Genomic DNA, 57,193 nt, shown 5'->3' with positions numbered 1-57,193 from the left:
GGGAGCGAGACCCGGATCGACAGCCAGTACAGGCCCAGCCCGGAGACGATCCAGAGGGTGGACGAGCCGCCGAGCAGCAGGCGTACCTCGTGGCTCAGCGGGATCTCCCCGTGGATCGCCCGCACCGTCTGCCCGAGCGTCCACCCGAGCAGCAGCAGGCCGGCACCGAGCGAGTAGTGCAGGTAGGCGTAGGGCTGGCCGCCACGCAGCCGGTGGATCGGGATGCCACTGGTGACGAAGGTGGCGTAGATCCACCAGATCGCCGCCGGCACGATGGCGGCCAACGCCGCGGTGAGGGCCATCTTCTGGTCCGGGTGGTCCGGCACCGTGGCCAGCAGGTTGGCCACCGTGCTGCCGAGCACGATGATGATGAACTGGCCGACCCGCTCCGGCAGGTGCCGGACGTCCACCGGCCATCGGCTCAGCCAGCGGTAGCCGATCCAGGGCGTGGCGAGCTCGATCGCCGTCCCGGTGATCCAGAACGCCGGCCGCAGGTGTCCGGGGACGGCCAGCGAGGCCAGCCAGATCAGCCAGCCGAACCCGAAGCCGATCAGGTAGACGGCGGTGCCCGCCCGGGCCACCCTGGTCTGGGGGCGGCCCCGGATGTAGAGCAGGAGCAGCACGCCGCGGACGATCAGGTAGCCGACCGGCAGCATCTCGCCGTCGGGCACCTCGTCCACCCCGAGGGTGATCGCTCCCGCGCCGAGCAGCGCGAACAGCAGCAGCAACCGGTGCGGCAGGTCGTCCGCCTCGTACCGGGTGGCGTAGTAGGCGTGCCCCACCCAGGCCCACTGCACCAGCAGGAAGAGCCCGAGGACGGCGACCACGCCGCCCGGCCGGGGGGTGGGATCGTCGCCGAGCCGGTCGACCACGGCCGCCAGGGCGAACACGAAGATCACGTCGAAGAAGAGCTCGAACCAGGTGGCGTGCCGGTGGCCGGACTCGTCGACGACGGTGGCCGCCGGTCGCACCGCGATCAGCCGACCGGCCAGCCGGGTCCAGCGGGCCCCGTCGCCCCGTCGCCACCGCATGCACCCATGCTCGCCGAGCGGGTCGGGTGTCCGGGACGAAACGGGACAAGGCGCGCGCGGTCCGCGCCACACCGCGCGCCCCCGCCCGTACGTCGTCGGTCCGGCAGGGCAGGATGTACGCCGAGGGGGTGCATCCATGGCTGGCCGGATCCGGGACGAGGACATCGCGCTGGTCCGCGAACGCACCTCGATCGCGGAGGTCATCTCCGACACGGTGACCCTGAAGCCGGCGGGAGCCGGCAACCTCAAGGGCCTCTGCCCGTTCCACGACGAGAAGAGCCCGTCGTTCAACGTCTCGCCCGGCCGCAACGTCTGGTACTGCTTCGGCTGCGGGGCCGGCGGCGACGCGATCAAGTTCCTCATGGACGCCGACCACCTCAGCTTCGTCGAGGCGGTCGAGCGGCTCGCCGCCCGCGCCGGCATCCAACTGCGCTACATCGAGGCGGACAACGCCGCCCCCCGCGCCCGACCCCAGCAGGGGCAGCGGCAGCGGCTCGTCGCCGCGCACGCCGCCGCCGTCGACTTCTACCGCGCCCAGCTCACCACCGCCGGCGCCCGCCCGGCGCGGGAGTTCCTGGCCGCCCGCGGCTTCGACCGGGCCGCCGCCGAGCGCTACGGCTGCGGCTTCGCCCCGGACGCGTGGGACCTGCTCACCAAGCACCTCCGCCAGCAGGGCTTCACCGCCGACGAGCTGACGACGGCCGGGCTGTCCCGCCCGTCGCGCTCCGGGTCTCTGATCGACCGGTTCCGGCGGCGGCTCATGTGGCCGATCCGGGACATCACCGGTGACGTGATCGGCTTCGGTGCCCGGAAGCTGTTCGACGACGACGACGGCCCGAAGTACCTGAACACCCCCGAGACGCCGATCTACAAGAAGTCGCACGTCCTCTACGGCATCGACCAGGCCAAGCGCGAGATCGCCAAGCAGGGCAAGGTGGTCGTGGTCGAGGGCTACACCGACGTGATGGCCTGCCACCTGGCCGACGTGCCGACGGCGGTGGCCACCTGCGGCACGGCCTTCGGCGCCGACCACATCGCCGTGCTGCGCCGGGTGCTCCTCGACAGCGACGAGCGGGCTGGCGAGATCATCTTCACCTTCGACGGTGACGCCGCCGGGCAGAAGGCCGCGCTGCGCGCCTTCGAGGACGACCAGCGCTTCGTCGGGCGTACCTTCATCGCGGTCAGCCCCGACAACATGGACCCGTGTGAGCTGCGGCTGGCCAAGGGTGACCTGGCCGTCCGCGACCTGGTCGCGCGCCGCGAGCCGCTGGTCGACTTCGCGCTGCGGCACGTGATCAGCCGCTACGACCTCGACACCGTCGACGGCCGGGTGGAGGCGATGCGCCGAGCCGCGCCGCTGGTCGCCAAGCTGAAGGACCGGGAGAAGCGTCCGGAGTACGTCCGCAAGCTCGCCGGTGACCTCGGCATGGAGATCGAGCCCGTGCAGCGGGCGGTGCTGGCCGCGGCGTCGGCCCCCGCCGGCCGGGAGGCCGCCGCGCCGGCACCCCGACCGGCCAACCCCGAGCCGAGCGTGGACAGCCCGCAGTCGATGGTCGAACGGGAGGCGCTGAAGCTCGCCCTCCAGCAGCCCGTGCTGGCCGGGCCGATGTTCGACGCGGTGGAGGCGAACGAATACCGGCACCCCGTGCACGTGGCGGTCCGTGAGGCCGTCGCGGCGGCCGGCGGGGCGTCCACGGCCGCCGGCGGCGCCGTCTGGATCGAGTCGGTGCGGGACGCCGCGCCGGACCTCGCCGCTCAGGCGCTCGTCGCCGAGCTGGCCGTCGAGCCGCTGCGGATCGACGGCGAGCCGGATCCGCGGTACGTGTCGGTGACCATGGCCCGGCTCCAGTGGGGCTCGGTGACCGGCCGGATCCGGGACCTGAAGTCCCGCATTCAGCGGATCAACCCGGTAAGCAACAAGGACGAATACTTCGCGCTCTTCGGCGAGCTGCTCTCCCTCGAACAGCACGCCCGGGCGCTGCGGGAACAGGCTGCGGGAGGGCTCTGAGATGGGACTGTTCCACCGCCGGCCCAAGCTGCCGCCGGCCGACCGGCCGCCGCTGGCGCCCGACGAGCGGGTGCTGGCCTGGGCCGCCGCCGGCAACGGTGAGGGCGACGGCGTGCTGGTGGCCAGCAACCTCGGGCTCTGGCTGCCCGGCCGGGGCCACCGGCTCGGCTGGCACGACCTGATCAAGGCGGTCTGGTCCGGTCGCGAGCTGACCGTCACCCCCGCCGAACAGCTCACCGACCGGGGCGACTACCTGGTGGTCGCCGACGCACCCGCGGAGACCTACCTGCTGCTCGACCCGGGCGACCTGCCGCACCAGGTGCGGGCCCGGGTCACCCGCTCGGTGGCGTACACCCAGCACCACCCGGTGCCCGGCGGCAGTGGCCGGGTCGCGGCCCGCCGCGTGCCCGGCGTGGACGGTCTCACCTGGACCGTCCGCTACGACCCGGACACGCCGGTCGACGACGCGGAGGTGGTCGCCGAGACCGACCGGTTGGTCGCCGCGGCTCGGGCCGCCACCGCCCCCGCCGACGTCTGAGCCGGCGGGAGCGGATCGGCGTCGCGGGTCAGCGGGCGCCCAGGTCCTGCAACGCTTTGTCCGCGCCGCGGTGCAGCGCCACCGGGTCGGTCCGGCGGGCGTTCTCCAGACACACGTCGATGGGTTGCCGGCGGGGGCGCCGCGAGCGGTGTGGGCGGCCGTAATTCAGGTGGGCTTGTCGGACCCGGTGGCTAGGGTCTGACAGGTGACCACGGCTCAACCCCTCATCCAGGCACGAGGGCTGGTGAAGCGGTTCGGCGACTTCACCGCCGTCGGCGGCATCGACGTCGAGGTGCGGCCCGGCGAGGCGTTCGGCTTCCTCGGGCCGAACGGCGCCGGCAAGTCCTCCACCATGCGGATGGTCGGCTGTGTCTCGCCCCCCAGCGGCGGCGAGCTGCGCATCCTCGGCATGGACCCGGTGGCCGACGGGCCGGCGATCCGCGCCCGGCTCGGGGTCTGCCCCCAGCTCGACAACCTCGATCCCGAGCTGACCGTGCGGGAGAATCTGACGACCTACGCGCGCTACTTCGGCATCCCGCGCCGGGTCGCGCGGGAGCGGGCGGCGGAGCTGCTCGACTTCGTGCAGCTGACCGAGCGGGCCGACAGCAAGGTCGAGCCGCTCTCGGGTGGCATGAAGCGGCGGCTCACGATCGCCCGCGCGTTGGTCAACGAGCCCGACATCGTGCTGCTCGACGAGCCGACCACGGGGCTCGACCCGCAGGCCCGGCATCTGGTGTGGGAGCGGCTGTTCCGGCTCAAGCAGCAGGGTGTGACGCTGGTGCTCACCACGCACTACATGGACGAGGCCGAGCAGCTCTGCGACCGGCTCGTGGTGATGGACGGGGGCCGCATCGTCGCCGAGGGCTCACCGCGGGCGCTGATCGAGCGGCACTCGACCCGCGAGGTGGTGGAGCTGCGCTTCGCCGCCGAGTCGCAGGAGGCGTTCGCCGGCAAGCTCGACGGCCTGGGGGAGCGCGTCGAGGTGCTGCCCGACCGCGTCCTGCTCTACGTCGCCGACGGTGACGCGGCGCTGGCCGAGGTGCAGGCGCTGGGCCTCGTCCCGGCCAACGTGCTGGTCCGGCGCAGCAGCCTGGAGGACGTGTTCCTCCACCTCACCGGCCGCACCCTGGTCGACTGAGCCGCCGCGCTCGCCGCGCCCGCCGCGGCTCAGCGGCCTCTGGCCCAGGTGAGGAAGCGGTCGGTCAGGCGGTCGTGGCCGACCAGGTCACCGGTCGCGTCCTCCAACAGCGTGGCCAGGTAGACCAGCAGACCGGTGCGGTCGCCCCGATACTCGCCGAGCAGGGCCAGCCGGGCCGCCGAGCAGGGCCACGCGGCGCCGCACACCCGGCACCGCCAGGACGGCCGCGCCGCGACGTGCGGGCGGTAGCGGGGCATCACCGCTCCCCGCCGGTCGGCCGGCACCGCCGGAAGCTGCGTCTCATGAGGACCCTCCGTCGAGGTGGGAGGGGGCGCCACCGGACCTCGCCGTCCGGTGGCGCCCCGGCCTGGTTCCGCCCGCCGTCCGATCCCGTGAGCGGTTCCGCTGCGTGACAGTCTGGTGAGCGGCCGACTACGGTGGGAGGTTCCGCACGCCGACGACCAGCGCGTACGACAGCCCGGCCCCGGCGGTACGAGGATGTACGGAGGGTGTCCGTGGAGAGCTCGTCCATGCTGGACCACTTCGCCGAGGAGCTGCGGCTGGCCCGGGTGACCAGCGGCCTGTCGCAGAGCGCGTTGGCCGAGGCGCTGAGCTACTCCGGCGCGCTGGTCGCCAAGGTGGAGACCTCGGAGCGGCGGCCGAGTCTCGACTTCGCCCGCCGCTGCGACGTGGTGTTCGGGGCGGACGGGCGGTTCGAGCGCATCCAGCGTCGGATCAGCCGGGAGACGGTGGTGCCGTGGTTCCGTGACTGGGCCGGCATCGAGCAGGAGGCCACCGCGCTGCGCTGGTTCGAGCCGCTCTACCTGCCGGGCCTGGTGCAGACCGAGGGCTACGCGCGGGCGGTCCTGGCCGGTGCCGGCCTGTTCGGGGCGGACGAGATCGAGCAGCAGGTGGCCGCGCGGCTGGATCGGCAGGGCGTGCTGACCCGGGACCGCCCGCCGCTGCTCAGCGTGGTCGTCGACGAGCACACGCTGCGGCGGCGCGTCGGCGGGCCGGAGGTGATGCGCGAGCAGTTGCGACACCTGGTGAAGGTCGCGACCGCGCTGCCCCGGGTCCGGATCCAGGTCGTGCCGCTGTCGGCCGGTGCGTACGCTGGGCTCGATGGTCCCTTCGTGATCGCCACCGCGCCCGCCGGGGAGGACGTCGTCTACCTGGACGGCCAGCGCCACGGGCAGGTCATCGACCGGTCCGACTACGTGCGGCAGATGGTCGAGGTGTGGGAGTCGATCCGCGGTGAGGCACTATCGCAGCAGCAGTCCCTCGACCTGATCGCGGAAGTGGCGGAGACATGGACCTGACCGGCGCCCGGTGGCGCAAGAGCACCCGCAGCAACGGCAGCGGCGGCGCCTGCGTGGAGGTCGCGGGCAACCTCCCCGGCGTGGTGGCCGTCCGCGACTCCAAGGACCCGGCCGGTCCGGTGCTGGCCTTCACGCCCGACGCCTGGCGGGCGTTCGTGGCACGCGGCATCCGGCGGTAGCGCGTCCCGCCCTCCGTCGGCGCGCGCCCCCGGCGGTCGGCCGCGCTGTCGGTGTCGGTGTCGGTGTCGGCGGAGCGTGGGGCGGCCGCCGGCGGCTCGGCGCACCGTCGGCTCGGTGCGACCGCGCCGTCCCGGCCCGCCGCCGGCTCGGTGTGACCGCGCCGTCCCGGCCCGCCGGGGCGGGTCACTGGGCGAGCAGCAGCCCCAGGCCGGTGAGCAGGGCCATGCCGGAGAGCGCGGCGAGCGTGACGGCACGCCGACGGGCGGTGGGTCCGTCGACGAGGCGCAGGGCGAGAGCGAGCGGGCCGATGGGAAGCACGGGCGTCTCCTTCCGGGTGGTGACGGTCATCAGGGCGGCGGCGACGGCGGTGCCCGCCGCGATCCGCAGGGGTGACAGCTCCAGCTCGGCGGCACCGCGAACGTCGGCGCGCCACTGTTCGAGGTGGCGGGCGCGCTGCTCGGGGTCGGGCAGCAGCGCCGCCGCGCAGCGGACGAGGGCCAGGGCGACGGTGAGCCGGTTCATGCCGCGGCCCGCCCGCGCCGTGGGCGGTGCCGGGCGGTCCGGCGGTTCATCCGGCCGCCCGGGGTCGGGCGGACCGCAGGGCGGTGCGGCGGCTCGCCGCCCGGGCGCAGACCCGCCGCGCCTCGGCGGCGCCGTCCGCGGTGAGCCGGTACATCCGTCGCCGGGGTCCGCGTCGCTCGGTCTCCGCCTCCCAGGAGGAGGTGACCCAGCCGTGCCGCTCCAGGCGGTCGAGCAGGGGATAGACGCTGCCGGACGGCCGCCCGGTCAGCTTGATGATCTCCAGACCCCAGCGCGGCTCGGCACTGTCGAGCAGCACCCGCAGCACGTCGACGGTGGCGGCGCCGATCCGTCCGAGCGGTTCCATGACGCTCAGCCTACCTATGTAGATTAATAGTGTCATCGGGTCACCCGAAACTGCCGCGACACGTACGCCGACCGGTCGTATGGTGGCTCCGGCCTGTCGTACCCCCGGGGTAGGAAGACGTGGCGGAGCGACGGCGACCCGGGGGTGATCGCGTGAGTGTGGCACGACAGGCGGCAGAGCGGGCGCGCCCGTCGCTGCCCCGGGTGCCGGCGCTGGCGGTGCTGCACTACTACCTGGTCGGCTACCGGCGCACCTGGCGGGCCGGCGTCTTCTCCTCCTTCCTGTTGCCGGTGCTGACCGTGCTCGGCTTCGGCGTCGGGGTCGGGGCCTACATCGACCAGGGCGTCGACGGGGTGAGCTATCTCGACTGGCTGGTGCCGGGGCTGGTCGCCTCGACCGCCCTCCAGGTCGCGATCGGTGACTCGACCTGGCCGGTGTTCAGCAACTTCCAGTGGATCAAGACCTACTTCGCGCAGGGCGCCGCGCCGCTGCGGGTCGGTGACATCCTGGCCGGTCACCTGCTCTACGTGCTGTTCCGGGTGCTCACCACCATCACGGCGTTCCTGCTGGTCACCGGGGTGTTCGGTGCGCTGCGCACGCCGTGGGCGGTGGCGGCCCTGCCGGTGGTGGCGCTGCTCGGCCTGGCCGTGGCCGCGCCGACCTTCGCCTACAGCGCCTCGGTCGACAGCGACAGTTGGCTGGCGATGCTGTTCCGCTTCGCGGTCATCCCGATGACGCTCTTCGCCGGCGTGTTCTTCCCGGTCGAGAGCCTGCCGGAGGCGCTGCGCTGGCTGGCCTACGCGACGCCGCTGTGGCACGCGGTCGACCTCTGCCGGGCGGCCACGCTCGGCGTCGCTCCGCAGTGGTCGGTCGCCGGCCATCTCGGCTATCTCGTGGTCTGGGCGCTCGGCGGGTGGCTGCTCGCCCACCGGGTCTTCCGTCGTCGGCTCGTGGTCTAGGAGGGTCTCGTGGTCAGCCTGGTGCTGCCCCGGCTGGTCGACGTCTCGGCCGCGTCCCGGCGGTCGGCCTCGGTGGCCGAGCGCAACGTCGCGGCCCTGAAGTCGGTCTACTGGCTGCTGCTCGTGTCCGGCTTCGTCGAGCCGCTGCTCTACCTGCTCTCGATCGGTGTGGGCGTCGGGGCGCTGGTCGGCGACCTCACGCTGCCCGGCGGCCAGGTGGTGACCTACGCGGCGTTCGTCGCGCCGGCGATGCTCGCCTCGTCGGCGATGACGGGTGCGCTCGCGGAGACCACCTTCAACTTCTTCGGCAAGATGAAGTACATGAAGCTGTACGACGGGGTGATCGCCACCCCCGTACGGCCGTTCGAGATCGCCCTCGGCGAGCTGGGCTGGGCGATGCTGCGCGGCGGCGCCTACTCGGCCGCCTTCCTCGTGGTGATGGCCGCGACCGGCCTGACCAGCGCGGCGCGGGCGGCCACCGCGTTCCCGGCCGCCGTGCTGGTGGGCTTCACCTTCGGTGCGCTCGGCATGGCGCTGTCGACCTTCATGCGCAGCTGGCAGGATTTCGACCTCATGGGCTCCGCCCAGTTCACGCTCTTCCTCTTCTCCGGGACGTTCGTGCCCGCGGAGGTCTATCCGGCCGTGCTGCGCTGGCTGGTCGAGGTCACCCCGCTCTACCGGTCGGTGCACCTGATCCGGGGGCTGTCGCTCGGCGTCGACGGGTGGGGCTGGCTGCTCGACGTGCTCTACCTGGTCGTCGTGATGACGTTGGGGCTGCTGGTCGCGTCGCGCCGGATGGGGCGGTTGCTCTACAAGTAGCTGGTTATCCGCCGCCGTCGTCGGGGCATGTGCAGGGGGCGAGACCACCGACGACGAGGGAGGGCGGGATGACCGCTGACGAGTCTTCCGCCCGCAGTGGGCGTGACCGGGACGACAGCGCGGGACCGGGCGCGGGGGCGACCGGAAACGCGTCCGCAGGCGCGAGCGCCGGCCGGGACCCGTCGCCGGTCAGGCCGGATGAGGGGCCGGAGAGCCCGGCCAAGCTGCCCGGCACGGGGTGGAAGGCGGCCCTGCGCCGCACGGTGCGGGAGTTCCAGGAGGACAACCTGACCGACTGGGCGGCCGCGCTGACCTACTACGGGGTGCTGTCCATCTTCCCTGGCCTGTTGGTGCTGATCTCGATCCTCGGCCTGCTCGGCGCGGACGCCACCGAGAACGTCCGGGACACGGTGAGCCAGGCGATCCCGGAGGGCAACATCCAGCGCATCCTGGAGCAGGCGATCGACCAGGCGAAGCAGTCCGGTGGGCTGGCCAGCCTCGCCGCGGTGCTCGGTCTGCTCGCCGCCTTCTGGTCCGCCTCCGGCTACATCGCGGCCTTCATGCGCGCCTCCAACGCCATCTACGACGTCCCGGAGGGGCGGCCGATCTGGAAGACGCTGCCGACCCGGGTCGGCGTGACCGCCGTGGTCGGGGTGTTGCTGCTGGTCAGCGCGGTGATCGTGGTCTTCACCGGTCGCCTTGCCGAGGCGGCCGGCAACGCGATCGGCCTCGGCTCGACCGGGGTGACGGTCTGGAACATCGCGAAGTGGCCGGTGCTGCTGGTGCTGGTCAGCCTGATGTTCGCCATCCTCTACTGGGCGTCGCCCAACGCCCGGCACGGCGGCTTCCGCTGGGTCAGCCCGGGCGGGGTGCTGGCCGTGGTGATCTGGCTGGTGGTCTCCGGCCTGTTCGCGTTCTACGTGACGAACTTCGGCTCGTACAACAAGACGTACGGGACGCTCGCCGGCGTGATCATCTTCCTGATCTGGCTCTGGCTGACCAACATCGCGATCCTGCTCGGCGCCGAGTTCGACGCCGAGTTGGAGCGCGGCCGGGCCATCGCGGCGGGGCACGACGCAGACGAGGAGCCGTACGTGGAGCTGCGCGACGACCGCAAGCTCCGCAAGAACCGGCAGAAGCGCGGTCGCGCCGGCTGACCCCGCGTCGGGTCGTACCGACCGCGATCACCTGTTCACCGAGAGAGTGGCCTCCCGCCCGGGACGGCCACTCTTTCCTTGATCCACTATTAGCTTTTGCTCGTTCGGACAAAAGTTGGAGACGGAATGGCTGAAGCTCTGGACACGCGGCTCGGAAGGCTCCTACTGTGTCGGGCACAACACATCGCGGTTGCGTCGATATGACGTAACCCAATGTGACAGGACCGCGAGGCGGAGGTGGACCGGTGCGGACGGAAGACCCGCTGCACGTACGCCTCCTGCGGCTGCTCCGCGACGAGGGCGCGGCGTCCCGGGCCGAGCTCGGCGACCGGTTGGAGATGCCCCGCCCCCGACTGTTGACCGAGTTGGACCGACTGGTGGCGCTCGGCTACGTCTCCGAGGCCGGCCTGGCCGCCTCCCGCGGTGGCCGGCGGTCCACCCTGGTGGAGCTCAGTCCGCACCTGCGTTTCGCCGCCGTCGACCTCGGCGCCAGCTCGATCGACGTCGAGGTGGTGAACGGCCGGCTGGAGCCCGTCGCCGCCTACGGGGAGCCCGCCGACATCCGCTCCGGCCCGAAGCTGATCCTCCAGCGGGTCAACGAACTGCTGCACAAGGCCAAGGTGGACGGCGCGTACGAGCGGCTCGACGCGGTCGGCATCGGGGTCCCGGGACCGGTGAGTTTCCGTGACGGCGTGCCCGTCTCGCCGCCGATCATGCCCGGCTGGGACCGGTTCCCGGTGCGCGAACAGCTCACCCGCGAGCACGGCTGCCCTGCGGTCGTGGACAACGACGTCAACATCATGGCGATCGGCGAGCGGCACGGCGGCGTCGCCCACTCGGTCGACGACTTCCTCTTCGTGAAGATCGGCACCGGCATCGGCTGCGGGATCTACCTCAGCGGCGAGGTCTACCGGGGCACCGACGGCTGCGCCGGCGACATCGGCCACATCCAGGTCGACTCGCACGGGCCGATGTGCTCCTGCGGCAACGTCGGCTGCCTGGAGGCGCTGTTCAGCGGAGCCGCGCTGGCCAAGGACGCGACCGTCGCGGCGCGCGCCGGGGTCTCGCCCGCGCTGGCCGAGCGGCTGGCCGCGAACGGCGCGGTGACCGCACTGGACGTCGCCGAGGGCGCCGTCGAGGGGGACGTCACCTGCATCCAGCTCATTCGGGACGGAGGCCGGCGCGTCGGCGGGGTGCTGGCGGGCCTGGTCAGCTTCACCAACCCATCCATGATCGTGATCGGCGGCGGGTTGGCCCAGCTCGGGCACATCCTGCTCGCCGAGATCCGCAGTGTGGTCTACCGCCGGTCGCTGCCACTGGCCACCGGCAACCTGCCCGTCGTCCTCTCCGAGCTCGGTTCGCGGGCGGGGGTCGCCGGCGCGGCGGTGCTCGCCAGCGACGTGGCCTTCGGGGAGGCGTCGTGACGGTGTTCTTCGGGGAGGCGTCAAACGAGAGCGGGAGGAGGGCGTGGTGACCGAGCGCGAACCAGGTGAGCCGGTCGGGGGTGTGGACGGCGCAACACCGGACGCACCGCTGGTCGAGGCTCCGGCCGACACCGTCGCGGGTGAGGTGGTGCTGCGCCTCACGGATGTGGTCAAGACCTTCCCGGGCGTCCGCGCCCTGGACGGGGTGCAGTTGGAGGTCCGCGCGGGCGAGGTGCACTGCCTGCTGGGTCAGAACGGCGCCGGCAAGTCGACCCTGATCAAGGTGCTGGCCGGGGTGCACCGCCCCGACTCCGGCCTGGTCGAGTGGCGCGGCGAACCGGCGAGCTTCGCCAACCCGCAGGCCGCCATGCGCGCCGGCATCGCCACCATCTACCAGGAGCTCGACCTCGTCGAGGACCTCTCCGTCGCGGAGAACGCCTTCCTCGGCCACGAGCCGCGCCAGCTGGGCTTCGTCCGCCGGGGCAACATGGCCCGGCGTACCCGGCAGATCCTCGGCCGGCTCGGCCACGCCGAGATCCCGCCGGGGCGCATGGTCCGGCGACTGCCCGCCGCCGGCAAGCAGATCGTCAGCATGGCCCGCGCGCTGTCCCACGAGGCGCGACTGATCATCATGGACGAACCGAGCGCGGTGCTCGCCCACGACGAGGTGGGCAACCTGTTCCGGATCATCCGCGAGCTGACCGCCCAGGGCATCGCCGTCATCTACATCTCCCACCGGCTGGAGGAGATCCGCGAGATCGGCGACCGGGTGACCGTCCTCAAGGACGGCCGGACCACGGCGGCGAACCTGCCGGCCCGCGACACCCCCACCCGCGACCTGGTGAGCCGGATGACCGGCCGCACCATCGAGTACGTCTTCCCGGACCGCCCCGAGGAGGAGTCGGCGGGCGCGGAGCTGCTGGAGGTGGACGGCCTGAGCCGCTCCGGCGAGTTCGCGGACGTGTCGCTGCGGGTCCGGGCCGGTGAGATCGTCGGCATCGCGGGCCTGGTCGGCTCCGGCCGCTCCGAGCTGCTGGAGACCATCTACGGCGCCCGTCGGTCGGAGACCGGCACCGTGCGGATGTCCGGCCAGACGCTGCGGCCGGGCAGCGTCGGCGCGGCGGTCCGCGCCGGCATGGGCATGGCCCCGGAGGAGCGCAAGAGCCAGGCGCTGCTGCTCGGTGACCCGATCTACCGAAACATCACCCTGGCCACGTTCGCCCAGTTCGCCCGCGCCGGCTTCACCAACGCGGCGGCGGAGCGCGCCGAGGCGGACCGCATCGCCGAGAGCCTGGAGCTGCGGCCCCGGGACGTCCGGCGCCCGGTGCGCACCCTCTCCGGCGGCAACCAGCAGAAGGTGGTGGTCGGGCGCTGGCTGCTCGGCGACACGAAGCTGCTGTTGCTGGACGAGCCGACCCGGGGCGTGGACGTCGGCGCGCGGGCCGAGCTCTACCAGGTCATCCGCGCCCTGGCCGCACGCGGCGTCGGGGTGCTGCTGGTCTCCAGCGAGGTCCCGGAGGTGCTCGGTCTGGCCGACCGCGTGCTGGTGATGCGGGAGGGGCGCGTCGTCCGCGAGGCCCCGGCCCACGAACTCGACGAGAACACCGTCCTCGACCTCGTCATGGCGGGGTCCCTGATGGAAGGCGTGGCGGCATGAGTGAAGTGACCGATACGACCGCGACGCCGGAGCGCGCGTCGCAGCTGCCTGCCCAGTCGCCGCCGGTGGACCCGGCGGAGACGGCGGCCGCGGCCGACCACGCCAGGACGGCGCCGAGGCTCTCCTGGTGGCGGGGCGAGGGCGGCGAGGGAGCCAAGCGCAACCTGGCCCTCATCGGTGTGCTGGCGGTGCTGATCGTGATCGGCGCCGTCACCCGCTCCGACCTGTACTCCAACCCGGACTGGGTGTGGGACAACATCCTCAGCATCCTTCAGCTCGCCTCGGTGGTCGGCGTCGTGACCGTCGGCATGACCTTCGTGATCATCGGCGGCGGCATCGACCTGTCGGTCGGCGCGATCGTCGCGCTCGCCGGGGTGTGGGCCACCACGGTGGCCACCCAGAGCTACGGCGCCGGCGGCATGATCTTCTGCGCGCTCACCGTCGGGCTCGCGGTCGGCCTGGTCAACGGCCTGCTCATCTCGTACGGCCGGCTGGTGCCGTTCATCGCCACCCTGGCGATGCTGGTCGCGGCCCGGGGCCTGGCGGCGGAGATCTCCGACAAGCAGACGCAGGTCTCGGAGAACACGTTCATCAACAGCATCGCCAGCACGAAGGTGCTCGGCATCCCGCTGCTGGTCTACATCCTGGCCGCGGTCGTGATCGCCGGCTGGGTGCTGCTCAACCGCACCACCTTCGGCCGGCGCACCGTCGCCGTGGGTGGCAACCCGGAGGCGGCCCGGCTGGCCGGCATCAACGTCAAGCGGCACACGGTGCTGCTCTACGGGCTCTCCGGCCTCTGCTGCGGCATCGCCGCGATCATGCTCACCGCCCAGGCCACCTCGGCCCAGGCGGCGATGGCAAACCTCTACGAGCTGGACGCGATCGCCGCCGCGATCATCGGCGGCACGCTGCTCAGCGGCGGGCGGGGCACCATCATCGGCTCCCTGCTCGGCGTGATCATCTTCTCGACGATCACCAATCTCTTCGCGATCAACGGCCTCTCCACGGAGGCCCAGAACATGGTCAAGGGCGGCATCATCGTCGCGGCCGTCCTGATCCAGCAGGTGCAGTTCGGCAGCCTCAGCCAGTTCCTCGGGCGTAACAAGATCACCACCACCTGACCCACCGCAGCACACCGGTCCACCGCGCGAACGACGGTGGCCTGGCCCCACGCACCCTTTTTCCCTCACACCACCGCGAACATGGAGGTCGTCATGACCCAGCACAGTGGCGATGTGTCCCGCCGCCGTCTGCTCTTCGGCGGGGCCGCCGTCGGCGCCGGCGTGCTGCTCGCCGGCTGCACCAGCAACGAGAGCGCGCCCACCGCCGCGCAGACCAAGGGCGCCGACGCCGCCGCGGGCGGCAACGCGGAGCCCGGCAAGAAGGTCGTCGTCGCCTTCTCCGCCCCGGCCGCCGACCACGGCTGGCTCGCCGCCATCACCACCAACGCCAAGGCGCAGGCCGGCGCGTACTCCGACGTGGAGTTCAAGACGGTCGAGGCCGGCGCGGACGCCGCGGCCCAGCGGGCGGCGATCTCGACGCTGATCTCGCAGAAGCCGGACATCATCGTGATGCTCCCGCACGACGGCAAGGAGCTGAACGCCGCCGGTCTGGAGGCGATGAAGGCCGGCATCCCGGTGGTCAACCTGGACCGGGCCTTCCCCGACGCCCTCGCCTACCGCCTCCAGGTCAAGGGCGACAACTACGGCATGGGCGTGGCCGCGGCCCACTACATCGTCGACCAGCTCAAGGCCAAGAACGTCAGCAACCCGGTAATCGCCGAGATCGCCGGCATGGACGAGCTGGAGCTGACCCAGGAGCGGTCGAAGGGCTTCGCCGACACGCTGGCCCAGAACGGGCTCAAGGTCGCGAACCGGCGCGCCGCGCGGTTCACCGCCGACTCCGGCCAGGCGGAGGCGTCGCAGCTGCTGCGGGCGCTGCCGAAGATCGACGCGGTCTGGAACCACGACGACGACCAGGGCATCGGCGTGCTGGCCGCGATCAACCAGGCCAACCGCAAGGAGTTCTTCATGGTCGGCGGCGCCGGCTCGAAGAAGGCGATCGAGGACATCCAGGCGGACAACACGGTCCTCAAGGCCACCGTCACCTACAGCCCGTCGATGGCCTCGTCGGCCATCTCGCTCGCGCGGCTGATCGCGCAGGGCAAGGGCATGTCGGACCTGGTGGAGCTCCAGGTGCCCAAGGAGATCATCCTCGCCTCCGAGACGATCACGAAGGAGAACGCGAGCAACTACATCAAGCTCGGGTTCTGATTTACGGGGGGAGACCCACCTTGTCCACGAACAAGAACGAACTGCGGGTCGGCATGGTCGGCTACGCGTTCATGGGCGCCGCGCACTCGCAGGCCTGGCGCACCGTGAATCGGGTGTACGACCTGCCGGCGCGGGCCCGGATGTCGCTCATCTGCGGCCGGGACGCCGGGAAGGTGGCCGACGCCGCCGACCGGCTCGGCTGGGAGGCGTACACCACGGACTGGCGTGACCTGGTCAACCGGGACGACATCGACGTGGTCGACGTCTGCACCCCGGGCGACAGCCACGCCGAGATCGCGCTCGCCGCGCTGGCCGCCGGCAAGCACGTGCTGTGCGAGAAGCCGCTGGCCAACACGGTGGAGGAGGCGCGGGCGATGGCCGCCGCGGCGGCCACGGCCCAGGCCGCCGGGGTGCGGTCGATGTGCGGGTTCAACTACCGCCGGGTTCCCGCGGTCACGATGATGCGGCAGATGATCGCCGACGGGCGGCTCGGGGTGATCCGGCACGTCCGTGCGACGTATCTGCAGGACTGGATCGTCGACCCGCAGTTCCCACTGGTCTGGCGGCTGCAGAAGGACAGGGCGGGCTCCGGCGCGCTCGGCGACATCGGCGCGCACATCATCGACCTCACCCAGTACGTGACCGACCAGCGGATCAGCGGGGTCAGCGCGGTGACCGAGACGTTCGTCAAGGAGCGGCCGCTGTCGGCCGAGTCCAGCGGGCTCGCGGCCACCGCCGACGGCAACGGTGACGGGCCGGCGCTCGACGGCCCGGCCACCGGGCAGGTCACCGTCGACGACGCCGCGATCTTCGTGGCCCGGCTCGACGGCGGCGCGCTGGCCACGTACGAGGCGAGCCGGTTCGCCACCGGTCGCAAGAACGCCCTGCGGGTGGAGATCAACGGCTCGCTGGGCACCCTGGTGTTCGACCTGGAGCGCCTCAACGAGCTGGAGTTCTACGACGCGACGCTACCGACCGCCGAGCAGGGCTTCAGCCGCATCCTGGTGACCGAGGGCGAGCACCCGTACATGTCGGCCTGGTGGCCGCCGGGCCACATCATCGGGTACGAGCACTCCTTCACGCACCAGATGCGGGACCTCGTCGAGGCGATCGCCACCGGCGTCAACCCGGCTCCGTCCTTCGCCGACGCGTTGCAGGTCCAGCTGGTGCTGGACGCGGTGACCCGCTCGGCGGAGCTCGGCTCCTCGTGGACCGAGGTGGAGCCGGCGCTGACCGCGGTGGCCGTCTGACCGTCGGCCCGGCCGGGCTCCGGTCCGGCCGGGCCACCCACCCCAACCACCGCGCGGTGGCGGCGTTCCCGCCGGCACCGCCCCGACGAGCCTCCCGGACCGACCGGCGAGGGACCGGCCGCGGTTGCGCCCCGCGGCCGGGACGAGGTCGGCACCGGGAGGGCGTGCAGCCGGGCCACGGCCCGGTGGCGCACGAGCAGGACGGTTCTCCGGTGCGGCCGGACCGGGATTCCCCGGCCGCACCGGAGAACCGCCACCACCCCGACGATCCGGAGGAGCACATGGCACCGCCCGCCTCTTGCGCGACCGTCACCGACCTGATCCGCCGACCCGTGGCGGACCGCGACTGCTGAGACGTCCGGCCGGGACATGTCCTGTCCCGGCACAACGGATGCGGGGGAGGCAGGGTCGAGACGCCGACCCGACCCTGCCTGCCAGCCCCGTCCGCCCGGATCGCACCGGGAGCCGGTCCGGCGCCGTCGCCGCCGACTTCGACGCCGGACCGTCCCGCGGGCGAGCCGGGTGGACGGGGCCCATCCGAACGATTCCATTGTTTCCGGAACCATCTATATCCTTCGGAATAAAATTCTGATATTAAGATAATTCGATGCACAACGGTCCTCCTGACCGGGGAAGGGGCGCCATGCGTACGGGTGTCTGGCTGGTGGGGGCGCGTGGTTCGGTCGCGACCACCAGCATCGTCGGAGGGCTCGCGCTGCGCGCCGGGCTCGCCGGGTCGACCGGCTGCGTCACCGAGCTGCCCGAGCTGCGCGGTCCCGCCCTGCCGGCCTTCGCCGACCTGGTCTTCGGCGGTCACGACGTGGCCACCACGCCGCTGTGCAAGCGCGCCGAGGCGCTCGCCACCGCCGGGGTGCTGCCCGGCCGCCTGGTCGCCGCCCTGCCCGACGAGCTCGCCGCCGTCGAGGAGGAGCTGCGCCCCGCACCGGCCGCCGGGAGCCAGGCCGAACGGGCCGCCGCCATCGTGCGGGACCTCACCGACTTCCGCGACCGGCACCGGCTCGACCGGGTGGTCGTGGTCAACGTGTCGGCCACCGAGCCGACCGCGACGGCCCACCCCGCCCATGCCGACCCGGCCACCCTGCGCGACGCCCTGACCGGCCCCGACGAGGTGCTGCCCGCCAGCTCGCTCTACGCGTACGCGGCGCTGACCGCCGGCTGCCCCTACGTCGACTTCACCCCGTCCACCGGGGCCCGGCTCCCGGCGCTGCACACCCTCGCCGTCGAACGCGGCCTGCCGTACGCGGGGCACGACGGCAAGACCGGGGAGACCCTGGTGAAGTCGGTGCTCGCCCCGATGTTCGCGATGCGACACCTGACCGTGCGCTCCTGGTCCGGCATCAACCTGCTCGGCGGCGGCGACGGCGCCAACCTGGCCGACCCGGCCGCCAACGCGGCCAAGGTGGAGAGCAAGCAGCGGGTGCTCGGCGAGACACTCGGCTACGTGCCGCAGGGCGGCACCCGGATCGACTACGTCGAGGAGCTGGGCGACTTCAAGACCGCCTGGGACCTCATTACCTTCTCCGGCTTCCTCGGCACCGGCATGCGGATGGAGTTCACCTGGCACGGCTGCGACTCCGCGCTCGCCGCCCCGCTGGTGCTCGACCTGGCCCGGCTCACCGCCGCCGCGCACGCCGCCGGCCAGGTCGGCCCCCTCACCGAGCTGGCGTTCTTCTTCAAGGACCCGCTCGGGTCGCCGACCCATTCACTCGGCGAGCAGTGGACCCGGCTGGTCGAGTTCACCCGAGCGCTGCACACCGGCTTGGAGAGCGCCGATGGCCACGCTGGCTGACCTGATCGAGCTGGTCCGCGCGCCGGCCGCGCTCTCGGTGCCCGGTGACGTGGTCGCCGGCGCCGCCGCGGCCGGCGCGCTCGACCGGCGTACGCCCGCCCTCGCCGGCGCCTCGGTGCTGCTCTACTGGGCGGGGATGGCCGCCAACGACTGGGCCGACCGCCGGCTGGATGCCGTGGAGCGGCCGGAGCGGCCGATCCCCAGCGGACGGGTCCACCCCGCCGCCGCGGTCGGTCTCGCCGCCGGCCTCACCGCCGCCGGCCTGGGCCTGGCCACCGCCGCCGGTGGCCGGCGTGCCGCGGCCGTCGCGGTGCCGCTGGCCGCGACCGTCTGGGGGTACGACCTCCGCGCGAAGAACACCGCCGCCGGCCCCGCCGTGATGGCCGCCTGCCGGGGGCTGGACGTGCTGCTCGGCGCCACCGGCGGGCGGCTGAGCCGAGCCCTGCCCGCGGCGCTGACCGTGGCCGCGCACACGTGGACGGTCACCGCGCTGTCCCGCCGCGAGGTCACCGGCGCCGACACCGCTCTGCCCCTGGGCACCCTCGCCGGCACCGCGTTGGTCGCCGCGAGCGTCGCCGCCCGGCCCCGCCGGCGCCCCGGCGACGATCCCGCGCGAAACCTCGACCCGGCCCGCGACGACGCCGGCATCCCCGCCCTCCAGGAACGTGCCGCGGCCCGTCGGGACCCGGGCCGCGGCACCCCCCGCCCCGGCCGGGTCACGACGGGAACGCGGGACCGGTCCCGCCGGGCCGCGCTCGCCGCCGCGCTGCCGGCGGCCCTGGCCACCTGGTACGCGGCCGGCTACGGCCGGGCGCAGGCGCGGGTGCTCGCCGATCCCAGCGCCGGCCGGGTCCGGGCCGCCGTCGGCGCCGGGATCACCGGGCTGCCCGCGCTGCAGGGCGCGCTGACCGCGCGGGGCGGTGCCGGGCTGCTCGGGCTGGCCGTCGCCGCGGCGGCGCCGCTCGGTCGCCGCCTCGCCCGGAGGATCTCGCCGACATGAGCGCGACCCCTCGGCTCGGCTACGGCACCAACGGGTTCGCCAACCACCGGCTGGACGAGGCCCTCGCCGTGATCGCCGACCTCGGCTACGTCGGGGTGGCCCTCACCCTCGACCACGACCACCTCGACCCGTTCGCGCCCGCGCTGCCCCGTCGGGTGGCGGCCGTGCGGCGGCGGCTGGAGACGCTCGGCCTCGCGGTGGTGGTGGAGACCGGGGCCCGCTACCTGCTGGACCCGTGGCACAAGCACGCCCCCACGCTGCTGCACGACGACCCGACCCGGCGGATCGAGTTCCTGCGCCGGGCGGTGCGGATCGGCGCGGACCTGGGCGCCGAGGCCGTCTCCTTCTGGGCCGGCGTGCGCCCGGAACCGGTCGCGCCCCGGACGGCCTGGGACCGGCTGGTCGCCGGCTGCGCCACGGTGGTCGACGCCGCCGAGCGGGTCGGTGTGCCGCTGGGCTTCGAGCCGGAGCCCGGCATGCTGGTCGAGGACATCGCCGGCTGGCGCCGACTGCGCGCCGCCCTCGGCGACCCGGGTCCCTTCGGCATCACCCTCGACATCGGACACTGTCGCTGCCTGGAGCCGTGGCCGGTGCCGCAGTGTGTGCACGAGGTGGCCGAGCACCTGGTCAACGTCCAGATCGACGACATGCGCCGCGGCGTGCACGAGCACCTCGAGTTCGGCGCCGGCGAGATCGACTTCCCGCCGGTGCTGCGTGCGCTGGACGACGCCGGCTACCGGGGCCTGGTCGCCGTGGAGCTGCCCCGGCACTCGCACGCCGCGCCCGACGTGGCGGCCCGGTCGCTGGAGTTCCTGCGCGCCGCCGCCGAGAGCGTCGGCACCGACGGCCCCGACCACACCGACGGGCCGAACGACACCCGCCCGTTGCGCGTACCGGCGCAGGCGACGGGTGCCGTCCGGGCGGCGGCCACCGGCCGTCGCCGGGAGTGAAGCAGAGCTGAGGACGCGGTACGGCACCCGCCGACCAGCACGAGGGAGGAGACAGGCATGACACCCGACCAACTGCGATCGGCCCTGCGGGGCGTCCGGGACCCCGACTGGCTGGACGCGGCGCTGCGCGAGGTGGCGGCCGACCCGGCGACGATCACCCGGGCCTTCCCGGCCGCCGGTCGCCGCTGCGGCCGCGACGAGCTGCCCGACGCACCCGGCTGGACGGCCGACGAGGCCGCCCGCACCCTGCTGCTCACCGCGCTGCCCCGCGACCACGCCGCCCCGTACGCCGAGCGTCTCTACCGGCACGGCGACGCCGCCGAGCGGCGGGCGGTGCTCAAGGCGTTGCCGTTGCTGCCGATCGGCGTGGCCGGGGTGCCCCTGCTGCACGACGCGATCCGGACCAACGACACCCGGCTGGTCGCCGCGGCACTCGGCCCGTACGCCCGGCACCTCGACGACGCCGCCTGGCGGCAGGCGGTGCTGAAGTGCGTCTTCGTGGGGGTGCCGCTGGCCGTGGTGGCCGACCTCGACGGCCGCGCCGACGGCGAGTTGGCCGTGATGCTGGCCGGTCTCGCCGCCGAGCGGCAGGCCGCCGGGCGGAGCATGCCCGCCGACGCCACCGCCCTGCTCGACCGACTCGGGGCCGGACGGCTGACCGCCGCCGGACCGGGCACCGACCACGCCGGCACGGGATCCGCCCGGCTCAGCGCTCAGGAGGCGTGATGCGCATCTTCGACCCGCACATCCACATGACGTCGCGCACCACCGACGACTACGAGCGGATGGCCGCCGCCGGTGTCCGCGCGCTGGTCGAGCCCGCGTTCTGGCTGGGGCAGCCCCGCACCAGTCCCGCCTCCTTCGCCGACTACTTCGACTCGCTGATCGGTTGGGAGCCGTTCCGGGCCGGGCAGTTCGGCATCCGGCACCACGCGACGATCGCGCTGAACCCGAAGGAGGCCAACGACCCGCGCTGCCGTCCGGTGCTCGACCTGCTGCCCCGCTACCTGGAGAAGGACGGCGTGGTGGCGGTCGGCGAGATCGGCTACGACTCGATGACCCCGGAGGAGGACGAGGCGTTCGCCGCCCAGCTCGCCCTGGCCGTCGCGCACGAGCTGCCGGCGATGGTGCACACCCCGCACCGCGACAAGGCCCGGGGTGTCGAACGCAGCCTGGCGGTGGTCCGCGAATCCGGCATCGACCCGGGCCGCGTGGTGCTCGACCACCTCAACGAGGTGACCGTGAAGCTGGTCCGGGACACCGGCTGCTGGCTGGCCTTCTCCATCTACCCCGACACGAAGATGTCGCCGCCACGGATGGTCGAGCTGCTGCGCGCGTACGGGACCGAGCGGATGCTGGTCAACTCGGCGGCCGACTGGGGCCGCTCCGACCCGCTGCTCACCCGGGCCACCGCCGAGGCGATGCTCGACGCCGGTTTCACCGCCGACGACGTCGACCGGGTGCTCTGGCGCAACCCCGTCGAGTTCTACGGCCAGTCGGGGCGGCTCGACCTGAGCGACCTCGACCTCGCCGACGCCGGCACGTTCGCCGGCAACTCGATCCTGCGCGGCGGCAGCTGATGCGGCTGCGGCACGCCGGCGGCGAGACGGTGCACCTGGGCTACTGCACCAACGTGCATCCGGCCGAGGACCTCGCCGGCATCCTGGCGCAACTGGACACGTACGCGGTCCCGGTCCGGGCGGCGCTCGGCAGCGACCGGCTGGGGCTCGGGCTCTGGCTGGCCGCCCCGGTCGCCGCCGAGCTGGCCGCCGACCCGGCGACGCGTCGCCGGCTGCGCGGGGAACTGGACGCCCGCGGGCTGGAGGTGGTCACCCTCAACGGCTTCCCGTACGCGGCGTTCCAGGCCCCCGTCGTCAAGGGCGACGTGTACCACCCGGACTGGACGACCGAGCCGCGGCTGGCGTACACCCTCGACCTGGCCCGGGTGCTGGCCGACCTGCTGCCCGACGACGCCGCCCGCGGCTCGATCTCCACCCTGCCGCTGGCCTGGCGCACGCCCTGGGACGCCACCCGGTCGTCGGCGGCCCGCCATCGGCTGGACCGGCTCGCCGCCGGTCTCGCCGCGGTGGAGCGGGAGACCGGCCGGCGGATCCGGGTCGGATTCGAGCCGGAACCCGGCTGTTTGGTGGAGAACACGAAACAATCCGTCGCGATACTGTCCGGCGTGGACAGTGATCGACTGGGGGTGTGCGTGGATCTCGCGCACCTCGCCTGTGCCTGGGAGGAGCCGGCGGAGGCGTTCGCCCGCCTGCGCGCCGCCGGTCTGCCGGTGGTGAAGGTGCAGGTCTCGGCGGCGCTGGAGGCGGCCGACCCGGTCGGCTCCGCCGACGCGCTGCGGCGCTGGGTCGAACCCCGCTTCCTGCACCAGACCCGGGGCGGCGGCTGCGCGGCAGCGGCGGACCCGGCCGATCCGGCGCACGCGGCCGACGACCTCGACGCCGCCCTCGACGCGCGGCTGCCCGGGCCGTGGCGGGTGCACTACCACGTGCCGCTGCACGCCCCGCCGGAGCCGCCGCTGGAGTCGACGCTGCCCGTCCTGCGGGCCGCGCTGAGAGCGCTCTACGCCGGGCCGGACGCCGGCTGCGACCACCTCGACGTCGAGACGTACACCTGGGGGGTGCTGCCGGAGGCACGGCGGCCGCGCACCGACGCGGAGCTGGCCGTCGGCATCGCCGCGGAGCTGGCCTTCGCCCGCGACGAGCTGGTCGCGCTCGGCCTCAGCCCGGTGGCCCAATCAACCGAACCAAGCGAGGTGGCGGCATGAGCGAGCGTAGCGAGCGAATCGGTCGGTACAGCGCGGTGGAGCCTCATGACGGCGCCGACCGGAGGGAGGGGGCGGCATGAGCACGCAGTTGGTGGTGCTGGACGTGGTGGGACTGACTCCTCGGTTGCTGGCGCACATGCCGCGGCTGCGGGCGGTGGCCGACACCGGTTTCCGGGCCGAGCTGGGCACGGTGCTGCCCGCCGTGACGTGCTCGGTGCAGTCGACGTTCCTCACCGGTGAGCTGCCGGCCGGGCACGGCGTCGTCGGCAACGGGTGGTACTTCCGGGAGCTCGGCGAGGTGCTGCTGTGGCGGCAGCACAACGCGCTGGTCGGCGGGGAGAAGCTGTGGCAGGCGGCCCGCCGGGCCGAGCCGGGCTACACGGTGGCCAACGTCTGCTGGTGGTACGCGATGGGCGCGGACGTGGACTGGACGGTGACCCCGCGTCCGGTCTACTACGCCGACGGGCGCAAGGAGCCGGACTGCTACACCGATCCGCCGGAGCTGCACGACGCGCTCACCGGCCGGCTCGGCACGTTCCCGCTCTTCACCTACTGGGGGCCGGGTGCCGGAATCCCCTCCTCGACCTGGATCTGCCGGGCCGCCGAGCAGATCCTCGCCGACCACTCGCCGGACCTGACCCTGGTGTACGTCCCGCACCTGGACTACGACCTGCAACGGCACGGCGCCTCCTCGCCGCAGGCGGCTGCGGCGGCGGCCGAGCTGGACGCGGTGCTGGGCCCGCTGCTGGACGCCGCCCGGGCCCGGGGCGCGACGGTGGTGGCGCTCTCCGAGTACGGCATCACCGACGTCTCCCGGCCGGTCGACGTCAACCGCCTGCTGCGCGCCGAAGGGCTGCTGCGGGTCCACACCCAGGACGGGATGGAGTATCTCGACCCCTGGACGTCGCGGGTGTTCGCGGTCGCCGACCACCAGGTCGCGCACGTGTACGTGCGGGACCCGGCGGACGTGCCGGCGGTCGCGAAGCTCTGCGCCGGGCTGCCCGGGGTGGCCGAGGTGCTGGACGCCGACGGCAAGGCGGCGCACGGGCTGGACCATCCGCGCGCCGGCGAGCTGGTGCTGGTGGCCGAGCCGGACGCCTGGTTCACCTACTACTACTGGCTGGACGACGCCCGGGCGCCGGACTTCGCCCGGCTCGTCGAGATCCACCGCAAGCCCGGCTACGACCCGGCCGAGCTCTTCTTCGATCCGGCCGCCCCGCTCGCGGCGAAGCGCCGTGCCGCCACCGCGCTGGCCCGCAAGAAGCTCGGCATGCGCTACCTGATGAACGTGGTCGGGCTGGACGCCGGGGCGCGGGCGGTACGCGGCTCGCACGGCCGGCTGCCCGCCGATCCGCGGGACGCTCCGGTGCTGCTCTGCTCGGACCCGGCTGCGGCGCGGGACCGGATCGCCGCGACGGAGGTGAAGTCGCTGCTGCTGGAGCTGGCCGGGCTCGCGTCGGCCCCGGCACCGGGAACACCGGCCCCGCCACCGGGGTCGGGACCGGCGGCCGGGACGTCCGGGTCGGCGGGCGCCGGCGCGGTGACCGGTGCGGTGGCGTCCGGCGCGGCGGGGGAGGCGCCGTGACGGTCACGGTGGCGCCCACCGACGCGAGTGGGCTGCGCGCCCGCTTCGACGCCGAGCTGGCCGCGTTCCTCGACCGGCAGGGCCCGGACTGGCCGGACGGCGCTCCGCGCGGGGTGTTCACCGCGTTGCAGCGGTTCGTGCTGGCCGGTGGCAAGCGCCTGCGCCCCCTGTTCTGCTACTGGGGGTGGCGGGGCGCCGGCGGTGTGGACGGCACGCCGATCGTGGTGGCGGCGGCCGCGCTGGAGCTGTTCCATGCCTTCGCCCTGATCCACGACGACATCCTCGACGGCAGCGACCGCCGCCGGGGCGAGCCGTCGGTGCATCGGCTCTTCGCCGACCTGCACGCGCGCTCGTCCTGGCGGGGCGACCCGGAGGCGTACGGCCGCAACACCGCGCTGCTCTGCGGCGACCTCTGCGCGGCCTGGTCGGACCAGATGTTCCACGAGTGCGGGCTCACCACGGAGCAGGTGCACCGGGGGTACGCGATGTTCGCGCTGATGCGTACCGAGGTGATCGCGGGGGAGTACCTGGATCTCGTCTCCGGCGTCGGTGACGGGTCGGTGGCGAGCGCGTTGACGGTGATCCGGATGAAGGCGGCCCGCTACACGGTCACCCGGCCGTTGCAGATCGGGGCGGCGTTGGCCGGTGGGTCATCGGAGCTGATCGAGGCGTTGGCCGAGTTCGGTGACCCGCTCGGCGACGCGTTCCAGCTCCGCGACGACGTGCTCGGCGTCTTCGGTGACCCGGCGGTGACCGGCAAGTCGATCCTGGACGACCTGCGGGAGGGCAAGCCCACGGTCATGATGGCGCTGGCTCGCAGCGCCGCCGACCGGGCGCAGACCACTCGGCTGCGGGAGTTGTTCGGCAACCCCGACCTGGACGCGGACGGCGCGGCGGAGCTGCGCGCGATCATCGAGAGCACCGGCGCCCGGGAGCGGATCGAGCAGATGATCCGGGTCCGTACGGAGGGTGCGCTGGCCGCGCTGGGGAGCGCGCCGGTGGACGACGCGACCCGTGCGGCGCTCGTCGGTCTCGCGGAGCAGGCCATCGAGCGGCGCTCCTGATCGACTCGTCCTGGGACTTTCCACCAACTCAGCGAAAGTCGGGGTTGCACCGGCAGAAGGTATGGACACATCTAAGTCTGCCACTTAATGTCGTGACCAATACCACACTGTTTCGTCGAGGTGAACCGGCGGCGCGGTAACCCATCGACTGGTGACCTCCGAGCGCGTGGCTCCACCGACCGGTGGTCACGGCCGGCCGGATCGGCACCCGGCCGACCTACCGCAACCCCGCTACGGCACCCGGCGCGTCGGCGCGCGCCCCGCCCTGGCAGTCACTCGTCAGGAAGGGACAGCCCCCGTATGTCCACAAAGGACAGATCCCACCGGCCCCGACGTTCGTTCTCCGCCGGATCCGCGCTACTGCTCGTCGTCGCGGCCGGCACGGTCTCGCTCGGCGCCGGCCCGGCCGCGCTGGGCGGCCCCACCCCGGCCCAGGCCCACGCCATCAACGCGTCCGACTTCCAGCAGGTCGAGCTCGCCCGCGGCGCCGCCGAGATGGGCGAGCCGATGTCGTTGGCGGTGCTGCCCGACCGGTCGGTCCTGCACACCGCGCGCAACGGCACGCTGCGGCGCACCGACGCCAACGGCACCACCTCCGTGATCGGGACGCTCGCCGTCTACACCCACGACGAGGAGGGCCTCCAGGGCGTCGGCGTCGACCCCAACTTCGCCACCAACCGGCACATCTTCCTGTACTACGCCCCGCCGCTGTCGACGCCCTCGGGCGACGCCCCGGCCACCGGCACGAACTTCTCCGCCTGGCAGGGCGTCAACCGGCTGTCCCGGTTCACCCTGAACGCCGACTTCACCCTCAACCAGGCCAGCAAGGTCGACGTCCTCGACGTGCCGGCCGACCGGGGTCTCTGCTGCCACGTCGGCGGCGACATCGACTTCGACGCCGCCGGCAACCTCTACCTCTCCACCGGCGACGACACCAACCCGTTCGACTCCGCCGGCTACGCGCCGATCGACGAGCGGACCAACCGCAACCCCGGCTACGACGCGCAACGCAGCGCCGGCAACACCAACGACCTGCGCGGCAAGATCATCCGGATCAAGGTGAACGCGAACGGGACGTACTCCATCCCGACCGGCAACCTCTTCGCGCCCGGCACCGCCGGCACCCGTCCGGAGATCTACGCGATGGGCTTCCGGAACCCGTTCCGGATGAGCGTCGACAAGGCCACCGGCATCGTCTACGTCGGCGACTACGGGCCGGACGCGGGCTCCACCAGCTCCACCCGGGGCCCGTCCGGCCAGGTCGAGTTCAACCGGGTGACGTCGCCGGGCAACTACGGCTGGCCGTACTGCACGGGCACGAACACCACGTCCGAGACGTACAACGAGTGGAACTTCGCCACCAACGCGACCGGTCCCAAGTTCAACTGCACCGGCGGGCCGACGAACAACTCCTTCCGCAACACCGGCCTGACCACCCTGCCGGCCGCGCGGCCCGCCTGGATCCGCTACGGCGGCGACGCCGGCAGCCCGGCCGAGTTCGGCGGCGGCTCCGAGTCCCCGATGGGCGGCCCGGTCTACCGGTACAACGCCTCCTCCACCTCGACGGTGAAGTTCCCGCAGTCCTTCGACGGGCAGTTCTTCGCCACCGAGTTCGGCCGCGGCTGGATCAAGCCGATCCACGTGAACGCCGACGGATCGCCGGGCACCATCGACACCTTCCCCTGGACGGGCAAGCAGGTGATGGACTCCGCGTTCGGCCCGGACGGCGCGTACTACGTGCTCGACTACGGCACCGGCTACTTCAACGGTGACGCCAACTCCGCGCTCTACCGCTTCGAGTACGTCGGCGGCGGCAACCGCGCGCCGACGGCCGCGGCCAGCGCCAACCGGACCTCCGGCCCGGCGCCGCTGAGCGTGACGTTCTCCTCGGCCGGATCGTCCGACCCCGAGGGTGGCGCGCTGACCTACTCCTGGGCCTTCGGCGACGGCACCACCTCCACGGCGGCCAACCCGACGAAGACCTACACCAGCAACGGGACGTACAACGCCACGCTGACCGTCCGCGACCCGCAGGGCGCCACCGGCAGCGCGAGCGTGCTGATCAGCGTCGGCAACACCGCCCCGACGGTGACGATCAACGCGCCCGGCAACGGCAAGCTCTTCTCCTTCGGCGACACCGTGCCGTTCAGCATCACGGTCACCGACCCGGAGGACGGCACGATCGACTGCACCAAGGTCAAGATGACGTACGTGCTCGGCCACGACCAGCACGGTCACCAGATCACCTCGCAGAACGGGTGCTCAGGCTCGATCACCATCCCGGTCGACGGTGAACACGACTACGCGGCGAACATCTTCGCGATCTTCGACGCCGAGTACACCGACGCCGGTGGGCTGACCACCCACACCCAGCACACGCTGCAGCCGCGGCACCGGCAGGCCGAGCACTTCAAGACCTCGTCGGGCGTCAACACGTTCGACAAGGCGCCCGCCGAGGGCGGCAAGACCGTCGGCGACATCAACAACGGGGACTGGATCGCCTTCCAGCCGTACCAGGTCGGCAACGTCACGTCGTTCTCCGCTCGGGTCTCCTCGGCCGGCGCCGGCGGCACGCTCCAGCTCCGCACCGGCTCCGCCACCGGCACCGTGATCGGGTCGGCCACCGTCCCGGTCACCGGGGCCTGGGACACGTTCACCACGGTGACCGGCACCGTCACCAGCCCGCCGGCCGCCACCACCACGCTCTACCTGACCTTCGCCGGCTCGGGCACCGGGGCGCTCTACGACGTGGACGCGTTCACCCTGAACACCGGCACCACCAGCGGCGGTGCCGGCCCGATCCGGGGCCTGGCGAACAAGTGCCTGGACGTTCGCAACGCCGGCACCGCCGACGGTACGCAGATCCAGCTCTACACCTGTAACGGCAGTGCCGCTCAGACGTGGACGGTGACGCCGAATTCGACGATCCGGGCGTTGGGTAAGTGTCTGGATGTGAACGGTGGTGCTTCGGCGGACGGTACGAAGATCCAGTTGTGGACGTGCAACGGCTCGGGTGCGCAGAACTGGTCGGCGCAGGCCGACGGGTCGTTGCGTAATCCGCAGTCGGGCAAGTGTCTGGATGTCTCGGGCAACAACTCGGCCGACAGCACGCCGGTGCACCTGTGGACGTGCATCGCCAACGCGGCCAACCAGAAGTGGATCCTGCCCTGAGTTGAGCGGAGCGCCACCGGTCCCGGCGTAGCGTCGAGACCGGTGGCCCCTCCCGACCGACCCTAGGAGAGCGACATGCGCAGACTCCTGCGACCCGTCCTCGGCGCGGCCACCGCCGTCCTCGCCGTCATCGCCTGCACCACCCCGGCCACCCCGGCCAGCGCCGCCGACGCCCCCTACGACGTGCTGGTCTTCTCGAAGACCGCCGGTTTCCGGCACGACTCGATCGCGGTCGGCACTCAGGCGATCCGCGACCTCGGGGCGGCCAACAACTTCACCGTCACCGCCACCGAGGACGCCGCCGCCTTCACCACCGGCAACCTCGCCCAGTACGAGGCGGTGATCTTCCTCAACACCACCGGTGACGTGCTCAACGCCAGCCAGCAGACCGCCTTCGAGTCGTACATCGGCGGCGGCGGTGGCTACGTCGGCGTACACGCCGCCGCGGACACCGAGTACGGCTGGTCCTTCTACGGCAACCTCGTGGGCGCGTACTTCGCGTCGCACCCGGCCATCCAGCAGGCCAACGTCAAGGTGGAGAACCGGGGCCACGCGGCCACGGCACACCTGCCGCAGACCTGGACGCGCACCGACGAGTGGTACAACTACCAGACCAACGCGCGCTCCACCGCGCGGGTGCTGGCCACCCTGGACGAGTCGTCCTACTCCGGCGGCGGCATGGGCGCCGACCACCCGCACGCCTGGTGCAAGACCTACAACGGCGGCCGGTCCTTCTACACCGGCGGCGGGCACACCCAGTCCTCGTACGCCGAGCCGGCGTTCCGCGCCCACCTGCTCGGCGGCATCCGGTACGCGGCCGGTCGCAGCAAGGCCGACTGCCGGCCCGAGACCGGCTACACGACGCTCTACAACGGCTCGACCACCGGTTGGTCGCAGGCCGGGCCGGGCAGCTTCACCAACTCCGACGCCACCCTCAGCTCGGTCGGCGGCATGGGCCTGTACTGGTACAGCGCGAAGCAGTTCACCAACTACTCGCTGAAGCTGGACTGGCGGATCGCCGGCGACGACAACTCCGGGGTCTTCATCGGCTTCCCGCCGTCGAGCGACCCCTGGTCCGCCGTCGACAACGGCTACGAGATCCAGATCGACCCCACCGACGCGGTCGACCGGACCACCGGCTCGGTCTACACCTTCAAGTCGGCGGACATCGCGGCCCGCGACGCCGCGCTCAACCCGGCGGGGGAGTGGAACACCTACGAGCTGCTGGTCGAGGGGGAGCGGCTCCAGATCTTCCTGAACGGGGTGAAGATCAACGACTTCACCAACACCAACCCGGTCCGCTCGCTCGCCGGCCACATCGGCATCCAGAACCACGGCACCGGTGACGACGCGTCGTTCCGCAACATCCGGATCAAGGAGCTGGGCACCACCCCGCCGCCCACCGGGAACGTCACCGTCCAGGCCGAGGCGTTCAGCTCGACCAACGGGACCTCGGTGGTCGGCAAGACCGGGGCCAACGGCGGGCAGACCATCGGCTACATCGACCCGGGCGACTGGGCGGCGTACAACGGTGTGAACGTGGGCGGGACCACCTCGTTCCGTGCGCGGATCGTCTCCGGCGGGCCGGGCGGCACCATCCAGGTCCGCACCGGATCGCCCACCGGCACCGTGCTCGGCTCGGTGGCGGTGCCCAACACCGGAGGCTGGAACACCTTCGCCGACGTCACCACCAACCTGTCCAACGTGCCGTCCGGGACGCAGAACCTCTACCTGACCTTCACCGGGTCGGGCACCGGGCTCTTCGACGTGGACGACTTCACCCTGGTGAAGGGGACCGGCGGCGGCACCGGCACCGGCCTCATCCGCGGCCTGGCGAACAAGTGCCTGGACGTTCGCAACGCCGGCACCGCCGACGGTACGCAGATCCAGCTCTACACCTGCAGCGGCAGTGCCGCTCAGACGTGGACGGTGACGCCGAATTCGACGATCCGGGCGTTGGGTAAGTGTCTGGATGTGAACGGTGGTGCTTCGGCGGACGGTACGAAGATCCAGTTGTGGACGTGCAACGGCTCGGGTGCGCAGAACTGGTCGGCGCAGGCCGACGGGTCGTTGCGTAATCCGCAGTCGGGCAAGTGTCTGGATGTCTCGGGCAACAACTCGGCCGACAGCACGCCGGTGCACCTGTGGACGTGCATCGCCAACGCGGCCAACCAGAAGTGGATCCTGCCGTGACCCGCTGACCGCCCGATCCCCTGAACGCGAGGGCCCCGCGTCGACGTTCCCACCGGCGCGGGGCCCTCGTCCCGTCGACGACGTCCCGATCGCGGTCCGCGGCGACGCCCGCGAGCCGGTCGGGCCGGCCCCCTCGGTCCCGGCGGTCGTTGGACGCGGGGCCTTCCGCGCCGGCCCCGGCCGACCTAGAGTTGGGGGCGGCGACCGTGGAGGTGGCCGGTGACCCGGCGGGAGGCGCAACCCGACGGGCCCAGGTGCGTCCCGCACCCACCGGTGTTCCGCCGCGTCCCCGCCGCGCACCGGTTCGACCGGTCACCCTCGCCCCGGTCCGCTCGTACGGAATCCCCATCACACCAGGGGAGACAAGGACAATGGCGCGACCCATCACGCTCTTCACCGGCCAGTGGGCCGACCTTCCGTTCGACGAGGTCTGTCGGCTCGCCTCCGAGTGGGGCTACGACGGTCTGGAGATCGCCTGCTGGGGCGACCACTTCGAGGTCGACAAGGCGCTGGCCGACGACTCCTACGTCGACCGGAAGAAGGAGACCCTGGCCAAGCACAACCTGAAGGTCTACACGATCTCCAACCACCTGGTCGGCCAGGCCGTCTGCGACCACCCCATCGACGAGCGTCACCAGGACATCCTGCCCGCGCGGATCTGGGGCGACGGCGAGCCGGAGGGCGTCCGCCAGCGGGCCGCCGAGGAGATCAAGGACACCGCCCGGGCGGCCGCGAAGCTCGGCGTGAAGACCGTCGTCGGCTTCACCGGGTCGTCGATCTGGCACACCCTCGCGATGTTCCCGCCGGTGCCGCCGTCGATGATCGAGCGCGGCTACCAGGACTTCGCCGACCGGTGGAACCCGATCCTCGACGTCTTCGACGAGGTCGGCGTGCGTTTCGCGCACGAGGTGCACCCCAGCGAGATCGCGTACGACTACTGGACGACGAAGCGGACGCTGGAGGCGATCGGGCACCGGCCCGCGTTCGGGCTGAACTGGGACCCGTCGCACTTCGTCTGGCAGGAGCTGGACCCGGTGAACTTCATCTTCGACTTCGCCGACCGGATCTACCACGTCGACTGCAAGGACGCCAAGGTGCGTACGGGTGACGGCCGGCGCGGTCGCCTCTCCTCGCACCTGCCCTGGGCCGACCTGCGGCGCGGCTGGGACTTCGTCTCCACCGGCCACGGCGACGTGCCCTGGGAGGACTGCTTCCGCGCGTTGAACGCGATCGGCTACGACGGGCCGATCTCGGTCGAGTGGGAGGACGCCGGGATGGACCGTCTCGTCGGCGCCCCGGAGGCCCTCCAGTTCGTGCGCCGGCTCGCCTTCGACGCCCCGAGCGCCGCCTTCGACGCGGCCTTCAGCAGCAGGGACTGACCGACACGGGCGACCGGGGGCCGACCACCCTTCGGCCCCCGGTCAGCCCGTCGCGAAGACCTGCTCGCTGACCAGCCGCGCCGCGCCCACCAGCCCCGCCCGGCCACCCAGGTCGGACAGCACGACCGGCATGGTGCCGGTGGCCAGCGGCGCCGACCGGCGGTAGACGACCGAGCGGATCTCGGCGAGCAGGATGTGCCCGATGCCGTCCGCCGCGCCCCCGATCACCACGATGCCGGGGTTGAAGAAGCTGACCAGGCCCACCAGGACCCGCCCGATCCGGCGGGCGGCGTCGCGGAACAGCGTCTGCGCGGCCGGGTCGCCGGCCGTGGCGGCGGCGGCCACGTCGCGTACGGTCAGCGTGCCGGCCGCCGCGAGTCGGCCGGCCAGCTCGGCGGAGCGGCCCGCGCGGGCGGCGGCCAGGGCGGCCGCGACCAGCCCGGCGTCCCCGCAGTAGGCCTCCAGGCAGCCGCTCTCCCCGCAGACGCAGGTCGGCCCGTCCTCGCCGAGGGGCAGGTGGGCGATGTCGCCGGCGCTGCTGGTCGCGCCCCGGTAGAGCGTCCCGCCGAGCACCAGGCCGCAGGCGATCGCGGTGCCGAGCTTGACGTAGAGGAAGTCCTCGACGGTGCGGCCGATGCCGGTGTGCTGCTCGCCGAGGGCGAGGACGTTGGCGTCGTTGTCGACCACGGCCGGGCAGCCCAGCTCGGTGGCGAACGCGTCCCGCACCGGGAACCGCTGCCAGCCGGGCAGCGCCGTCGGCGCCACCGAGGCGCCCGCCTCGGCGCTCACCGGGCCGGGCAGGCCGATGCCCACACCGGTCAGCTCGGGGATGCCCAGCTCCACCCGGAGCTTGTCGACCAGTTCGACCGCCCGGCCGGTCACCGCCTCCGGCCCGGTGCGGACGTCCACCGGCTCAGTGGCCTCGGCCAGGACGTTCAGCTCGCCGTCGGTCACCGCCACGGTGACCCGGTCGGGTGCGACGACCACGCCGGCGAAGCGCACCCCGCCGCCGAGGCGCAGCAGCGACGAGCGGCGGCCACCGCGGGACGCGGCCGGCCCGGCGGTCTCCACCAGGCCCCGGGCGACGAGCCGCTCCAGCTCCACGGTGAGCGTGGACCGGGACAGGCCCAGGGCGTCGCCGAGCTCCACCCGGGACCGGGGGCCGTCGTCGCGGAGCAGACGGACCAGTCGCGCCTGCTGCGTGTTCTCGGGTCGGACCAGCACCATGACCACCACCTCCGCAACCGGAGTCTTCCACGGCGGTGTTACCGCCTTGTGGCGACCGGGGGCCGCATCCCGTGACGGATGCGGCCCCCGGGTGGTGTCCGGGTCGGTCAGCTCCGCCGACCCGGCGACGGTGTCAGCCGCGAAGGCGCGACATGTGGCGGTAGCTGACCTCGGCGTACCGCAGCGAGCGGCCCGGGTCGGCGGCGCCGCCCGGCGCGTTGTCCTGCTCCCACATCGGGTTGTGGTAGCCCTTCGCGCCCATGTTGGCGAAGAAGGTCCCGTAGTCGATGTCGCCCTCGCCGAGCGGCACCATGTCGTACCCGGCGCTGTTGGCCGGGTTGAACGCCCCGTCCTTCGCGTGGAAGAGCGGGAACCGGATGGTCTGGGCGGCGACCAGGGCCAGCGGGTCGAAGACGCTGGTGCGGGTCACTCCGTCCGGGTCGGTGTAGGTGCGGAACCGGTGCTGGGCCACGTGCGCCCAGTAGATGTCCAGCTCGAACCACACCCACTCCGGGTTGGTCCGCGCGATGAAGTACTCCAGCTTCCGGACCCCGGAGGATCGGGTGGGCCGGCCCTGGGCGTCCAGCGGGCCGCTGTCCAACAGGAAGTTGTACGCCGCGTCGTGGTTGTGCGTGTACAGCTTCAGCCCGCGGGCGGCGGCCATCTCGCCGAAGGTGTTCCACCGGTCCACGGCGGCGTCCCAGTCGGCCTTGTAGTTGCTGCTGGTCGGGTCGCTGCCGGTGCCGATGTGCGTCATCCCGAGGATCTCGGCGGTGTCGAGCGTCTGCTCGAACGCGGCGATCGTGTCGGGCGTGACGGTGCTGGGGACCGAGGCGTGCGAGCCGTTGGCGCGAAGCCCGTTGTCGTCCAGGATCTTGCGGATCTCGGCGGGGGTGATCTGTCGGCCCAGGATGGCGGTGTGCTGGGTGTACCCGGCGAACTCGACCTCCTTGTAGCCGATCTCGGCGAGCCGGCCGAGCACCCGCTCGAAGCCGTACGGCACCCCGGTGGCGTCCGGGGCGGCCGAGATCCGGTCGCGGACGCTGTAGAGGATGATGCCGCGCTTGCCGGGCGGGACGAGCACGCCGTTGCCGGCGAGGGCGGGGGAGCCCAGGCCGGTGGCGCCGACGGCGGCGGCGCCGGCGACGCCGGCGACGCCGGCGAGCATCCGGCGCCGGCTCATTCCGTGCTGACTGTCGTTCATCGAACCTCGCTCTGGTCGGGCGGATCCGCCTCAGCGCCGGTCGCTGAGGTGGCCGCTGGGGGAGTACCAAGAGCCTGGCCAGGTCCTACGCAGGACGATATTTGCGAGCGACACTAAAGAGAAGAGGTAGGTGGCAGAAGTTTTCGTCGATCCGGCCGAACTTCTGCTCCAAATAGGAGAAAGTCTCCCAGCTCTCCGGTGGTCCTCCGACCTGCGGCCGTCCGGGCCGTCCGGGCTGTCCGGTCGGGCCGTCCGACCTGCGGCCGGACACGCCGCGGGCCCGACCGCCGGGTGGCGGTCGGGCCCGTGACGACGTGCGACTACATGCTGGTGCTGGTGCCCGAGCCGGACGGCTTGCTGCTGGTCGACGAGGTCGAGCCCGAGCCGGCCTTCGCACCGACCGTCGCCGGGCTGCCGGCGAACGCCTGGTCGGCCCCGGTCAGCTCCGGCTTCTTGCCGTTGCCGTTGCCGGTGCCGAGCTTCTCACCCAGCTTGGTCTGGCCGAGCTTGTCCTTGCCCTCGCTGTAGAGCCGGGTGGCCTGCGCCTGCGCCACGCCGGCCGCCTCCTGGACGGTCGGGTGGTCGAGCACCTTGCGGCCCCGGACCATCAGCTCCTCGTACTTCTCCCGGCCGGCACGGGCGCCCAGGACGAATCCCGCAGCCAGCCCGCCAAGAAACATGATCTTTCCGCGCATGGCGGCTCCTTCCGTACCTGACGCGCCGTCGCCCCTTCGGGTGATCCCGTCGGGTGCGCCCATCTCGCGCCTGCGTCCTGTCTCCGCAGCTAACTACCCATCCTGCTCCGCGCTCATACCTCCTTGTGCGCTGATGGCGATTTATCCCGATTGCCCTGGCGCGCGGACCGGCCGTCCGGGCGGCGGCCCACGCCGCGCGTAGCTCGGTAACCCCCTGGACCAACACCCCCGAGAATCCTGTACTCTTGTCCCCGTCGCACCGCGCTGGAGAGATCCAACCGCTGAGCGATGCAGTCCCCTGTAGCTCAATTGGCAGAGCAGCCGGCTGTTAACCGGCAGGTTATTGGTTCGAGTCCAATCGGGGGAGCCACTTCCACGACGCCCGTCGGCCCCGGCCGCCGGGCGTTCGTCGTCTCCGCCCCGGATCTTCGTGCCCCGACGCCGCCGCCGTCCGGCGCAAGCTGGGGCATTTCACCCCGTAATCGGCATACCGCCCGGCAGGATGGACGGGTCGGCTCAGGCTTCGGCCGGTGACGCGTCGATTTCGGGGTGGGGCGGATGTCCGGACCGGGGGGCCGCGGCCGGGTCACGCTGGTCGCGGTGGCCGTGGTGCTGGCCTGGCTGGTCGTCGGAGCGGTCGCCGGCCCCTACTCGGGCCGCCTCGGCGACGTCGCGACCAACGACAACGCCGCCTTCCTGCCCGCCGACGCCGAGGCCACCCGCGCGCAGGACCTGGCCGGCGGCTTCGTGGACCGGGAGACCATCCCCGCCCTCGTCGTCTACGAACGCCGCAGCGGCCTCACCGAGCCGGACCGGCAACAGGTGGCCGCGGACGCCGCCCGCCTCGCCCAGGTGCCCGGTGTCGTCGGGCCACTGCCCCCACCGATCCCCAGCGCCGACGGGCAGGCCCTGCAACTCGTCGTCCCCGTCGACGACGCCGAGGGGGAGCGGATCGGCACGGTCGTCGAGCGGATCCGGGACGTCACCGGCTCCGGCTCCGGCGGGCTGACCGTGGCCGTCGCCGGACCGGCCGGCCTGCTCGCCGACCTCATCGAGGTGTTCGCCGCGATCGACGGCGCACTGCTGCTCGTCACCCTGCTCGTGGTGCTGGTGATCCTGCTGATCGTCTACCGCAGCCCGGTGCTCTGGATCTTCCCGCTGCTCGCCGCCGGCATGTCGTACGCCGTCGCGTCCCTCTTCGTCTACCTGCTGGCCCGCGCCGACCTGATCACCCTGAACGGGCAGGCGCAGGGCATCCTCACCGTGCTGGTCTTCGGCGCCGGCACCGACTACGCGCTGCTGATGGTCGCCCGCTACCGCGAGGAGCTGCACCGGCACGAGCGGGCGTGGGCCGCGATGCGGGTCGCCTGGCGTGGCGCCGCACCGGCGATCATCGCCTCCGGCGGCACCGTCATCCTCGGCCTGCTCTGCCTCCTGCTGTCCAGCCTCAACTCCAACCGCGCCCTCGGCCCGGTCGCCGCGACCGGCATCGCCGCGACCCTGCTGGTGATGCTCACCTTCCTGCCGGCGCTGCTGGTGCTCGGCGGCCGGTGGGCGTTCTGGCCCCGCCGACCCCGCCACGACCAGGCCGACCCCCGGGCCGAGCACGGCCTCTGGGCCCGCATCGCCGGCTTCGTGGCCCGGCGGGCCCGACCGGTCTGGCTGGTCACCGCCGTGCTGCTGGGCCTGCTCGCCATCGGCCTCACCCAGCTCGGCACCACCACGCTCGGCCAGTCCGACCTCTTCACCGAACGCACCCAGTCGGTGGTCGGCCAGGAGACGATCGCCCGGCACTACCCGGCCGGCACCGGCAGCCCGGCTACCGTCTTCACCCGGCAGGAGGCCGCCGAAGCGGTCACCGCGGCCGCCCGCGCCGTGCCCGGCGTGGCCGCCGTCCGCCCCGTCACCGCCGACCGCACCGCCGCGCCCGACGGGCCGGCCGCGGCGCCCCGGGTCGTCGACGGCCGGGTCCAACTGGACGTCACCCTCGCCGACGAACCGGACAGCGCCGCCGCCGAACACACCGTCCGCGAGCTGCGCGTCGCCGTCCACCGGGTCCCCGGCGCCGACGCCGTGGTCGGCGGGTTCACGGCGGTCAACGTGGACACCGGCGACGCCGCGGCGCGGGACCAGAAGGTCATCATCCCGGTGGTGCTGGCCGTGATCGCGGTCATCCTGGCGCTGCTGCTGCGGGCGCTCGTCGCACCGGTCCTGCTGATCGCGACCGTCCTGCTCTCCTTCGCCGCCACCCTCGGCCTGTGCGGGCTGCTGTTCCGCCACGTCTTCGACTTCCCCGGCGTGGACGCGTCCTTCCCGCTGTTCGCCTTCGTCTTCCTGGTCGCCCTCGGCATCGACTACAACATCTTCCTGATGAGCCGGGTGCGGGAGGAATCGCTGCGCCGCGGCACCCGGGCCGGCGTGCTGGTCGGCCTCGCCGTCACCGGCGGCGTCATCACCTCCGCCGGCATCGTGCTCGCCGCGACGTTCTCCGCGCTCGCCGTGCTCCCGCTGGTGGTGCTGGTCGAGCTGGGCACCGCGGTCGCCGTCGGCGTACTCATCGACACCATCGTCGTCCGCTCGCTGCTGGTGCCCGCGCTCGCGTACGACATCGGGCCGAAAATCTGGTGGCCGGGCCGACTGGCCCGGACGAACCGTGTGGAGGGCGCGCGCGATGCCGGCTGACACCGACGTGGTCATCATCGGCGGCGGCCTGGCCGGGCTCGCCGCAGCCCGCCGGCTGCACCGCGCCGGCACACCGTGGCGGCTGCTGGAGGCCGGCGACCGGCTCGGCGGCCGGATCGCCACCGACGCCGTCGACGGCTTCCTGCTCGACCGGGGATTCCAGGTGCTCAACACCGCCTACCCGAGGCTGGGCACCCTCCTCGACGTCGACCGCCTCAACCTCGGTACCTTCACCTCGGGGGTGCTCGTGCGCCGCGACGACCGCCTGATCCGGCTGGTCAACCCGCTGCGGGAACCCGCCGGCGGGCCGCGCACCACGTTCGCCGGCATCGGCTCCCTGAACGACCGGCTGCGGTTCGCCGGACTCGCCGCCGGCTGCGCCACCCTCCCGGCCGCGCGCCTGCTCGCCGCCCCGGAAACCACCAGCCAGGCCGCCCTGCGCCGGGCCGGCCTCTCCGACGCGATCATCGAGGAGCTGATCCGCCCGTTCCTCGCCGGCGTCTTCATCGACTGGGAGCTGGAGACGTCCAGCCGGGTGCTGGCCATGGTGCTGCGCTCGTTCGCCCGCGGCCGCATCGGCCTGCCCGCCGAGGGGATGGCCGCCCTGCCCCGCGCCATCGCCGCCCCACTGCCGACCGACCTGATCGAGCTGCACACCCCCGTCGCCGAGGTCGCCCCCGGTCGGGTCCGCACCCCGGCCGGCGAGATCCGCTGCCGCGCCGTCCTGGTCGCCGTCGACCCGCCGGCGGCCAGCACCCTGCTGCCCGGCCTGGCCACGGTACGCATGCACAGCTACACGACCTACTACCACGTCACCGACGCCGCGCCGCTGGACGAACCGATCCTGCTCGTCGACGGCGACCGGCGGGAGGTCATCGCCAACACCGTCGTGGTCAGCCACGCCGCACCGACGTACGCGCCCGCCGGCCAGCACCTCGTCGCCACCTCGGTGGTCGGCCCGACGCCCCCGCCCGAGCCGACCGTACGCGCCGAACTGACCCGCCTCTACGGCCGCTCCACCGCCGACTGGACCCACCTCACCACCGTCCGGGTGCCGGCCGCGCTGCCCGCCGCGCCACCCCCGCAGGGTCGGCTGCGCAAACCGGTGGCGCTCGGCGACGGGCTCTTCGTGGCCGGCGACCACCGGGCCAGCCCGTCCATCCAGGGCGCCCTCGCCAGCGGCTGGCGAGCCGCCGGTGCCGTCCTCGACGAGCTACGCGCGGCCGGGTGATCCTGGGCCCGCCGTGACGGGTGCGCGCTGTTATCCTCGCGTAGCCCTTCGTACGCCGCGCGCGGGCGGAGGTCCTTACGACGTGGGTGACGCGGTCGACACGGTGCTGGTCCGGGCCGGAGCGACCGGGATACGATCCCGCGCGGTGCCGGGGCGGTAGCTCAGCCGGTTAGAGCAGGGGACTCATAATCCCTCGGTCGCGGGTTCGAGTCCCGCCCGCCCCACCAGCCGTTCTCCCAGGTCAGCCATGCTGCCGACGAACCGAACGGACCGCGTCAAGGTCCGGACCTCTGGATCCGCCGGCGCTGGCACACCGAGGACATGATCCACCACGTCCGCGATGTGACGTTCCGTGAATATCTTCACCAAGCCAGAGTCGGCTGACACGCTGCTAATACCGCGGTCGGTTGCCAGCGCACCACCGGCGCGACCAACATCGCCCGTGCCATCCGCACGGCACCCGCCGCCCACACGACCTCATCACCGTCGTGACCAGCGGTTACCGAAGAACCAATAACCCTGCCGTCAACCCACCCGACTAATGCTCCAGCCGCCGTTCGGGATCATGGCTGGAGTTCGAGGTTGAGGCGTCGCGTGTAGTGGGATCGTCGGGCTCGGGCCTGATGGCGGCGTCGCCACTGTGACCAGTGCAACACCCACTCAATGTCGCAGGCATCATGGCACCCTCCTCAACAGGCACAACGCCCGGCAGGTCCGGCGGAAACCTCGTTGGAGCGTCGGGGTGGTGATGTCTTTCCTTGCCGGGTTCTGAAGTCGGCGGCGGTTTCGTCGTCGTATGGATCGGGGCCAGGAATTCTCGGCTCAGGTCTTTCGGGGCGTGCAGGCACCTCTGGGATTCCTGTGCCAAGGCAGAGTTTGGCCCGGTAAGCATCTCGACCATGCAGAAAGGAAGGTTTATGTTTAAGAGATGGTGGAGATCGACCGCCGTTACGGCCACCTGCGCCATGGTGGCCTCGCTGTTGCTGGTGGCACCCGCATCGCCGGCGGCGGCCGCTTATTTCGGTGAAACCCCATGGGAGGTGCTCGACAGCGCAGGCAACATTCAGCCTTCATCCGATCAGGCTCCAGTTACGGCACAAAATAGCCTTCGGCACCAGGTCTGGGTATGGCGCGGCGAGACCAGCAACAGACTTTATATGCAGGGTCAGTACTATGGCAGCCCGCTGGGCCCGATTGAGCAGATCCCGAACGCGCAAACCCCGGCGGCGCCCGCGGTGGTGGGGGTTCAAAATGGATTCGTGATTCTCCATCGCGGTAACGACAATCGCATCTACTACGCGACTAATGTTGGCAACCGTGGCATTAGTGGAGGGGCCTTCAGCGAGTGGCGTCCCATCGCCACCAACAATGGAACGCATTTCGTCACCACATCGGATGCGCCGGCTGTTGTCGAGATCGGCGGCAGAGTGGTCGTCGCCTACCGGGGCGAGAGCAGCGGTCGAATTATACTGTGGACGGCAGTTTCTACTTCACAGGCGGCGAAGCCGGAGAGGCCCGAATCGCGTGGAGCAACAACGTCGGGACTGCCGCCTATTCGGAGGTGGGGCCGGGGTTCGCCAACTTTGCAGGCCACCTGCACCTTTTCTGGCGTGAGCGCAATGCAATCCAAGTCATGGTCCGTTTCCCCGGCCAAGAATGGACGAATACCGCCTACGAGATTCCCGGCTCGACCCGGGTCGGGAATTCTGGGCGGCCCGCCGCTGCCGCGAACGGCAATTACATGATGGTGGCATACCTCGGTAACGCGGACGCGAGTGGCTATCGGCCGATTTGGCGGCACCGGTATTTTGGTGGAACTGGTAGCTGGGAGATGCCGCAAGTTGATGCGAACGGGTGGACCACGAACCGCAGCGTCACCTTGGCGGCAGTTTCCGTCGTCTTCGAAATGCTTATGATCGCGCACAATCGTGTCATCCACGAGAAGGTGGCGTGGCGGACGTAGGTCAGTTCATTCGATGATGGCCGCCAGTCCGGTGGCGGCCATCGCCGTTCGGAGTCGAGTAGGTCTCGCGGCCGGAGTTGGGTTTGCGGGGTGTAGCGCTCGGACCTTCATCCAACCCCACCCAGGTATTCGATCACCTCGGTCGCGGACCCCGGCCCCGGCGCCGCTGGCGCAGTCGCGCCCGACACCGTTCCCGAACCAAGGACCGCACCCGCCTGACCGGCGGACCGGTTGCCGTCGTCCTCGGCCTCCCTGGCGTAGGTGACCGGCCGGACGGCCATGCTGGCGGGACCCGTTGTGACGGGCTGAGGAGGGACGATCGCCGTCGGGGCTGCTCTCCATGAGGGCGGGGCGATCGCTGCCATGCAGCAGAGCTGCTTGCGTCCGAGTCTCGTGGGATCTGCCCGCGATTCGATGACGACGAGGGCCAGGACGCGCCCATCCCCCGGATGTCCGATCCTCTACGCCCCTGCCCGGCGTCAAGGGCACTACGCCTCGGACGCCGATGGCCTACGGCCATCCTTGACCCCGACCGCGCGCCGCAGTACCTGGCATCTATCCGGGGCATCGGGACAAACTGGCGGCCACCATTTTGCCGGCGAGGTGAGGCTACCCGGCCTGCCGGACCCCGCTGGCAGAACGGATCATCGCCGGAGACGTTGACGGCCAAGACGGCTGCGGCCGCGATGACCTCGGTGTCCCAAAGATCGCGCGGCCACTGGGAGAGGGGAGCGGCGGCGGACCGGAGAAGCCGGGACACCACGACGAGGCGGGTGTCCAGCGTCAACTCTTCAAGCGAGTGCAGGAAGTCCTCCGCCCCATCGCTGTCCCCGTCGTGGCCGCCGCGGACAGCACGCGCAAGATGCGTGATGTAGTGGCCTCCGGATCCCGTCGAGGCCCCTACATCACAGATGTTGCTCGTGACCAGCCTGGCTGCCGTGTGTCGTGCCTGGTTGATCGACATGTCACAAGAGGAGGTAATGCCCGTGTCGCTGTCCACCCCCACGCTGCATACCACTCGCCTCATCCTGCGTCCCTTCGAGGGCGCCGACGCGAGCGCGCTGTTCGCGCTGCACAGCAGCGCCTACGTGCTGCGCTACTGGGATTCGCCACCGTGGAGCGAACCGGTACGCGCCGAGGGGTTCATCGCGGCTTGCCGGCGGATGGCAGCGGAGGGCACCGGGGCGCGGCTGGCCGTGGACCGTGACTCCGACGGGGCGTTCATCGGCTGGTGTGGCCTGACCCGGTGGGATCCGGGCGACCGCAGCGCGTCGCTGGGTTACTGCTTCGACGATGCGGCGTGGGGCCACGGTTACGCGACCGAGGCCGCCCATGCGGTGCTGCGGTGGGCGTTCGACACGCTGGACCTGAACCGCGTCCAGGCGGAGACCGACACGCGTAACGTGGCGTCCGCCCGCGTGCTGGAGAAGCTCGGGTTCGTGCGTGAGGGGACGTTGCGGGAAGACTGCGTCGTGAACGGTGAGGTCTCCGACTCCTGGGTCTTCGGACTGCTCCGGCGGGAGTGGCGGCCGTCGTCCAAGCCGGGTCCCGCCCGTTGAGTCCGCGCTCCCGCACGAGATGCCGGAGCGGGTGCGGAGACGTGTGGGATGCGCCGGCCGCCGCGCGAGCGTGGTGTGTCCACGACCGAGCGGGCGCGGCGGCCGGCGATGACGCTCGTCAGAAGGCGCTGCGGACGGTGCCTCCGTCGACGCGGATCGTCGCGCCGCTGATGTACTCGGCGTAGGGGCTGCACAGGTAGGCGACAGCTCCGGCGATCTCGTCGGGCCGCCCGTAGCGCACCCGGTCGTTGGGCACGATCTCGCGGACCGAGTTGTACTCGATCTCCTCCCACGTCTCGCCCCAGCCGCGCTCCGGCGAGAGCTTGGTCAGGAAGTCCTGGACGGCCGGGACGAGGATCGCGCCGGGCGACACGACGTTGGAGGTGACCCGGGTGCCGGCCAGGTCGCGGGCGAGCGAGACGGCCAGGTTGTGCCGGGCGGCCAGCGAGGCGTTGTAGTGCGGGTGGTTGTTGAACGGCTGCATGCTCAGGCCGCCGCCGATGGTGACGACCCGCCCGTAGTCCCGCTCCCGCATCGCCGGGACGAGGCGCTGGATCATCCGTACGCCCGACACCACGTTGATGTTGTAGGTCTGCTGCCATATGTCAGCGGTGGCGCCGGCCCAGTCGAGGTGTTCGTAGGAGCCGGCGTTGTTGACCAGAATGTCGACGGCCCCACCGGCCAGTGCGCCCTCGGCGGCCTGGTCGGCGCCCGCGTCGGTGGCGAGATCACCCGTGGTGATCGAGGCCCGACCGCCGTTGCTGACGATCGAGTCGGCCACCGCCTGCGCGCGCTCGGCGGTGCGGCCGTGGATGACGACCTCCGCACCTTCGGCGGCGAGCAGCCGCGCGGTGGCCTCACCCAGCCCGGACGTCGAGCCGGTGATCAGTGCGCGACGCCCTGCCAGTTGCAGATCCATGAGAACTCCTCGATAGAGGTGGCTGTGTCTACACACGTAGACTACGTCGCTAAGTTGCCACCTGTAGACTTGCCCGGTATGACAACCGCCACGACCCGGCCCCGCGATGCCGGGAATACCCGGCAGGCGATCCTCGATTCGGCGATCACCGCGTTTACCAGGCACGGTTACGACGGGGTGGGCGTGCGTGAGATAGCGGCGAACGCCGGAGTGACGGCGATGCTGGTGAACCGCTACTTCGGTTCCAAGGAAGGTCTGTTCGCCGAGGTTGTCGATGTCTCGTTCGCGCAGCCGACGATGGTTCCGCGACGTTCCGACCACCTTGCGGCCGAGACGGCGCGTGCCCTGATCGGCCGCACCGCGCCGGATGCTGACCATCTCGGGCCGTTCGAGCTGATGCTCAAGTCGGCGGCCAACCCGCGGGCCGCCGAGATCATCCGGGCCGGCATCGAGAAGCACGTCGGGGCCCGGTTCGCCGACGCCCTCCAGGGGCCGTACGCGCAGGAGCGGGCCGAGCTGGGACTGGCCCTGATCGCCGGCGTGTGGCTCACGCGTCGGATCATCGGCACACGTGGGCTGCGCGACGCCGATCCACAGACGCTGCGAGCGCACGTCACCCGCATGCTGGAGGCCATCACCGAGCCCTCCGCCTGATCGCGGAGGGTGGCGTGAGCGAGGCTGTTCGCCAGGGTGACGTAAACGACAGGGCGGTCTCTCACTTGATAGTGCATGCTCTCACTTATGGCTGATGAGAACACTGTCGCGGGACGCCTGGCCCGTTGGGCGAGCCGCCTACGCTTCGAGGATCTGCCCGCGGAGGTTGTCGAGCGCACCGAGCAGGTGATCCTCGACCAGCTCGGAGTCCAGGTGCTCGGCTCGACCCTGCCCCACACCCAGCCGGTGCGGCAGTTGGCCGCAGCGGCACCGGGCCCACCCGAGAGCACGGTCACCGGCAGCGACCGGAAGGCCACCGCAGCGCAGGCCGCCTACGTCAACGGCACACTCGGCCACAGTTGCGAGTACGACGACGCGCACGCCATCGCCTGGCACACCTCCTCAGCCGTGGTGCCGGCCGCGCTGGCGCTCGCCGAGCGTGACGGCGCCGACGGCCGCGAGCTGATCACCGCGGTGGCCGCCGGCATCCAGGTGATGGGACTTCTGGGCGCGGTGACCACCGGCGGCATGCTGGCAACCGGCTGGCACGGTTCCAAGGTTCTCGGGGTGTTCGGCGCGACGGTCGCAGCCGGCCGCATCCTGCGGCTCAGCCCGGCGGAGCTGACCCAGGCATTCGGGATCGCCGGCAGCGACGCCTCCGGCACGATGGAGTACGACCGCAGCGGCGGCGAGGTCAAGCGCCTACACGCGGGCTCCGCGGCCCGCGCCGGCACGGAGGCCGCGCAACTCGCTCGGCTCGGTCTGACCGGCCCACCGATGATCTTCGAGGGGCACCGTGGCGTCTTCGCGCTCTTCGGCGGCGCCGAGGGGGCGGACATCCCGGAGGCCGCGTGGCAGCACTGGCACGTACTGGACACGATCTTCCGCTTCTACCCGGCCGTCGGCACCGTGCACGCCCCGCTCGACGCCATCCGCCATCTGCGCGAGGCCACTCCGATCGACCCACAGCAGATCGCGCGAATCCGGATCGGGCTCGTCGACTTCGCGGTCGGCCACGGCGCCGCCATCACCCGCCCGACCGACGCGATCTCCGCCCAGTTCAGTCTGGCGTTCGGCGCCGGCCTGCAGTTCGTCACCGGCCGCAACGCACCCGCTGACTACTTCGACCCGAACCTGTGGAACGACCCGGCGATCCTGGCCATCGGCGATGTGATCGAGCCGTATGCGATGCCCATCCCGGCAGGGGACCCGGTGTTCAGTGCCCGCGTCGACATCGAGCTGCGCGACGGGTCTCACCTGGAGCATTACCAGGCCGGATTCCGCGGCCACCCAACCCGCCCGGCCACCTCCGCCGACATCGAACGCAAGTTCACCGAGAACGTCGCGGGTGTGCTCGGCGGCGAGACCAGCGCCGCAATCGTCAAGACCGTCGCGACGCTGCACGAGGGGAGTTCCGTACCGTCGCTCACAGCGCTGCTCAGGCGGCGGCCGTAGAAAGGGAAGACCATGACGTCCGGACCCGCGACCGGCGCACTGCGCCGGGATGCCGCTGCCAACCGGAGGCGCCTACTCGACGCCGCCGAACGCGTGTTCGCCGAGCGCGGGCCCGAAGCAAGCATGGAGGAGATCGCCCGCGCGGCGGAGGTCAGCCCGGCCACCCTCTACCGGCGCTTCCCGACCAAGGACGCACTGGTTCGGGAGGTCCTCGCCACGTTCTTCGGTCAACTGGTCGAGCTGGCCGGGCAGGCCCTGACCGAACCACCACAGCGTTGTCTCGACGTCTACTTCGAAACCGTTGGCTACCAGTTGGCCGCCAAGCGTGGCTTCATGCACGGCATGTGGGGCGAGCTCGCACCCGCCCAGCTCGTCACCGAGTTGGAGGCCCGAACCGGTCAGTTGCTCGACCGCGCCCAGCGCGGGGCCGGAATCGCACAGTCCGTCACCCTCGCCGACATCGCGGCGACCATCTGGGCGTTGCGCGGCATCATCCACACCGCCGGGGATGCCGCGCCGGACGCCTGGCGGCGGCACCTCGGCTACGTGCTCGCCGGATTTCGCGGACCCTCTTCCACCGCGCCGACACCATCGGCCACCCGCTCACTGCCGAAGCAAGCCGTGGAGTGAGGAAGGCTGAGACAGCAGCGACCGCGCTGAGCGTGCCGCCCGCCTGACCGCCCGCAGCCGCGGCCCCCGCGTACGTCGAAGGTTCTCTATGATCTGCGGACAGGGCGACGGCGACGGGGGCCGCGAGTGATCGAAGCGATCTTCTTCGACATCGGCGGGACCATTCTGGACGAGTCCCGCGAGTTCGAGACCTGGGCCGACTGGCTGGGCGTTCCGCGCCACACGTTCTCGGCGGTCTTCGGTGCGGTGGTCGTCCGGGGTCTGGACTATCAGGAGACGTTCCGGGTCTTCCGGCCCGACTTCGACCTTGAGGCCGAGCGTGAGCGCCGAGGCCTCGCCGACAAGCCGGAGTCGTTCGGCGAGGAGGACCTCTACCCGGACGCCCGGCCGTGCCTGACCGCCTTGAAGGAGCAGGGGCTCTTCGTGGGCCTGGCCGGGAACCAGCCGGCCCACGCGGAGGCGCTCCTGCACGCTCTCGACCTGCCGGTGGACGTGATCGGCACGTCGCACGGGTGGGGTGTGGAGAAGCCGTCGCCGGCCTTCTTCGAGCGGGTCGTCCGCGAGGGCGGTGGCGACGCGTCCTCGATCCTCTACGTCGGGGATCGGCCCGACAATGATGCCCGCCCGGCCTTGCAGGTCGGTATGCGGGCGTGCCTGATCCGGAGGGGTCCGTGGGGGCACATCCTCGACCTCCCCACCGTCGCCGAGCGGTGCCTGTTCCGCATCGACTCGCTGGACGAGCTTCCGGACCTGGTCGCGAAGCACAACGCGACGAACGGCTAGCTCACCGCGCGGAGTCGCGGAACACCGTCGGCCTGGTCGCTGATCGTCGATGGAGGCGGCGTACCTCCTGCCCGTGAGCACCTCTCCGGAGACGCTGCCGACGCTGACCCATCCGGTGTTGTGTCGGCACCCGATCGACCTCCTCGGCCGCGCCCTGATGCGGCTCTCCAGCCGGCGCCTCCCGCGGCACTCGTTCGACTGGCTGATCGGCCCGAGCGCGGGGCGCGATGTCGTCGGGCACGACTGGGTGCGGCGCACCGCCACCGATCTCGGCGGCTCACTGAGCAGCGGCCCCGATCACGGGCTGTTGACCTCGTTCGCCGCGCTGGCCGGCGAGGGCTTCGACCCGTCCACGGTGGACCGTCGGATCGCCGACTTCTACGAGCACGCCTCCCGCTGGCACCTGGACCTGTGGTCGGAGTGGTCCGCCGTCGCGTGGCCGTTCGGCCGGATCATCACGTCCCTGCTCAGCGAACGGCTCCAGCAGGCCTGCCTGCCGATGCGGCCGCTCGACGCGTCGTTCGGCATGACCAGCGACGTGGTGCACATCCACGACGCGTACGGCGAGGTCGTCGGCGCGGCCTGGCTCCGCAACATGCGCAAGACAGGCCACGTGGCCTACAGCGGTCTTTACGGCGTCCGGACCCTGCCCGGTAGCCGGCAGCCCAGCGTCCGGGTCGTGTTTCCCCTGCCGCTGGGCTCGTTCCAGGTCTTCCTCAGGACGTCCGCCGGCCCGGACGGCAGCTTCCACTTGCGCTCCCCGCTCGGACGGTTCGGGGCCGACGGCGCGTATCTGGTGTTGGAGCGGCATGACGAGACGTTCAGTGCCCGCCGTATCCCGCTGAACGAGCACTTCCACCTGTACGTGGACGAGGACGGTGACGTGCGGGCCGACCACCGCCTCAAGCTGTGGAACATCCCCGCGGTCCGGCTGCACTACCGGTTGCGCCGCGGGCCTGAGGTGCGGCATCCCGGCTGAGGTGCCCGAACCGCGCCCGCCTCAGCCCTGCAGGTTGTCGAGCAACTGGTTGATGCTCGCCTTGATGCGTCCCGGCGTGATGTCCCGTTGAGTGGTGAGGTGCCCGATCAGGGTGGGCGTGGTCAGGCCGAGCAGGAGGTCGGCCAGGACGTCGATGTCGGCGTCGGGCCGGATCTGGCGCAGGAGCGTCGCGATGTGCAGGCGCCAGGCCAGGTAGGGGCCGCTGGTGTAGCGCGCGAGAGGTGAGGCGCACTCCGCGGCGAGCATGATCGTCATGTGCTCGGCGACGTGGTCGGTGAGCGCGTGGAGGAACGCGCGCAACCGGTCGACGGGCGGGGCGTCGGGTCCCAGCGGCGCGGGTCCGGCGAGGAAGGCCTGCTGGAACTGCCGTTCGCGGTCGTCGAGGAGAGCCACGAGCAGTTGGCTCACGTCACCGAACCGGCGGTAGACGGTTCCGACGCCGATCCCGGCGATCTGCGCCACGGCGTTCATCGTGACGGCCTCGGGGCCCTGGTCGGCGAGCAGGCGCGCAGCCGCGTCGAGGATGCGCCGACGGTTACGCGCCGCGTCCGCGCGCTCGGGCGGTGGCTGGTCGGGGACGGGGATCCCCACGCCGGCGCTGTTGCCTGCGTCTCTCACGACGCTGAGGTTACCGGACCGCCTTGGCAATCGGATGGTTATCCGGTTAGCCTCGCCGAGCAAACGGATAGGAATCCGGTTGGTATCTCCTCGGAAGGACGATCATGAGCCCCAAGGTTGCGGTCATCTACTACTCGGCGACCGGCACCGTCTACCAGCTCGCCAAGGCGGTCGCCGAAGGCGCGGAGAAGGCCGGCGCCGAGGTGCGCGTACGCCGCGTGGCGGAGCTGGCCCCGGACGCCGCCATCGACTCCAACCCGACCTGGCGGGAGCACGTCGAGGCGACCCGGCACGTCGAGGTCGCGACCCTCGACGACCTGGCCTGGGCGGACGCCTACGCGTTCGGCACGCCCACCCGGTACGGCAACGTCGCCGCCCAGCTCAAGCAGTTCCTCGACAGCACCGGCGGGCTCTGGCAGCAGGGGGCGCTCGCCGACAAGCCGGCCACCGGTTTCACCAGTGCCGGTAACGCCCACGGCGGCAACGAGTCGACCCTCCTGGCGCTGTACAACACGCTGCACCACTGGGGTTCGATCATCGTGTCGCCCGGCTACACCGACCCGGTCGTGTACGCGGCCGGCGGCAACCCCTACGGCACCTCGCACCCGGGCGGTGCCGGCGCGCCGGGCGAGGAGAAGCTCGAGGCGGCGCGCTACCAGGGCGAGCGACTGACGAAGTTCGCGGCCCGGCTGCGCGGCTGACCGAGGCCCGGTCGCGCCGTCGCCGCGGTGTTCCCGGATGTCACCGGCATCGCGCCGGGGCGTCGCAGGCCCACCGCGGCGCCGGCAGCGCGCGCCACATCCACCGCAGCGTGCGCTACAGCCCTGATGGAGGGGCCTCCCGATGCCGCCGAGGCCCCTCGATCACGGATGTTGCCCGCACGGCGACCTGGCGCGAACGCGGCCGCTGTGCGGCGCGCCGTCGAGGCGGCCGGTGGCGGGGGCAGGGTCGTCATCGACGTCGGGGGCTCAGCGGCGGAGCGCTGGCGCCCCGGGTCGTGGCGATGACGTTGGCGACGGCCACCCGCACCGGGTCCGGGTTGGCCCAGCTCCAGTTGGGGTGGGCCCGGTTGGTGAGCAGGACCAGGACCATCCGCCGGGCCGGGTTGACGAGCAGCGAGGTGCCGGTGAAGCCGGTGTGCCCGAAGGTGATGCTGGTGGCCAGCTGACCCATGAACCAGGGCTGGTTCAGCACGACGCCGAGGCCGTGGTCCGAGGTGCGGTTGGGGCGGTCCGGGTCGACGGCGGGCAGGCCGACGTTGACGTTCGTGAGCATCTGCCGGGTGATGCGCTCGGAGAGGATGCGCGTGCCCCGGTAGGCGCCGCCGTCCAAGAGGAGCTGCCCGATGACGGCGAGGTCGGCCGCGGTGCTGAAGATGCCGGCGTGCCCGGCGATTCCGCCGAGGTGGTTGGCCACGTCGTCGTGGACGATCCCGCGCAGCAGCCCCCGCGAGGAGCGGGCGTCGGTGGCGACCAGCCGGGCGGCCTGGTCGGCCGAGCTGAGCCAGTTCTTCGGGTTGAACCCCGTGTCGCGCAGGCCGAGCGGGCCGGTGATCCCGGCCTGGAGGGCCTTGTCGAGCCGCTGCCCGGTGAGCTTCTCGACGAGTTGGGCGGCGACCATCAGCCCGACGCTGGAGTAGCGGAAGACCGTACCGGGAACGGCGCCCTTGACCAGCGGCGTCGCGAGGACGGCGGCACGGCGTGCGGCGTCGTCGGGCAGGCCGGTGACGGTGGCCCCGACGGGTAGGCCGCTGGTGTGTGCCAGCAGCATGGCGACGGTGATCTTGTCCTTGCCCGGCCCGGCGAAGCCGGGCAGGTGGGTCACGACGGGCGTGTCGAGGGCGATCCGACCCTTGTCGACCTGTTGCAGGGTCAGGATCGCCGTGAAGATCTTGGTCAGCGACGCGACGTCGAAGATGGAGTCCGGCCGCATCGCCACCTGCTTCGCCTCCGGCAGCAGCACCGGGCCGGCGTCGTAGCGCAGCGCCTTGCCCACCACCGACAGGGCGGTGACGCTCCCGTCCACCTGGCAGAGCGCCACCGCGCCGGCGTAGCCGGGATGCGTCGGGTTCTCCCTGGTCGGCTGGAGGTGGCGGCCGAGCTCCCGGCTGAGGTGGCGACTGAGCGGCGAGCCGCTGTCCACCCCGCCCGCGGTCGCCTCCGCCGCCCCCATCTCGGCGTCGACGGAGGGCGAGGTCGAGCCGGTGGCCCCCATCTCGGCGCGGGCTCCGGCCTGCCGCGCCGCGTCCGCCGTCCCCGTCGTGGCCGACGGTCCCGCGGAGGACGCGGCGGACGACGGCGCGGCCTGGTCGCGGCAGCCGGCGACGGCGGCGGTGACGGCGGCCAGACCGGCGCCGAGGACGGTACGGCGGTGCAGGGACATGCGCGGCATCATGACAGGCGCCGGCGCGTGACGCACCCGGCCACCCCGGCGGTTGTCGATCGCCCGAGTGGGCGGTCGGGCCGACCCACCGGCCACGGTCACCGGATCGGTGCCGGCGTGACGACGGGCTTTTCTTCGCAAGACGGTACGACTGTCTGATAGCAGACAAGACGGTCGGGGGTTCGGCGTCGCACTGTTGTAGCAGGTCAAGAGGCTGACGGATGGCGGGCCACATCCCACTCCTCCGCCCGGACAAGGACGTCACCCATCCCCGGCAGCCGGTCCGGTGACCGGTGCGCGTCCCGCGCGTCCCCGGCGCTCCCGGCTCGCCGTATCCCGACGCCCGACCGGGCCGGCGCCGGCCGCGAGCCGCGCCTTCCCGGCGGCCGAGCAAGGAAGGAGGGGCCGACATGGCCGCTCCCACCGTGACCGCTTCCCTGAACGCCGCCTCCTACTCGCCGGGGGATCCCATGACCCTGACGGTGACCTACGGCGACGCGGACACCAGACCGTTGACCGTCACGATCGTGGTGACCGACGCGCAGGGCAACAGCAGCGCCCCGGTGCGCGTCGCCGCCGTCATCGACCCACTCACCCTCACCGTCACCGACGACTCCGGCCGCGACTGGACCCGGCTCTCGGACACCGGAACCGTCGCCGTCTACCGGGCGGTGGCGTGATGCCCCGGGTCACCGTGAGCGTGCGCGACAACGGTGGGCGTACCGCCACGGCCAACGCGGACTACACCATCGCCCCGCCCGTGCTCGGCGGCTACTACCTCTCCGGCGGCGCCGACCCGACCGCCGACCTGGCCGGCGGCAACTTTCGGTCCCTCACCCAGTACCGCAGCTTCGCCGACGGCTACACCTTCCCCGGATACCAGCGACCCTGGCTGATCACCCTGGGCAAGGCCGGGGTCCAGGTGAACATGGTGCTGGAGTTGAAGCACTACGGGGCGCCCAACGCCGGGCCGCAGACGTTCACCGTGGACGGCACGTCGTACACCGTGCCGGAGCCCGCCATGACCATCCAGCAGCGACCGGGCACGAGCTGGCCCAAGGCGTACGGCTACGGCCAGGTCATCGCCGGCCAGTGCGACGGCCTGTTCGCCCGCGCCCTGTCCCAGTACCGCACGATGGGCTTCGCGGTGAACATCCAACTCGCCTCCGAGCTGGACACCGACCACGAGTTCGGCACCAGCGAGGCCGGGCGGGCCTACACGTGGGCGGAGTCCGACGCCCGCGCGGTGCAGGCGATGACGTACATCGTGAACTGGTTCCGGGCGCGCACGCCGCCGGCGGGGACGACCTTCTCGGTCGGGGTGGGCGGGTTCGACCGGGCCTGCTTCCAGCGCACCCACCCCGAGGCGCTGATGTCGAAGCTGGACTTCCTCCAGTGGAACGTCTACGCGACCAGCGCCGGCGACACCGCGCTCGCCCGGTTCCGGCGGACGAAGGACTGGGCGGTCGCCGACCTCGGCCCGGTCGGGCTGTCCCGGCCGGTGCTCATCGCCGAGTGGGGAGTCCGGGTCGCCGAGGTGCCCGACCAGGCCGGTTGGATCGCCACCGTTCCCGCCGCGATCGCGGCGCTCAACGCCGAGCGGGGGCCCCGCATCGTGCGGACCAACTACTTCAACTCCGGCTGGGGGACGCTCACCCCCAAGGCGACCGGGCTCGCCGCGCTGCGCAAGGCCTACGCCACCCGCCCGTACGTCTGAGCGCCGGCCCGCGGCGGGTCACCCGCGGCCCGCCGCCGGCCGGCCTCAGTCCACGCCGAGCCGTCGGGCGTACGCGTGGCGCAGCTCCGGCCAGCCGAACTCCTGTGCCTCCGACCCGCGGATGGGGCCGACCGGGTCACCGTCGAGCAGGCGGGCGGCCACGTCGAGGCAGAGGTGCCAGCCGGCGGCGACGCTCGGCACGAACTGCGGGTCGGCCACCGTGTGCCGCAGCGTGACCAGGCTCCCGCCCACCGTGGGATCGATCTCCCACCGCAGCAGGTCGTCGCCCCAGGTGTACTCCAGCAGGTGCGGCGGCTCGGCCCGCCGTACGGTCGCGGGGTGCTGTTCCCGGTGCTCCCCGTCGACCAGGGTGAGCACGGCGGCCCCGGGCGACCCGAGGTCCCGGTCGGCGAGGAACGGCGCCCACTCGGCCAACCGGGCCGGGTCGGTCAGCAGGGCCCAGACCGGGGGCGGCGGATGCGGCAGGGGCCGGGACAGGAGCAGGCTGCTCGTCCCGTCGGTGGTCTCGCAGCTGACCGCCAGCGGCGGGCTCGGGTGGAACGTCGTGCGGTCCATCATCGCTCCTGACTGTCGGGGTGCCTGGTCCGTCGGCGGGCCCGCGACCGGCTCCATATGCTCAGGTCATGGAACTGCGGATCTTCACCGAACCCCAGCAGGGCGCAAGCTACGACGAGCTGCTCGCCGTGGCCCGCTGCGCCGAGGACGCCGGTTATGCGGCGTTCTTCCGCTCCGACCACTATCTCAAGATGGGCGACGTGAGCGGGGATCCCGGCCCGACCGACGCGTGGACCACGCTGGCCGGCCTGGCCCGTGAGACCAACCGGATCCGGCTCGGCACCCTGATGACCGCCGCCACCTTCCGGCTGCCCGGTCCCCTGGCGATCACCGTCGCCCAGGTCGACCAGATGAGCGGCGGCCGGGTGGAGCTGGGCATCGGTACCGGCTGGTTCGGCGAGGAGCACACCGCGTACGGCATCCCGTTCCCGTCGCTGGGCGAGCGGTTCGACCGGCTCGAGGAGCAGCTCGCCGTCATCACCGGGCTCTGGGCGACGCCGCCGGGTGAGACGTTCGACTTCGCCGGCCGGTACTACCCGGTGAGCGGCTCGCCCGCGCTGCCGAAGCCGGTGCAGGCGCCGCGCCCGCCGATCCTGCTCGGCGGCATGGGCGCGAAGCGCACCCCGCGCCTCACCGCCCGCTACGCCGACGAGTTCAACCTCCCCTTCGCCTCGGTCGAGGACACCGTGACCCAGTTCGGCCGCGTCCGGGACGCCTGCGCCGAGATCGGACGCGACCCGGCCGAGCTGCGCTGGTCCAACGCGCTGGTGCTCTGCTGCGGTCGGGACGACGCCGAGGTGGCCCGCCGGGCCGAGGCGATCGGCCGGGACCCCGACGAGCTGCGCGAGAACGGCCTGGCCGGCACCCCCGGCGAGGTCATCGAGAAGATCGGCCGGTACGCCGCGGCCGGCAGCGAGCGCATCTACCTTCAGGTGCTCGACCTCGCCGACCTCGACCACCTGGAGCTCGTCGCCGCCGAGGTGCTGCCGAAGGTCTGACGCCGCTCAGCCCACCGGACCGGGACCGCGCAGCACGGTGTCCAGCCGCCCGTCGCGGTCCCGGTCGAGGTAGGTCACGTCCGGCACACCGTCGCCGTCCAGGTCGACCTGCACCACGTCGGCCAGCCCGTCGCCGTCGAGGTCGGTGACCACCTCGACCGACCCGTCCAGGTGCCGGGTGACGATCGAACGGCCGCCGCCGCGCTCCACGCGGGGCGGCGGGCCGGGCGTGGGCACCGGCGTCGGCGCCGGTGGTGGCGCCGGCGTGGGCCGCGGACCCGGCGAGGTCGCGTCGGGGCGCGCCCCGACCGGTCCGCTGACCGGCTCCAGCCCGCTGCCGGTCGGGTCGATCTCCTCCTCGGACGGGAACACGTCGCCGCGTGGGGCGGGGTCTCGATAACTACTCATGGGCGTAGGGTTCCCCCCGACGCCGTGGGCAACCGTGCCCGATCGCCCGGTGCCGCCCGGTGTCGGGGTGGCGGAGGATGCTCGCACCGACGACCACGGTCGGGAACGGGGGGGTCAGGTCGTGGAACTGCGCCGGAGCCGAGGATCGCTCGTGCTGCCCCTGGTCTGCGTCCTGGCCGGGGTGTTCCTGCTGGCGTTGCCGCGCCACGGGGCCGTGCTGCGGACGGTCGTCGCGGTGGGCGTCATCGCCCTCGGCGGCGCGGTGCTGCTCTCCGCGCTGCGGCCGTTCCGGTTCGCGATCGGCCCGGACGGCCTGACCGTACGCCGGCCCGGCCTGCGCCGGACGATCCCGTGGGCGCAGGTCGAGGCGCTCGTGCTCGACCAGCCGCTGCCCCACGAGGGTCGTCCCGCCCCACCCCGCCTGCTGCTGGTGCCCGCGGCGGGCGTGACCGTCGGCCTGCCCCCGGCCGGTCGGCACCCGGTCGACGGCCGGAAGGCGGTCGAGCTGCTCGACCTCGGCCAGGTGCGCGACCGCCCCGAGGAGGTGGCGGCCGCCCTCGCCCGGTTCGCCGGGGACCGGTTCCTCGACGCCCACGGCGCGCGACGATCCGCCTTCGCGGTGCCGGACCTCACCGTGGGGCTGCGCGGTTACCGCACGAACGTGATCGACCGGCTCGTCCGGCGCGGGCAGGAGGCCCTGGCCTGGGGCGGCGCGGCCGAACGGCAGGCCGCCCGGGACGCGATCGAGCAGGCCCGGGCCGCCGGGCCGGTCGTCGCGCAGCGGGGCTACGACCAACGTCAGGTCGACGAGACGCTCGCCGCGCTCGGCGACGCCCTCGCCGACGACCGAACCACCGACCGGGAGCCCACCCTATGACCACCCCCCTCGACCACGGCGGCGACGCGGTGCCGCGCCGCAACTGGGCCGGCAACGTGCGGTACGCCGCCCAGCGCCACCACCGGCCCACCGACGTCGACGAGCTGCGGCGCATCGTCGCCGGCAGCCGGCGCCTCCGGGCCGTCGGCACCGGGCACTCCTTCAACCGCCTCGGCGACAGCACCGGCGACCTGGTCAGCCTCGCCGGCCTGCCACCGGAGGTCACGCTCGACCGGGACCGGGGGACCGTCACCGTCGCCGCCGCCCTGCGCTACGGCGACCTGGCCACCCGGCTGCACGCCGAGGGGTACGCCCTGGCCAACCTCGCGTCGCTGCCGCACATCTCGGTGGCCGGCGCGATCGCCACCGGCACCCACGGCTCGGGCGAGGGCAACGGCAACCTCGCCACCGCCGTCGCCGCGCTGGAACTGGTCACCGCCGACGGTGACCTGCTGCGGGTGGACCGCGACGCCGACGGGGACACCTTCGCCGGCATGGTCGTCTCCCTCGGCGCGCTCGGCGTGGTCACCCGGGTCACGCTCGACGTGGTCCCGACGTACGACGTCCGCCAGTACGTCCACCTCGGCCTGCCGCGCGCCGAACTGGACGCGGCGCTCGGCTCCGCGTACAGCGTCAGCATCTTCACCGACTGGCGCTCGCCCCGCATCGGCCAGGTGTGGCGCAAGCAGCGGGCCGACCAGCCGGCGCCACCGGCGGGCTGGCTCGGCACGACGGCGGCCGACGCCCCGCAGCATCCGGTGCCCGGCATGCCGGCGGAGAACTGCACCCCGCAGTTCGGCGAGCGGGGGCCGTGGCACGAGCGGCTGCCGCACTTCCGGCTCGGGTTCACCCCGAGCAGCGGCGACGAGCTCCAGTCGGAGTACCACCTGCCCCGGGCGGCCGCCGCCGAGGCGCTGGCCGCGCTCGACCCGATGGCCGACCGGATCGCGGCCGTGCTGCAGATCTCCGAGCTGCGCGCGGTGGCCGCGGACGGGCTGTGGCTCAGCCCGAATCACGAACGGGACAGCCTCGCCATCCA

At 72.4% G+C, this 57,193-nt stretch carries 51 protein-coding genes and 2 tRNA genes (2 of these 53 only partly in view); 41 read left to right on the top strand and 12 right to left on the bottom strand.

What is annotated here, in order from left to right; all coding sequences use genetic code 11:
- Nucleotides 1-1,031, bottom strand: partial view of a low temperature requirement protein A gene (locus ACIBTV_RS22695; RefSeq protein ID WP_396707800.1) — the 5' portion only. The gene continues 184 nt to the left of window position 1, outside the view; 1,031 of the gene's 1,215 nt are visible here — the first part of the coding sequence; its start codon is at nt 1,029-1,031; its stop codon lies off the left edge, out of view.
- A 136-nt stretch (nt 1,032-1,167) separates the two neighbouring features.
- On the opposite strand from ACIBTV_RS22695, the gene dnaG reads away from it, so the two are divergent.
- From dnaG to ACIBTV_RS22680, 3 genes are all read left to right on the top strand, one after another.
- Nucleotides 1,168-3,039 (top strand): DNA primase, encoded by a 1,872-nt coding sequence (gene dnaG / locus ACIBTV_RS22690; RefSeq protein ID WP_396707798.1) that lies wholly within the window; start codon nt 1,168-1,170, stop codon nt 3,037-3,039.
- 1 nt (nt 3,040) lies between these two features.
- Nucleotides 3,041-3,577 (top strand): hypothetical protein, encoded by a 537-nt coding sequence (locus ACIBTV_RS22685; RefSeq protein WP_396707796.1) that lies wholly within the window; start codon nt 3,041-3,043, stop codon nt 3,575-3,577.
- Between the two features lie 205 nt (nt 3,578-3,782).
- A complete protein-coding gene (locus ACIBTV_RS22680) occupies nt 3,783-4,715 on the top strand; it encodes an ABC transporter ATP-binding protein (protein WP_396707795.1) in 933 nt (310 codons plus the stop codon).
- A gap of 29 nt (nt 4,716-4,744) precedes the next feature.
- On the opposite strand, the gene ACIBTV_RS22675 is transcribed toward ACIBTV_RS22680, so the two are convergent.
- Complete coding sequence (locus ACIBTV_RS22675) at nt 4,745-4,972, bottom strand: flavin reductase (protein WP_396707793.1); 228 nt, start codon at nt 4,970-4,972, stop codon at nt 4,745-4,747.
- Nucleotides 4,973-5,230: 258 nt separating this feature from the next.
- Between ACIBTV_RS22675 and ACIBTV_RS22670 the strand changes: the two genes are divergently transcribed.
- Complete coding sequence (locus tag ACIBTV_RS22670) at nt 5,231-6,034, top strand: Scr1 family TA system antitoxin-like transcriptional regulator (RefSeq protein WP_396707792.1); 804 nt, start codon at nt 5,231-5,233, stop codon at nt 6,032-6,034.
- A complete protein-coding gene (locus ACIBTV_RS22665; RefSeq protein ID WP_396707790.1) occupies nt 6,025-6,213 on the top strand; it encodes a DUF397 domain-containing protein in 189 nt (62 codons plus the stop codon). The genes ACIBTV_RS22670 and ACIBTV_RS22665 overlap by 10 nt, the downstream gene beginning before the upstream one ends.
- Nucleotides 6,214-6,397: 184 nt before the next feature.
- On the opposite strand, the gene ACIBTV_RS22660 is transcribed toward ACIBTV_RS22665, so the two are convergent.
- Both ACIBTV_RS22660 and ACIBTV_RS22655 read right to left on the bottom strand, forming a co-directional pair.
- Nucleotides 6,398-6,736 (bottom strand): hypothetical protein, encoded by a 339-nt coding sequence (locus ACIBTV_RS22660; protein WP_396707789.1) that lies wholly within the window; start codon nt 6,734-6,736, stop codon nt 6,398-6,400.
- A gap of 46 nt (nt 6,737-6,782) precedes the next feature.
- The gene (locus tag ACIBTV_RS22655; RefSeq protein ID WP_396707787.1) at nt 6,783-7,100 is read right to left on the bottom strand and encodes a PadR family transcriptional regulator; all 318 of its coding nucleotides are present in this window, start codon (nt 7,098-7,100) and stop codon (nt 6,783-6,785) included.
- A gap of 158 nt (nt 7,101-7,258) precedes the next feature.
- Here ACIBTV_RS22655 and ACIBTV_RS22650 point away from each other — a divergent pair, with 158 nt between their 5' ends.
- The 19 genes from ACIBTV_RS22650 (at nt 7,259) to ACIBTV_RS22560 (ending at nt 32,576) form a co-directional block, all read left to right on the top strand.
- Nucleotides 7,259-8,059, top strand: coding sequence for an ABC transporter permease (locus tag ACIBTV_RS22650; protein ID WP_396707969.1), 801 nt, complete (start codon nt 7,259-7,261; stop codon nt 8,057-8,059).
- A gap of 9 nt (nt 8,060-8,068) precedes the next feature.
- Entirely contained in the window at nt 8,069-8,878 is an 810-nt protein-coding gene (locus ACIBTV_RS22645; RefSeq protein ID WP_396707785.1) for an ABC transporter permease, read from the top strand.
- A gap of 68 nt (nt 8,879-8,946) precedes the next feature.
- Nucleotides 8,947-10,035 (top strand): YihY/virulence factor BrkB family protein, encoded by a 1,089-nt coding sequence (locus ACIBTV_RS22640; protein ID WP_396707784.1) that lies wholly within the window; start codon nt 8,947-8,949, stop codon nt 10,033-10,035.
- A gap of 245 nt (nt 10,036-10,280) precedes the next feature.
- Entirely contained in the window at nt 10,281-11,459 is a 1,179-nt protein-coding gene (locus ACIBTV_RS22635; RefSeq protein WP_396707782.1) for an ROK family protein, read from the top strand.
- Between the two features lie 145 nt (nt 11,460-11,604).
- A complete protein-coding gene (locus ACIBTV_RS22630) occupies nt 11,605-13,116 on the top strand; it encodes a sugar ABC transporter ATP-binding protein (protein ID WP_396707968.1) in 1,512 nt (503 codons plus the stop codon).
- The gene (locus ACIBTV_RS22625; RefSeq protein WP_396707780.1) at nt 13,113-14,237 is read left to right on the top strand and encodes an ABC transporter permease; all 1,125 of its coding nucleotides are present in this window, start codon (nt 13,113-13,115) and stop codon (nt 14,235-14,237) included. Before ACIBTV_RS22630 ends, ACIBTV_RS22625 begins: the two co-directional genes overlap by 4 nt.
- Before the next feature lie 93 nt (nt 14,238-14,330).
- Nucleotides 14,331-15,389 carry a substrate-binding domain-containing protein gene (locus tag ACIBTV_RS22620; protein WP_396707778.1) on the top strand — a complete coding sequence of 353 codons (1,059 nt, stop codon included), beginning with the start codon at nt 14,331-14,333 and terminating at the stop codon, nt 15,387-15,389.
- Nucleotides 15,390-15,442: 53 nt separating this feature from the next.
- Entirely contained in the window at nt 15,443-16,639 is a 1,197-nt protein-coding gene (locus tag ACIBTV_RS22615) for a Gfo/Idh/MocA family protein (RefSeq protein WP_396707967.1), read from the top strand.
- Nucleotides 16,640-17,282: 643 nt separating this feature from the next.
- Complete coding sequence (locus ACIBTV_RS22610) at nt 17,283-18,449, top strand: inositol-3-phosphate synthase (RefSeq protein ID WP_396707776.1); 1,167 nt, start codon at nt 17,283-17,285, stop codon at nt 18,447-18,449.
- Complete coding sequence (locus ACIBTV_RS22605) at nt 18,433-19,449, top strand: SCO3242 family prenyltransferase (protein WP_396707774.1); 1,017 nt, start codon at nt 18,433-18,435, stop codon at nt 19,447-19,449. Before ACIBTV_RS22610 ends, ACIBTV_RS22605 begins: the two co-directional genes overlap by 17 nt.
- Entirely contained in the window at nt 19,446-20,399 is a 954-nt protein-coding gene (locus tag ACIBTV_RS22600) for a sugar phosphate isomerase/epimerase family protein (RefSeq protein ID WP_396707772.1), read from the top strand. Before ACIBTV_RS22605 ends, ACIBTV_RS22600 begins: the two co-directional genes overlap by 4 nt.
- A 57-nt stretch (nt 20,400-20,456) precedes the next feature.
- The gene (locus ACIBTV_RS22595) at nt 20,457-21,125 is read left to right on the top strand and encodes an EboA domain-containing protein (protein ID WP_396707771.1); all 669 of its coding nucleotides are present in this window, start codon (nt 20,457-20,459) and stop codon (nt 21,123-21,125) included.
- Entirely contained in the window at nt 21,125-21,979 is an 855-nt protein-coding gene (locus tag ACIBTV_RS22590; RefSeq protein ID WP_396707769.1) for a TatD family hydrolase, read from the top strand. The genes ACIBTV_RS22595 and ACIBTV_RS22590 overlap by 1 nt, the downstream gene beginning before the upstream one ends.
- Complete coding sequence (eboE, locus tag ACIBTV_RS22585) at nt 21,979-23,184, top strand: metabolite traffic protein EboE (protein ID WP_396707767.1); 1,206 nt, start codon at nt 21,979-21,981, stop codon at nt 23,182-23,184. Before ACIBTV_RS22590 ends, eboE begins: the two co-directional genes overlap by 1 nt.
- A 76-nt stretch (nt 23,185-23,260) precedes the next feature.
- Nucleotides 23,261-24,769, top strand: coding sequence for an alkaline phosphatase family protein (locus ACIBTV_RS22580; RefSeq protein WP_396707765.1), 1,509 nt, complete (start codon nt 23,261-23,263; stop codon nt 24,767-24,769).
- Nucleotides 24,766-25,833 carry a polyprenyl synthetase family protein gene (locus ACIBTV_RS22575; protein WP_396707763.1) on the top strand — a complete coding sequence of 356 codons (1,068 nt, stop codon included), beginning with the start codon at nt 24,766-24,768 and terminating at the stop codon, nt 25,831-25,833. The genes ACIBTV_RS22580 and ACIBTV_RS22575 overlap by 4 nt, the downstream gene beginning before the upstream one ends.
- Before the next feature lie 300 nt (nt 25,834-26,133).
- Nucleotides 26,134-29,004 (top strand): PQQ-dependent sugar dehydrogenase, encoded by a 2,871-nt coding sequence (locus tag ACIBTV_RS22570; RefSeq protein WP_396707761.1) that lies wholly within the window; start codon nt 26,134-26,136, stop codon nt 29,002-29,004.
- 75 nt (nt 29,005-29,079) lie between these two features.
- Complete coding sequence (locus ACIBTV_RS22565) at nt 29,080-31,197, top strand: ThuA domain-containing protein (RefSeq protein WP_396707760.1); 2,118 nt, start codon at nt 29,080-29,082, stop codon at nt 31,195-31,197.
- 371 nt (nt 31,198-31,568) lie between these two features.
- Complete coding sequence (locus ACIBTV_RS22560) at nt 31,569-32,576, top strand: sugar phosphate isomerase/epimerase family protein (protein ID WP_396707758.1); 1,008 nt, start codon at nt 31,569-31,571, stop codon at nt 32,574-32,576.
- 42 nt (nt 32,577-32,618) lie between these two features.
- Here ACIBTV_RS22560 and ACIBTV_RS22555 read toward each other — a convergent pair whose 3' ends face one another.
- The 3 genes from ACIBTV_RS22555 to ACIBTV_RS22545 form a co-directional block, all read right to left on the bottom strand.
- Nucleotides 32,619-33,803 (bottom strand): ROK family protein, encoded by a 1,185-nt coding sequence (locus ACIBTV_RS22555; RefSeq protein ID WP_396707756.1) that lies wholly within the window; start codon nt 33,801-33,803, stop codon nt 32,619-32,621.
- A 133-nt stretch (nt 33,804-33,936) separates the two neighbouring features.
- Nucleotides 33,937-35,007, bottom strand: coding sequence for a sugar phosphate isomerase/epimerase family protein (locus ACIBTV_RS22550; RefSeq protein WP_396707755.1), 1,071 nt, complete (start codon nt 35,005-35,007; stop codon nt 33,937-33,939).
- A gap of 320 nt (nt 35,008-35,327) precedes the next feature.
- The gene (locus ACIBTV_RS22545; protein ID WP_396707753.1) at nt 35,328-35,702 is read right to left on the bottom strand and encodes a hypothetical protein; all 375 of its coding nucleotides are present in this window, start codon (nt 35,700-35,702) and stop codon (nt 35,328-35,330) included.
- A gap of 294 nt (nt 35,703-35,996) precedes the next feature.
- Between ACIBTV_RS22545 and ACIBTV_RS22540 the strand changes: the two genes are divergently transcribed.
- The 6 genes from ACIBTV_RS22540 to ACIBTV_RS22515 all read left to right on the top strand — a co-directional run bounded on the left by ACIBTV_RS22540 (nt 35,997) and on the right by ACIBTV_RS22515 (nt 43,137).
- A tRNA-Asn gene (locus tag ACIBTV_RS22540) sits at nt 35,997-36,072 on the top strand.
- Between the two features lie 188 nt (nt 36,073-36,260).
- Nucleotides 36,261-38,384, top strand: coding sequence for an MMPL family transporter (locus tag ACIBTV_RS22535; protein ID WP_396707752.1), 2,124 nt, complete (start codon nt 36,261-36,263; stop codon nt 38,382-38,384).
- A complete protein-coding gene (locus ACIBTV_RS22530) occupies nt 38,374-39,615 on the top strand; it encodes an NAD(P)/FAD-dependent oxidoreductase (RefSeq protein ID WP_396707750.1) in 1,242 nt (413 codons plus the stop codon). Before ACIBTV_RS22535 ends, ACIBTV_RS22530 begins: the two co-directional genes overlap by 11 nt.
- A 150-nt stretch (nt 39,616-39,765) precedes the next feature.
- A tRNA-Ile gene (locus ACIBTV_RS22525) sits at nt 39,766-39,842 on the top strand.
- A 1,244-nt stretch (nt 39,843-41,086) separates the two neighbouring features.
- Nucleotides 41,087-41,578 carry a hypothetical protein gene (locus ACIBTV_RS22520; RefSeq protein WP_396707748.1) on the top strand — a complete coding sequence of 164 codons (492 nt, stop codon included), beginning with the start codon at nt 41,087-41,089 and terminating at the stop codon, nt 41,576-41,578.
- Between the two features lie 986 nt (nt 41,579-42,564).
- Nucleotides 42,565-43,137, top strand: a complete 573-nt coding sequence (locus tag ACIBTV_RS22515; RefSeq protein ID WP_396707746.1) for a GNAT family N-acetyltransferase — start codon at nt 42,565-42,567, stop codon at nt 43,135-43,137.
- A 118-nt stretch (nt 43,138-43,255) separates the two neighbouring features.
- On the opposite strand, the gene ACIBTV_RS22510 is transcribed toward ACIBTV_RS22515, so the two are convergent.
- Nucleotides 43,256-44,056: an SDR family NAD(P)-dependent oxidoreductase gene (locus tag ACIBTV_RS22510; protein WP_396707744.1), complete on the bottom strand. Its 801-nt coding sequence runs from the start codon at nt 44,054-44,056 to the stop codon at nt 43,256-43,258.
- A gap of 78 nt (nt 44,057-44,134) precedes the next feature.
- Here ACIBTV_RS22510 and ACIBTV_RS22505 point away from each other — a divergent pair, with 78 nt between their 5' ends.
- From ACIBTV_RS22505 to ACIBTV_RS22485, 5 genes are all read left to right on the top strand, one after another.
- Complete coding sequence (locus ACIBTV_RS22505) at nt 44,135-44,710, top strand: TetR/AcrR family transcriptional regulator (RefSeq protein WP_396707742.1); 576 nt, start codon at nt 44,135-44,137, stop codon at nt 44,708-44,710.
- Nucleotides 44,711-44,797: 87 nt separating this feature from the next.
- Nucleotides 44,798-46,165 (top strand): MmgE/PrpD family protein, encoded by a 1,368-nt coding sequence (locus ACIBTV_RS22500; protein ID WP_396707741.1) that lies wholly within the window; start codon nt 44,798-44,800, stop codon nt 46,163-46,165.
- A 12-nt stretch (nt 46,166-46,177) separates the two neighbouring features.
- Nucleotides 46,178-46,795 carry a TetR/AcrR family transcriptional regulator gene (locus tag ACIBTV_RS22495; protein WP_396707739.1) on the top strand — a complete coding sequence of 206 codons (618 nt, stop codon included), beginning with the start codon at nt 46,178-46,180 and terminating at the stop codon, nt 46,793-46,795.
- 126 nt (nt 46,796-46,921) lie between these two features.
- Entirely contained in the window at nt 46,922-47,578 is a 657-nt protein-coding gene (locus ACIBTV_RS22490; protein ID WP_396707737.1) for an HAD family hydrolase, read from the top strand.
- Between the two features lie 73 nt (nt 47,579-47,651).
- A complete protein-coding gene (locus tag ACIBTV_RS22485) occupies nt 47,652-48,557 on the top strand; it encodes a hypothetical protein (protein WP_396707735.1) in 906 nt (301 codons plus the stop codon).
- A gap of 21 nt (nt 48,558-48,578) precedes the next feature.
- Here ACIBTV_RS22485 and ACIBTV_RS22480 read toward each other — a convergent pair whose 3' ends face one another.
- Entirely contained in the window at nt 48,579-49,196 is a 618-nt protein-coding gene (locus ACIBTV_RS22480) for a TetR/AcrR family transcriptional regulator (protein WP_396707733.1), read from the bottom strand.
- A gap of 104 nt (nt 49,197-49,300) precedes the next feature.
- On the opposite strand from ACIBTV_RS22480, the gene wrbA reads away from it, so the two are divergent.
- Nucleotides 49,301-49,897: an NAD(P)H:quinone oxidoreductase gene (gene wrbA, locus ACIBTV_RS22475; protein ID WP_396707731.1), complete on the top strand. Its 597-nt coding sequence runs from the start codon at nt 49,301-49,303 to the stop codon at nt 49,895-49,897.
- Between the two features lie 250 nt (nt 49,898-50,147).
- Here wrbA and ACIBTV_RS22470 read toward each other — a convergent pair whose 3' ends face one another.
- Nucleotides 50,148-51,578 (bottom strand): serine hydrolase domain-containing protein, encoded by a 1,431-nt coding sequence (locus ACIBTV_RS22470; protein WP_396707729.1) that lies wholly within the window; start codon nt 51,576-51,578, stop codon nt 50,148-50,150.
- Nucleotides 51,579-51,988: 410 nt separating this feature from the next.
- Between ACIBTV_RS22470 and ACIBTV_RS22465 the strand changes: the two genes are divergently transcribed.
- Both ACIBTV_RS22465 and ACIBTV_RS22460 read left to right on the top strand, forming a co-directional pair.
- On the top strand, nt 51,989-52,258 hold the full coding sequence (locus ACIBTV_RS22465) for a hypothetical protein (RefSeq protein WP_396707728.1): 270 nt from the start codon (nt 51,989-51,991) through the stop codon (nt 52,256-52,258).
- Nucleotides 52,258-53,295, top strand: coding sequence for a hypothetical protein (locus tag ACIBTV_RS22460; protein ID WP_396707726.1), 1,038 nt, complete (start codon nt 52,258-52,260; stop codon nt 53,293-53,295). The genes ACIBTV_RS22465 and ACIBTV_RS22460 overlap by 1 nt, the downstream gene beginning before the upstream one ends.
- 45 nt (nt 53,296-53,340) lie before the next feature.
- On the opposite strand, the gene ACIBTV_RS22455 is transcribed toward ACIBTV_RS22460, so the two are convergent.
- On the bottom strand, nt 53,341-53,871 hold the full coding sequence (locus ACIBTV_RS22455) for an SRPBCC domain-containing protein (protein WP_396707725.1): 531 nt from the start codon (nt 53,869-53,871) through the stop codon (nt 53,341-53,343).
- Nucleotides 53,872-53,939: 68 nt separating this feature from the next.
- Between ACIBTV_RS22455 and ACIBTV_RS22450 the strand changes: the two genes are divergently transcribed.
- Nucleotides 53,940-54,869, top strand: a complete 930-nt coding sequence (locus ACIBTV_RS22450) for an LLM class F420-dependent oxidoreductase (RefSeq protein WP_396707723.1) — start codon at nt 53,940-53,942, stop codon at nt 54,867-54,869.
- A 6-nt stretch (nt 54,870-54,875) separates the two neighbouring features.
- Here the strand turns inward: ACIBTV_RS22450 and ACIBTV_RS22445 are convergent, their stop codons facing one another.
- Nucleotides 54,876-55,277, bottom strand: a complete 402-nt coding sequence (locus ACIBTV_RS22445; protein ID WP_396707721.1) for a hypothetical protein — start codon at nt 55,275-55,277, stop codon at nt 54,876-54,878.
- A 151-nt stretch (nt 55,278-55,428) separates the two neighbouring features.
- On the opposite strand from ACIBTV_RS22445, the gene ACIBTV_RS22440 reads away from it, so the two are divergent.
- Nucleotides 55,429-56,154, top strand: a complete 726-nt coding sequence (locus ACIBTV_RS22440; protein ID WP_396707719.1) for a hypothetical protein — start codon at nt 55,429-55,431, stop codon at nt 56,152-56,154.
- Nucleotides 56,151-57,193, top strand: the 5' portion of a protein-coding gene (locus ACIBTV_RS22435; RefSeq protein WP_396707718.1) for an FAD-binding protein. 229 nt of this gene lie beyond the right edge of the window; 1,043 of the gene's 1,272 nt are visible here — the first part of the coding sequence; its start codon is at nt 56,151-56,153; its stop codon lies beyond the right edge, outside the window. The genes ACIBTV_RS22440 and ACIBTV_RS22435 overlap by 4 nt, the downstream gene beginning before the upstream one ends.

Source organism: Micromonospora sp. NPDC049366 (assembly GCF_044466625.1).
GTDB lineage: Bacteria > Actinomycetota > Actinomycetes > Mycobacteriales > Micromonosporaceae > Micromonospora.
Note: the sequence above shows the minus strand (reverse complement) of the source record. Positions and strands in the feature narration are given on the sequence as shown.

Coding starts and splice junctions, on each gene's coding strand:
- dnaG (WP_396707798.1), top strand. CDS start 1,168: ATGGCTGGCCGGATCCGGGACGAGGACATCGCGCTGGTCCGCGAACGC.
- ACIBTV_RS22685 (WP_396707796.1), top strand. CDS start 3,041: ATGGGACTGTTCCACCGCCGGCCCAAGCTGCCGCCGGCCGACCGGCCG.
- ACIBTV_RS22675 (WP_396707793.1), bottom strand. CDS start 4,972: ATGCCCCGCTACCGCCCGCACGTCGCGGCGCGGCCGTCCTGGCGGTGC.
- ACIBTV_RS22665 (WP_396707790.1), top strand. CDS start 6,025: ATGGACCTGACCGGCGCCCGGTGGCGCAAGAGCACCCGCAGCAACGGC.
- ACIBTV_RS22660 (WP_396707789.1), bottom strand. CDS start 6,736: ATGAACCGGCTCACCGTCGCCCTGGCCCTCGTCCGCTGCGCGGCGGCG.
- ACIBTV_RS22655 (WP_396707787.1), bottom strand. CDS start 7,100: ATGGAACCGCTCGGACGGATCGGCGCCGCCACCGTCGACGTGCTGCGG.
- ACIBTV_RS22640 (WP_396707784.1), top strand. CDS start 8,947: ATGACCGCTGACGAGTCTTCCGCCCGCAGTGGGCGTGACCGGGACGAC.
- ACIBTV_RS22625 (WP_396707780.1), top strand. CDS start 13,113: ATGAGTGAAGTGACCGATACGACCGCGACGCCGGAGCGCGCGTCGCAG.
- ACIBTV_RS22620 (WP_396707778.1), top strand. CDS start 14,331: ATGACCCAGCACAGTGGCGATGTGTCCCGCCGCCGTCTGCTCTTCGGC.
- ACIBTV_RS22615 (WP_396707967.1), top strand. CDS start 15,443: ATGGTCGGCTACGCGTTCATGGGCGCCGCGCACTCGCAGGCCTGGCGC.
- ACIBTV_RS22610 (WP_396707776.1), top strand. CDS start 17,283: ATGCGTACGGGTGTCTGGCTGGTGGGGGCGCGTGGTTCGGTCGCGACC.
- ACIBTV_RS22605 (WP_396707774.1), top strand. CDS start 18,433: ATGGCCACGCTGGCTGACCTGATCGAGCTGGTCCGCGCGCCGGCCGCG.
- ACIBTV_RS22600 (WP_396707772.1), top strand. CDS start 19,446: ATGAGCGCGACCCCTCGGCTCGGCTACGGCACCAACGGGTTCGCCAAC.
- ACIBTV_RS22595 (WP_396707771.1), top strand. CDS start 20,457: ATGACACCCGACCAACTGCGATCGGCCCTGCGGGGCGTCCGGGACCCC.
- ACIBTV_RS22590 (WP_396707769.1), top strand. CDS start 21,125: ATGCGCATCTTCGACCCGCACATCCACATGACGTCGCGCACCACCGAC.
- eboE (WP_396707767.1), top strand. CDS start 21,979: ATGCGGCTGCGGCACGCCGGCGGCGAGACGGTGCACCTGGGCTACTGC.
- ACIBTV_RS22580 (WP_396707765.1), top strand. CDS start 23,261: ATGAGCACGCAGTTGGTGGTGCTGGACGTGGTGGGACTGACTCCTCGG.
- ACIBTV_RS22570 (WP_396707761.1), top strand. CDS start 26,134: ATGTCCACAAAGGACAGATCCCACCGGCCCCGACGTTCGTTCTCCGCC.
- ACIBTV_RS22565 (WP_396707760.1), top strand. CDS start 29,080: ATGCGCAGACTCCTGCGACCCGTCCTCGGCGCGGCCACCGCCGTCCTC.
- ACIBTV_RS22560 (WP_396707758.1), top strand. CDS start 31,569: ATGGCGCGACCCATCACGCTCTTCACCGGCCAGTGGGCCGACCTTCCG.
- ACIBTV_RS22555 (WP_396707756.1), bottom strand. CDS start 33,803: ATGGTGCTGGTCCGACCCGAGAACACGCAGCAGGCGCGACTGGTCCGT.
- ACIBTV_RS22550 (WP_396707755.1), bottom strand. CDS start 35,007: ATGAACGACAGTCAGCACGGAATGAGCCGGCGCCGGATGCTCGCCGGC.
- ACIBTV_RS22545 (WP_396707753.1), bottom strand. CDS start 35,702: ATGCGCGGAAAGATCATGTTTCTTGGCGGGCTGGCTGCGGGATTCGTC.
- ACIBTV_RS22535 (WP_396707752.1), top strand. CDS start 36,261: ATGTCCGGACCGGGGGGCCGCGGCCGGGTCACGCTGGTCGCGGTGGCC.
- ACIBTV_RS22530 (WP_396707750.1), top strand. CDS start 38,374: ATGCCGGCTGACACCGACGTGGTCATCATCGGCGGCGGCCTGGCCGGG.
- ACIBTV_RS22510 (WP_396707744.1), bottom strand. CDS start 44,056: ATGGATCTGCAACTGGCAGGGCGTCGCGCACTGATCACCGGCTCGACG.
- ACIBTV_RS22505 (WP_396707742.1), top strand. CDS start 44,135: ATGACAACCGCCACGACCCGGCCCCGCGATGCCGGGAATACCCGGCAG.
- ACIBTV_RS22500 (WP_396707741.1), top strand. CDS start 44,798: ATGGCTGATGAGAACACTGTCGCGGGACGCCTGGCCCGTTGGGCGAGC.
- ACIBTV_RS22495 (WP_396707739.1), top strand. CDS start 46,178: ATGACGTCCGGACCCGCGACCGGCGCACTGCGCCGGGATGCCGCTGCC.
- wrbA (WP_396707731.1), top strand. CDS start 49,301: ATGAGCCCCAAGGTTGCGGTCATCTACTACTCGGCGACCGGCACCGTC.
- ACIBTV_RS22470 (WP_396707729.1), bottom strand. CDS start 51,578: ATGTCCCTGCACCGCCGTACCGTCCTCGGCGCCGGTCTGGCCGCCGTC.
- ACIBTV_RS22465 (WP_396707728.1), top strand. CDS start 51,989: ATGGCCGCTCCCACCGTGACCGCTTCCCTGAACGCCGCCTCCTACTCG.
- ACIBTV_RS22460 (WP_396707726.1), top strand. CDS start 52,258: ATGCCCCGGGTCACCGTGAGCGTGCGCGACAACGGTGGGCGTACCGCC.
- ACIBTV_RS22455 (WP_396707725.1), bottom strand. CDS start 53,871: ATGGACCGCACGACGTTCCACCCGAGCCCGCCGCTGGCGGTCAGCTGC.
- ACIBTV_RS22450 (WP_396707723.1), top strand. CDS start 53,940: ATGGAACTGCGGATCTTCACCGAACCCCAGCAGGGCGCAAGCTACGAC.
- ACIBTV_RS22445 (WP_396707721.1), bottom strand. CDS start 55,277: ATGAGTAGTTATCGAGACCCCGCCCCACGCGGCGACGTGTTCCCGTCC.